The organism is Streptomyces sp. NPDC047042 (assembly GCF_040644035.1).
In the GTDB taxonomy this organism is placed as follows: domain Bacteria; phylum Actinomycetota; class Actinomycetes; order Streptomycetales; family Streptomycetaceae; genus Streptomyces.
In genome coordinates, this window is sequence record NZ_JBEYVP010000004.1 from 114464 (window position 1) to 170846 (window position 56383).

Genomic DNA, 56383 nt, shown 5'->3' on the forward strand with positions numbered 1-56383 from the left:
CGGTGAGGCGGTCCACGCAGGCTCTAACGTGAGCCTCGTGACTGCCTTCACCGATGCCGATGTCCCGGGCCGCTACGGCCCCTCCGCCACCACCGAGGCCGATCCTCGCGACGTCGGGCGGGTGCGTACGGAGTACTCACCCGCCCACGACGGCGATCCCGATCCCGGGGAGATCGTGTGGACCTGGGTGCCGTTCGAAGAGAACGACGGCAGGGGGAAGGACCGGCCCGTCCTGGTCGTCGCGCGCGAGGCCGGGGGGACGTTTCTCGCCGTTCAGTTGTCCAGCAAGCGGCACGACGGCGACCGCGAGTGGGTGGCCATCGGGAGCGGGCCGTGGGATCGGACCGGGCGGGACTCGTGGGTGGATGTGGACCGGGTGCTGCGGCTGTTCGAGGACGGGATGCGGCGGGAGGCCTGCGCGTTGGACCGTATGCGGTTCAACTCCGTTGTGCGGCGGTTGCGGGAGCGGTACGGGTGGGAGTGAGGTCGTCTTCACAGTGACGGTGCGTGGGGGCTTGTCGCGCAGTTCCCCGCGCCCCTAGGGGGCGAACGTACGCTCGAAAGGTGCCCTTGTTGTCTTGCCGCTCGTCCTGTCCAGGATTGCGAAGACGACCCTTTCGAATCTGCCCTCGAAACGGCCGCCCACCAGCAGGTTTCTGAAGGTGCCCGCCACTGCGGCCGGGTCGTTCTGGAAGACTCCGCAGCCCCAGGCGCCCAGCACCAGGCGGCTGTAGCCCTCCGTCGCGGCCGTTTCCAGGACGCGTTCCGCGCGGGACGCCAGGGCCTGCGGGAGGTCCGGCGCCCGTTCGGGGGACGTCCGGCGTACGACCCCCGCGTTCGGGGCCGCCGAGGTGAGGAAGCCGGCCGTGTACGGGGCGTCCAGGAGGCGGCCGCGGTCGTCGCGGAAGACCGGCACCCCGGGTGAGTGAATGACACGGTCCGTGTAGAACGGGTCGCGGTGAGCGCGGTGGTGGTCGTAGAACTCGCGCACCGTGATCAGGCAGGTGTACAGCGCCGAGGCCCGGCACAGGGCCTCTTCCTGGGCCTGCGCGCCGTTCAGGTAGCCGCCGCCCGGGTTGCGGGCCGAGGAGAAGTTCAGGACCGCCACCGGGCCGGGCAGTCGGCGCGCGGCCTCCAGGCTGCTTTCGCCGGTGACCTCGAAGACGGTGTCCAGGCGTGCGGCCGCCGGGGGTACGTCCAGCGGGCCCGGGCCGTACAGGCGGGTGCCCGCTCGGGCGGCCTCGATCGCCGCGGCGAGTGCCACCTCGCGTCCGTCGGACGCGCGATAGGAACCGGCCGCGACGATCTCCTCCGTTCCACGAGCGAGGTCGCGCAGGCGAGCGCTCATGGCGCCACCCCCGTGTGCGCCATGACCGTGCCCGGTACCCGCTCCCCCGCCGTGCTCATGCAGGCATCGTGGGCGATGCTGGACCTGCCGTGCAACAGAGTTTCCCGGGCGGGCGAACGGCCCGAAAACGCCATGGAAACGGAGATCCATTGTCCTGAAAGCGCTCATGTGCGCCCTTGTGCGATTCGGTGCGAGGGGTTTGGGTGGGACGTGCGATGCCTGTCCGGCCCACCAGAAGCCGGCCTGGCGGCATGCTGGAATCTCAGGAGGAAACCGACATGTCCGATTCGGTGAGTGACTGTACGACACCACGCACCGCCCTGTCCGAGGCCGAGGTCGAGGCCCTGGTCCGGGGAATCTGCTTCAAGACGGGACCGCCCCGCACCCTCGGTGTCGAGGTGGAATGGTTCGTCCACGAGCTGCGGCAGCCGCGGCTCCCCGTGTCACCCGAACGACTCGAAGCGGCCTACGCCGCACTGCGGACCCTGCCTCTCAGCTCGGCGCTCACCGTCGAACCGGGCGGTCAGCTGGAGCTCAGCTCCGCTCCCGCCGGCTCCCTGATGGAGTGCGTCAGGTCCGTCTCCGCCGACCTGGACGCCGTCCGCGCGGTACTGCGCGAGGACGGTCTCGGCCTCGTCGGTGTCGGCCAGGATCCCTGGCACCCGCCCCGCCGCTTCCTGCACGAGCCCCGGTACGACGCCCTGGAGCGCTGCCTCGACCTCACGGGCCCGGCCGGCCGCGCCATGATGTGCACCTCGGCCTCCGTGCAGGTGTGTCTCGACGCGGGCCACGAGGAGCCGGGCCCCCTCGGACACGTACGGCGCTGGTGGCTGGCGAACCAGCTCGGCCCGGTCCTCGTCGCCGCCTTCGCCAACTCCCCGCTCACCGATCGCGGCCCCACCGGCTGGCGTTCCCACCGGCAGCTGCTGTGGATGGACATCGGCGCGGGCAGAGCGGGCGCCCCGCCGCTGGACGCCGAGCCGCGCCTCGCGTGGGCCCGGCATGTGCTCGACGCCCCGGTGATGTGCGTACGCCGGGACAGCGGGCCGTGGGACGTGCCGGAGGACGGGCTGACGTTCCGGGAGTGGATCCGGACCGGGGTGCCCCGGCCGCCGACGCGCGAGGATCTCGACTACCACCTGACCACCCTGTTCCCGCCGGTCCGGCCGCGCGGCCATCTCGAACTGCGCATGATCGACGCCCAGCCGGGCGACGACGGCTGGATCGTCCCGCTCGCCGTCACTGCGGCCCTCTTCGACGACCCCGAGGCCGCCGAGCGGGCCTACCGGGCGGTCAAACCGCTCGCCGAGCGGGCCCTGTCGCTGCCCGCCCCGAACAATCCGCTGTGGACCGACGCGGCGCGTCACGCGCTGGCCGACCCGGAGCTGCGGGAGGTGGCCCACGTCTGCTTCTCGGCCGCTCTGGAGGCCCTCCCCCGGCTCGGCGCGAGCCGGGAGGTCGTCGACGCCGTCTCCGATTACCTCGACCGCTATGTCGTCCAAGGGCGTTGCCCCGCCGACGACCTGCTCGACCAGTTGCGCGACACGGACCGGCGCGCGCACGCGACCTCGTACGGGAAGGACCTCAGCACATGACCGAGCCCGCCCTGGATCCGGAGACGCTCCGGGAGCGCGCGCTCGCCGCGCTCACCACCGCGCGGGAGCGGACCGCGCTCCTCACCTCCGTCGAGGATCCCGAACTCACCGCGCAGCACTCGCCGTTGATGTCCCCGCTGGTGTGGGACCTGGCCCATATCGGCAACCAGGAGGAGATGTGGCTGCTGCGCGCGGTCGCCGGGCGGGAGGCGATGCGGCCCGAGATCGACGGCCTGTACGACGCCTTCGAGCACTCGCGCGCCGAACGGCCCTCGCTGCCGCTGCTGCCGCCCGACGAGGCCCGTAAGTACGCGGCGGAGGTACGCGGCCGGGCTCTGGACGTGCTGGAGAGCGCCTCGTTCGACGGTACGGGCACGCCGCTGACCGAGGCGGGGTTCGCCTTCGGGATGATCGCCCAGCACGAACAGCAGCACGACGAGACGATGCTGATCACCCATCAGCTGCGCAGGGGACCGGCGGTCCTGCACGCGCCGGACCCCGAGCCCGCTCCCCCGTTCACCGGTCCGGCCGAAGTCCTGGTCCCCGGTGGCCCGTTCACGATGGGCACCTCCACCGAGCCGTGGTCCCTGGACAACGAACGGCCCGCGCACCGGCGCGAGGTGGCGCCCTTCTTCATCGACACCACACCGGTGACGAACGCCGCCTATCAGGCGTTCATCGCGGACGGCGGCTACGAGGACCAGCGTTGGTGGACACCGGACGGCTGGGCACATGTCCGCCAACACTCCTTGTTCGCCCCGCTGTTCTGGTTCCGGGACGGCGGCCAGTGGCTTCGGCGCCGGTTCGGGGTCACCGAGGTGGTGCCACCGGACGAGCCCGTCGTACACGTCTGCTGGTTCGAGGCGGACGCGTACGCCCGCTGGGCCGGGCGCCGGCTGCCCACCGAGGCGGAGTGGGAGAAGGCCGCCCGGCACGACCCGGCGACCGACCGCTCCAGGCGCTACCCGTGGGGCGACGCCGACCCCGCCCCCCAGCACGCCAACCTCGGTCAGCGGCACCTGCGTCCGGCGCCCGCCGGAAGCTATCCGGCCGGGGAATCGCCGCTGGGCGTACGCCAGTTGATCGGCGATGTGTGGGAGTGGACGTCGAGCGACTTCCTGCCGTACCCGGGGTTCAGCATGTTCCCGTACAAGGAGTACTCGGAGGTGTTCTTCGGGCCCGAGTACAAGGTGCTGCGCGGTGGTTCGTTCGCCGTGGACGCGGTGGCCTGCCGGGGCACCTTCCGCAACTGGGACTATCCGATCCGGCGGCAGATCTTCTCCGGGTTCCGCACCGCCCGTACAGCGGAGGCCGGCTGATGTGCCGTCAACTGGCCTTTCTGGGGCCCCCGGAGGCGATCGGCACTGTGGTGGTGGAGCCGCCGCACGGGCTGTACCGGCAGTCCTGGGCGCCCCGGCACCAGCGGCACGGCACCGTCAACGCCGATGGTTTCGGGGTCGGTTGGTACGCGGAGGGCGATCCCGTACCGGCCCGCTACCGGCGGGCGGGGCCCATCTGGGCGGACCAGTCCTTCGCCGACCTCGCCCGGGTCGTACGGACCACCGCGCTGCTCGCCGCCGTGCGGGACGCGACGCTCGCCGGCGCCGACGCGGAGGCCGCCGCGGCGCCCTTCGCCGCCGGTGCCTGGCTGTTCGGGCACAACGGGGCGGTCATCGGCTGGCCGGGGTCCCTCGCGCCCCTCGTACGGTCCCTGCCCGGTGAGGAGTTGCTGTCGATGGAGGCGCGCTCCGACTCGGCGTTTCTGTGGGCGCTGGTGCTGCACCGGCTGCACGCCGGTGACGACGTGGGTCGGGCGCTGGCCCGCACCGTCCTCGAGGTCGACGCGGCGGCCCCCGGCTCCCGCCTCAACCTGCTGCTCACGGACGGCACGACGATCGCCGCGACCACCTGGGGCGACACCCTCTTCCACCTCACCGGACCCGGCCCCCGAACGGTGGTGGCGTCGGAACCGTACGACGACGATCCCCGCTGGCAGGAGGTGCCCGACCGCACCCTCGTCATCGCGAGCCGCACCGAGGTCCGGCTCAGCCCGCTCCAGGACCTGAGCGGCGACCTGGCATCCCTTGAAATGAGGCAGTCATGACCGGCCCGCGCTCCTACGGATACACCGACACCCTCGACGCCGAGCACTACACCAAGGCACTGCGCGCCGACATCAGCGGCGGGCTGACCAGCATCCCCAAGTCCACGGCACCCACCTGGTTCTACGACGCCCGGGGCAGCGAACTCTTCGAGGAGATCACCCAGCTCCCGGAATACCCCCTGTGGCGGGCGGAACTGGGGTTGCTCCAGCTGCACGCCCAGGACATCGCCGCGCGGACCGGCGCCCGCAGCCTGGTCGAGCTCGGGTCCGGGAGCTCGACGAAGTCCAAGCTGATCATCGAGGCACTGGATCCCAGCGGCCTTCACTACATTACGGTCGACGTCAGTGCCGACGCCCTCCATCAGGCCGGCGCCCAACTCGTCCAGGACTACCCGGGAATCCGCCTGCACGCCCTCCGGGCCGACTTCACGGCTCCCTTCGTCCTCCCGGCACTGCCCGATGACGGTTCACGGCTCATCGCCTTCCTCGGCAGCACGCTGGGCAATTTCCGGCGTCCCGCCCGCGGCCCGTTCCTCCGCGGGCTCCGAGACACCCTGCGGCCCCAGGACTTCCTTCTTCTCGGCGCCGACCTGGTCAAGACCGAGGAGGAAATGACCGCCGCATACGATGACGCTCAAGGCGTCACAGCGGAGTTCAACAAAAATCTGCTGCACGTCGTGAACCGCGAACTGAACGCCGACTTCGACCCCGACACCTTCGACCACGTCTCGGTGTGGAACGGAACGGAAAGTCTCATAGAAATGAGGCTGCGCAGCCGAGTCGAGCAGCTCGTCAAGGTCCGCGACCTCGACCTGGCGGTCAACTTCACGCGCGGAGAGGAATGGATCACCGAGCGGAGCGCCAAATTCACTCTCGCCGGACTCCAGGAAGAAATGACTGCCGCCGGCCTCCGCACGAATGAGATCTGGGCCGACAAAAACGCCGGCTTCGCACTCATCCTCGCCACCGCTCACTGAACACCGCACCAGAAGATGCGCGGAACATGGTCAGGCGGAATGATTTCCCCATCATGGGTGCGCGTGACCGGCTCCCCCAGTGACCATGAAAAGGCAGATCGAATCATGCCGAAGAAACCACGTCCGTCCGAGCCACCGCATGGGAAGGGCCCCAGCCGTCACCAGGGCACCGGGCAGCACGGCTGGTCGCCGGATGCCGATGAGACCCGTCAGCAGGACAATCCGAGTGCTCACCGCTCCTTCCATCCGGCTGAGCACGCCGAAGAAAGAGGCCGGGGCCGGACCAAGTCCCCGGAGGAGAAGAAGTCCGTTCCCGGCGACACGGTCAAGAGTGTCGGTGCGAGGGGCGAGGAGTACGGCGACGCCGACGAGAAGGGCAGACACGACACCGGCCGCAAGGGCCGCTCCCAGCGCCCGAGCGGCACCAGGGACGCTTCTGCCAAGACCGGCGTGGACCCGCAGGACCCGCCGCCCGGGCGCTGACCCGGCCAGGGCTGGTCAGAACCGGGCAGGGGCTGTCCGGCAGAGAGGCAGCGCGGTTCTCCTCCGCCCCGCTCCGCCGGACAGGCCCTGACGCCAGGCCCGTATCAGCAGATCCGCGGCAGCTGCTCCCCGATCGGCAGATCGACCACCCGCGTTCCCCCCAGGCCGGTCCGGGACACGACCATGCCGGGATGCGCCTCGACGACCTCACCGATGACCACGGAGTCCGCCCCCAAGGGGTGGGCTCTCATCGCTTCCAGGACGGCGTCGGCATGCTCGCGGGGGACGAAGGCCACCAGTTTGCCCTCGTTGGCGATGTACATGGGATCCAGGCCGAGAATGGCGCAGGCATTGGCCACGGCCGGCGGGACCGGCACGTCCCGTTCCCGGATGACCACCCCCGTGCCGGAGGCCTGCGCGATCTCGTTGAGCGTGGCCGCCAGGCCGCCCCGGGTAGGATCGCGCAGTACGTGCAGATCAGGGGTGACGGCGAGCATGGCGTCGACCAGGCCGCCGAGCGCCGCACAGTCGCTCTTGATCTCCACTCCGAACTCCAGGCCCTCGCGCACGCTCATGACCGCCACCCCGTGGACCCCGATCGCGCCGCTGACGATCACGACGTCCCCGGGGACCACCCGCTGCGGACGCAGATCGACACCCGCGGGGACGAGCCCGATGCCCGCGGTGTTGATGTAGATCCCGTCACCGTGGCCGGCCTCCACCACCTTGGTGTCACCGGTGGCCACCTCCACACCGGCACTGCGCGCGGCCGCACCCAGCGCCTCGGACACCCGTGCGACCAGGTCCAGCTCGACCCCCTCCTCCAGGATGAATCCGCAGGAGAGATAGGCGGCGCGGGCGCCGCTCATCGCGAGGTCGTTGACGGTCCCGTTGACCGCCAGATCGCCGATGCTGCCGCCGGGAAAGAACAACGGCCGCACCACGTACGAGTCGGTGGAGAACGCGAGCCGGGCTCCGCCGAGGGAGACGACGGCGGCATCACCCATCTGGGCGAGCACCTCGCCCCCGAAGGCGGGCGCGAAGACCTGCTGGACCAGTTCGGCGGAGAGGACGCCACCACCGCCGTGACCCATGACGACGCGAGGCCGGTCACGTACCGGTGTGGGGCACGTCCACCCTTCGAGGTCCAGGGCGGGTACGGGGAGATCGGTGAGGTCGGTGGTCTCAGACAACGGGGGTCGCCTCCCGGGCCGTCGTGGTGGTGGGGATGTCCAGACGCCGGTAGAGGTAGTACGCCGCGCAGGCGCCCTCGCTGGAGACCATGGTGGCGCCCAGCGGAGTGCGGGGGGTGCACAGGGTGCCGAAGGCCTCGCACTCGTGCGGCTTGAGCAGGCCCTGCAGGACCTCTCCGGCGCGGCACTCGGCCGGTTCGGTCGTCCGGATTCCGCCGACCTGGAAGCGGTGCTCGGCGTCGTGGTCGCGGTACTTCGGGGACAGCCTCCAGCCGCTGTCGGGGATCACCCCGATGCCGCGCCAGGCGCGGTCGGTGACCTCGAAGACGTCCTCCAGCATGGCTCGGGCAGCCGCGTTGCCCTCCGGGCGTACGGCCCGGGCGTAGGCGTTGTCCACGGTGTGCTCACCGCGTTCCAGCTGGCGGACGGCCCGGCGCACGCCTTCGAGGATGTCCAGCGGCTCGAAGCCGGTCACGACGATCGGGACACGGAAGCGTTCCGCCAGTTCCGGGTACTCCCCCACGCCCATCACGCTGCAGACGTGCCCGGCCGCGAGGAAGCCCTGCACCCGGCAGCTCGGCGACGACATGATCGCCTCGATGGCCGGGGGCACCCGGACATGGGACACCAGCATGCTGAAGTTCCGGATGCCCAGCTTCCGCGCCTGATGGACCGTCATGGCGTTGGGAGGTGCCGTCGTCTCGAAGCCGATCCCGAAGAACACCACCTCGCGGTCCGGGTTCTGGCGCGCGATCCGCAGCGCGTCGAGCGGCGAGTAGACGACGCGTACGTCACCGCCTTCCGCGCGGACCTGGAACAGGTCCCGTCCGGTGCCCGGCACGCGCAGCATGTCACCGAAGGAGCAGAAGATCACCTCGGGTCGGGAGGCGATCTCCAGGGCCTTGTCGATGACCTCCAGCGGGGTCACACACACAGGGCAGCCCGGCCCGTGGATCAACTCGACCTGCTCCGGCAGGAGTTGGTCGATGCCGTGCCGGATGATGCTGTGCGTCTGCCCTCCGCACACCTCCATCAGGGCCCACGGCCTGGTCACCGTGGCGTGGATGTCGTCGAGGAGCCGACGCGCCAGCTCCGGGTCCTGGAACTCGTCGATGTACTTCACTGGTTGCGCACCTCTTCCACCGGGTCCATGCCCGCCTCCGCCGCCGCCGTCTCCCAGGGGTCGCCGAACTCCTCCTGCAACAGGCCGAGTTCGGCGAAGAGTTCAAGCGTCTGCCGTGCCGACTCCTCGTCCAGCCGTTGCAGGGCGAACCCGACGTGGACGATGGCGTACTCGCCGACCTGCAGGTCGGGCAGGTACTCCAGGCACACCTCCTTGACCACTCCGCCGAAGTCGACGGTGGCCATCCGGGTGCCGTCCCGTTCCTCGATGTCCAGCACTCTGCCGGGTACCGCCAGGCACATGAGCCTCTCCTCGCTGTGGGTCGCGCGTTGCTCAGTCGGCGGGGGTGGCGCGGGCCGCCACCATCAGCTGGCCCAGCGCCAGTCCGCCGTCGTTGGGCGGCACCAGGTGGTGCCGCAGGACCGTGAAGCCGTCCGCGCCCAGGGCGGCGGCGCAGGCCGAGGAGAGCAGCGTGTTGGCGAACACGCCTCCGGTCAGGGCGACCGTGTCCAGCCCGTGCCGCTCGCGCGCCCGCGCGCAGACGCGGCGCACCAGATCGGTCACAGCCCGGTGGAAGCGGGCCGCGACCAGGGCCGGCCCGATGCCCGCGCGCACATCGCCGACGATCGCCGCGAGTACGGGTGCCGGATCGGCCCGTACGACGCCGCCTCCGCTCCCGTTCCCCTCCGACGACGCGTGCAGGGCGAAGGCGTAGGCGGTGGTGTCCCCGGCGGGCGCGTGCAGGGCTGCCCCCTCCAGCTCGACGGCGGCCTGTGCCTCGTATCCGGCTCGGTGGCACACCCCGGCGAGTGAGGACACAGCGTCGAAGAGCCGGCCCATGCTGGACGTGGGGACGCAGTTCAGATCGCGCGCCAACTGCTGTCGCAGCAGGCGGAGTTCGTCGGGCGGGCAGGCGGCCGTACAGGCGAGGTCGGCGGACCAGTCGATCCCGGCCGCCCTCAGATGGGCCAGCGCCATGCGGTACGGCCGGCGCACCGCCGCGTCGCCCCCGGGCAGCGGAACGTAGGCGAGGTGCCCGAAACGGGTGAAGCCGTCGTAGTCGGCGAGCAGGAACTCCCCGCCCCACACGGCGCCGTCGTCGCCGTGGCCGGTGCCGTCGAAGGCGACGCCGATCACCGGCCTGGTGCCGTCCAGTCCGTGCTCGGCCATCGCTGCGGCCACGTGCGCGTGATGGTGCTGGACGCGCACGACGGGCCGGTGCGCCGCGTTCCGGTCGGCCCAGCGGGCGGAGCGGTAGCCGGGATGCCGGTCGGAGACCAGGGTCTCGGGCCGCACCCCGGTGATGGACTCCAACTGCGTCACCGCGCGCTCGAAGGCCCACTGTGTGCCGACGTCGTCCATGTCGCCGATGTGCGCCGACAGCCAGGCGCGGTGACCCGACCCCAGGCAGAAGGCGTTCTTCAGGTCGCCGCCGACCGCGAGGGCCGGCCGTACGGGCAGCGGGAGGGACACCGGCAACGGGGCGTAGCCACGTGAGCGGCGGACGACCAGCGGCTCCCCGTCGCAGACGCGGACCACGGAGTCGTCGCAGGGCACGTGGATGGGCCGGTCGTGCGTGAGCCAGGCGTCGGCCAGGTGCGCGAGCCGCTCCAGCGCCTCGGTGTCGTCGGTGACGATCGGCTCACCGGACACGTTGCCGCTGGTCATGACGAGCAGCCGGGGGCCGTCCGCGTCGCCGGGCAGGCCGAGCAGCAGATGGTGCAGGGGCGTGTACGGCAGCATCACACCGAGGTCGGGGCTGCCGGGCGCGACGGCCGCGGCGGGCCGGGGATCCCCGGCCGCGCAGGACGAGTGCGGACGCCGTCTCATCAGTACGACCGGCCTTGTCGGGCCTTCGAGGAGGCTCTGCTCCTGAGGGCTGAGCCGGACGAGGTGCCGGACGTCGTCCGAGGTCCTGGCCATGACGGCGAACGGCTTGTCGCCGCGCGCCTTCCGGTGTCGTAGGAGGGCGACCGCCGCCTGGTTCGTGGCATCGCAGGCCAGGTGGTAGCCGCCGAGGCCCTTCACGGCGAGGATCGCGCCCCGCGTCAGCAGGGCGCGCGCCTCGGTGACCGGGTCCGCCCCCTCGGCAGTCCCGAGTCCTGGCTCCGGTCCGGTGACCAGCCGCAGCCGCGGACCGCAGGCCGGACAGGCCACCGGCTGCGCGTGGAAACGACGGTCGGCGGGATCGGCGTACTCCCGGGCGCAGTCGCGGCACATCGCGAAACCGGCCATGGTGGTGCCCGCCCGGTCGTACGGCACGCCGGTGACGATCGTGAAGCGCGGGCCGCAGTGGGTGCAGTTGACGAACGGGTGGCGGTAGCGGCGGTCCGCCGGGTCGGCCAGCTCGGTGAGGCAGTCGGCGCAAGTGGCGGAGTCCGGGGAGACCAGGGTGCGGGCCGGTCCGCCGGAGCGGGAGGCGAGGATGGTGAACGCGGTGCCGCCCGCGCAGGGCAGCTCCCGGTGGTGGACGGACTCCACGCGGGCCAGCGGGGGTGCCTCGGCGGCGATCCGGTCGCAGAAGCGGGCCACGGCCGAGGCGGTGCCCTCGACCTCCACGACGACGCCCTCGGGAGTGTTGGTCACATGTCCGGCCAGGGTGAGTTCGGTGGCGAGGCCGTACAGATAGGGCCGGAAGCCCACGCCCTGCACCACTCCCCGGACGGTGACCCGGCGGCGTCGTGGAGTGTCCTCGGCGACGGCGGCCGGCGCCTGCGCACCGCTCACGGGTGAGTGTGGGCCATGGTGCCGGTGGCCTCCGGGTGCGCGTGGGTGTGGAGGGTGTCCGCGTGCGTGTGGACCGTGTCCGCGTGCGGGTGACCGTGGTGACGGGGCTGCTGCCGGGCCATGACCGGCGCGTGCACGGGTGCGCCCTCCACTGCTGCCATCGCCCGGTCGAGCAGCACACCGACCCCCTGCCCCCGGCGTGCCGAGGTCAGGACCACCTCGACTCCCGGGTTGACCTGCTCCACGTTCGCGCGGAACGCGGCCTCGTCGAACTCGACGGCCTGAGCGATGTCGGTCTTGGTGACCACGACCAGGTGCGCGAGGCCGAAGGCGGTGGGGTACTTGAGCGGTTTGTCCTCGCCCTCCGTCACGGAGGCGAGGGTGACCCGCAGTGTCTCCCCCAGGTCGTAGGAGGCCGGGCAGACCAGGTTGCCGACGTTCTCCACGAACAGCAGCCGGGTGTCGTCGGGCAGCCACCCGTCCAGGTGGTCGGCGAGCATGCCCGATTCCAGATGGCACAGTCCGTCGGTGAGCACCTGTTTGACGGGGACGCCCGAACGCGCAAGGCGTGCCGCGTCGTTCTCGGTGGCCAGGTCGGCGGTCAGCGCCGCGACGGGAACCGACCGCTCCCGTGCCGCCGTCAGTTCGCGCTCCAGCAGCGCGGTCTTGCCACTGCCCGGACTGGACAGCAGGTTGACGACGGCGGTGCCTCGCGCCGCGAGGTGTGCGCGCAGTTCATGAGCGCTCGCGTCGTTCTTGGCGAGTACGGCCTGGCGCAGGTCGACGACACGGCACATGGTTCAGCGCTCCTCGGAGATCGGTTCGCGGGTCGGCGCGGGCAGGGGACCGCCGTCCTCCCAGTGCACGTCGAGGATCTGCAGCTCCCGGCCCGCGAGCAGGTCGGTACACGCCCTGCCGCACTCCGGGCAGGTCAGCCGGGGTGGCATGCCCACGGCCCAGTCGAGCGCGCAGGGCGCGCAGCGGGCTTTTCCCGGCACCGCCTCGGTAATCAGTTCGGCGCCTTCCAGCAGGGTTCCGGCGCAGGCCAGTTCGAAGCAGAAGGCGAGCGAATCGGGTACGACACCGGCCAGTTCGCCCACCTGGAGCCGTACCGACCGCACCGCCGTGACGTCACCGGCCCGGGTGGCGGCCTCTGCGACCTGGTCGACGACGGCCAGCGCGACGGACATCTCGTGCATGGGGCTCCGTCCTTCCGCGGCCTGCCTCCGGTCGGCCTTCATTAGAGGTGCGCGCACCCGGGTCACGCGGCCCGGCGCGCCGTCACGGGGCCGGCGGGTACGCCGTTCGACGCAACCGCACGGCCCACCGAGTGGCGACCGTCATTCACATCCGTCGGATCCGCAGATAGCGCCTGACGTCGGGAAACACCCCGGCGACGAGGGCGCCCAGGGCGGCCAGTGCCGTTGTGCCGATGACGATCTTCTTCATCCCGTGTCTCCTCATGTCGAGATGCCACGGGCCGTGGCCCGCGGCGCGGACTCTCCCGGCTCTCCGTGGTGCAACAGCTCTTCGATCAGCCGGACGGCCTCCGGTACGGCGTCGGAGACCGGCGCGCTGAGACCGATGCCCTCGTCCACCGAGGCCGGTTCGCACCCGACGACCAGGACGCGGTGTGGTGGCTCGCCGCCGGTCCCGGCACAGAGGGTGTCCAGCAGCGCCAGGACGGCGTCGGGGGTCATCCGGTGGCCGTCCAGCACGGGCGTGTCGGGCGGAGGGCTCCCGCCGCCGTCGTGTTCGATCACGTACAGCGTGCCGGGGGCTTCGCCGCGTGCTGTGGCGTCCACGAGGACGAGCGTGTCGTAGCCGTCCAGGAGCTGGTAGGCGAGGTGGACGCCCCGGACGCCGATGTCCACCACTTCGACGTGTTCCGGCAGTCGGCGTTCGGCGAGCCGGCGCGCGGTCTCCACGCCGAAGCCGTCGTCGCCGAGGAAGATGTTGCCGATGCCCGCGACGAGTGTCCGTGGACCTGCCGGTGGGGGTTGGTTCATGCGTCGTCCTCGAGCGGTGTGATCTCGTCGGGCTGGAAGTACAGGAACCGCCCCTGTTCGCGGCGGATGTCGGCGCCCGGGTCGCCCTCGACCGTGACCGCCAGGTGCACCCCGCCGTCGACGTCGTGCAGCACCGCCTCGACCTTTGCGGTGCGGCCCCGCAGGAAGATGTCCTGCGCGTCGGTGCGCCGCAGCCCGGGGTGCAGTTCGACGCGGCTGCCCTTGCCCACCGAACGGCCGTCCACGACGACCCGGTCCGCCGCCGGGTCGAAGCCCGCGTCGTTCGCGGGGTCCCACCAGGGTGTGTCGGGCCGCCGCACTCCGTGCTCGTCGGGGAAGCCCTCGTCAGGAGCAGGAGCCGCCGGGTCCGGACCGGTGACCTCGCGCAGGCTCCGTACCGCCCCGTGCAGGCGTTCCAGCACCTCGGCCGGCATCGAGTCCGCCAGCTCGATCACGGCGGCGGCCCGCTCGTCGGTGCCCCGGGCCTCGCGTTTCTCCTCGTCGGTGAGGGCCGCTGTGCGCAGTGCGAGGATCTCGTCGATCTCGGTGGCGTCGTAGAGGGCGCCGGGGCTCTCCGGCGCGATGGCCGGATGGTCCTCCAGGATGATCGGCGAGGACAGCACGAGGTCGGCGGTGCCGGGTTCGCCGGCGAGTACGGGCCAGGTGTGCAGGTTGCGGCAGGCGGCGACCGCGCCCTTCGCCCACTCGGGGGGATCGGTCATCGACAGGAACGATCCGGCGCTGAGGGCCATGAGGAGGTGGGTGGCCACCAGGGAGTACGGCAGCGCCGCGTCCCGGTCGGCGGCGTGGCCCTCGGGCGGTGTCCAGTCGCTGGTGTTCTCGATGACGGCGGTCAGGCGCATGGCCCGGTAGGGACCGTCGAGCTCGCGGGCGGACAGCCGGACCGTACCGCTGATCTCCGCACACCGCCGGACCAGCCGGCCGACGGTCCGGCCGGCCGCGTCCAGGACCGGCGCGGTGTCCTCCCGGGCGGGCAGGCGGAAGGCACGGGTGATGCCGTCGCCGAGGAGCTCCTCCACCGAGACGACCACCTCAACCCGCTCCTCGCCGCCCTCGTCCCAGGGGACCAGTACCCGGTCGTCGAGGTGGAGTTCGGAGACCGTGCCGAAGTCGCCGTCCGGGCGGGCCTGTTGCACCGTGCGCCGTCTGGCGCGCAGGAAGCGCACCTCGACCGAGAGGGTCGCGCCCGCTCTCGGTTCCATCAGGCATTCGGTGTGCTGGAAGTCGTGCTCCTCGCTCTCGGCGCCCCAGCCCGGCGGCACGAGCACCCCGAACTGCCAGCGCAGCCGGTTCTTGGCGGCCGAGGCGCGGTACGGGTAGAGCACGTAGCCCTCGAAGAGGACGGCGTCGGCCACCTGCCGGGCGTGGGCGAACCGCTCCTCCGTCGCGGGGACGAACGAGGTCACGGTCACTGGTCCGTCCTTCCGGTGGTGCCGGTGAGCGTGCGCAGCGGGTCTCTCCGGGGCGGGTCCGCGGCGCCGTCGGCGTCGAGCAGTGCCTTGAGGGTCGCCTCCCAGGAGGGCAGCGCGCGCCGGGAGCGGTAGGCGAGGAGGGCGTCCATGGTGTCGCCCGGCAGCCGGATCCAGCCGCACCCCGGGAAGTGCTGCTCGACCATCTCCCGCCAGGTGGCGACGGGCATCCGGAACGCCGCCTCCTGGTCCCACGGGACCGGCTCGACCTGGAAACCGCCGGCGCCCGTGAACGCCGTACCGGAGAAGAGCATCAGCAGCGGGACCTCGCCGTCGGTCAGGGCGGCGAGGTAGCGGGTGGCGGCGATCTCCATGTCGTAGGTGCAGGGCACCACGAGGTCGGTCTCGATCTCTCCGGTGAAGCTCGGGACCATGACCGCGACCTGGGCGAACTGCACCGGCTGGAGTGTGCTGCCCCAGCGGGAACGCTCGCCGAAGAGGTCCGCCAGCCCGTCCGCCTCGGCGGACCCGTAACCGCGGCGGGCAGGTTCGATACGGATCTGGCAGCGCAGCGCGAGGGCGTGCACGCGTGCGTTGTCTCCGGCGGTGACGCGCAGCCGGAAGACGAGGGTGGGGCCTGCGGCGTACCGGTCGGCCCGGACGCCGGTGCAGGCGAAGGAGAACTCCGTCATGGCCGCACCGCCTCGCCCACGGGCCGCGCGCGTCGCGAGACCTCCGCGAAGAACGCGTCCAGCGCGGCACGGGCCTCGGCCCCGCCGTCGAAGCCCTGCCACAACAGGCGCATCCGGCCGACGAGTTCGTAGCAGATGTCGATCGGTACGAGGTGGCACTCGCCGCGGCCCTCGGTGCGGCGCAGCAGCAGCGCCTCCACGTCGGGTTCCAGCAGTTCGGCGAGGCGGCTGCCGCCGAGGACGTCCGTCCAGGTGGCCGGGTCGAGTTCGCTCTCGGTGGCTCCGGCGGGGCTCGGGTAGAGGGCGACCAGCCGGTCGAGCGCCGCGTTGCGGAAGAGGAAGGCGACGCCGACCGGGATCTGCAACGCGTCCCACGCGCTCTCGTCGAGGCGGTGTCCGGGGTCGGTGAGGTAGCGGGCGGGGACCGTGCGGAAGCGGCCCGCGCCGGCGCCCGGCTGCGCCATCAGCAGAGCGCAGGGGGTGCAGGCGCAGACGAGGGCGCGTTTCTCGGTGTCGACGAGATGCCGGTGGTCCGTCTCCACCGTCACGGCGCACAACTCGCAGCGCTCGGGCTGCGGAGGCCTCTCGGCGAGGAACCTCCGCAGGCCGGGCGTGCCCGTCGCCGACGACGCCGTCATCGGGCCCCCGTCGGTGCGGTGCCGATCTGCAGGAGCGTGGGCCCGGCGGGCGCGGTCCGTACGTCGACGGCCCTGACCTCCGGGGCGAAGCAGGCGAGCGCCGCCTCCGCGGCCTCTCGGGCGCCGTCGCCGGATCCGCAGCCGCAGCCACCGGCCTCTGCGGCCCGCAAGGTGAGGGTGCCGCTCTCCTCGTCGAAGTCCACTACCTCCAGGGCGTGTTCGCGTACGACGTCGAGGGCGCGGGCGATGCGGGTGTCGCGGTCCTCGGGGTGCAGCTCGTGCAGGACGAGCAGGCTCGCGACCAGTTCGTCACCGAGCAGGACCGCCGACGCCTCGCCGGGAGCGGAGGACAGCAGCTGGAGGATGCGGGCCAGGCCGGCACCGTAGAAGTCCATGAGGGAGCGGACGAGTTCCTCCGCTGCCGCGGCGGCGGCCGGGTCGCCGCTCGCGGCCAGTCGCTCCAGCACCTCCTCGACCCGGCGTCCGGTCTGTTCGGCGTTGGCGGGTCGGGCCGCCGTCGGCGCGCTCATCCGCCCAGTCCGCTCAGGCCGGTGGGCACGTGCATCGACTTCACGGTCTTGCCGCCGCCGACGTACATGTGGACGCCGCAGGGCAGACAGGGGTCGAAGCTGCGGACGGCGCGCATGATGTCGATGCCCTTGAAGTTCTCCGGGGTGTTCTCCTCGAAGATGGGCGTGTTCTGTACCGCGTCCTCGTACGGGCCCGGGGTGCCGAAGGTGTCTCTGGTGCTGGCGTTCCAGGGGGTGGGCGGGTACGGGTGGTAGTTGGCGATCTTGCCGTCGCGGATCACCATGTGGTGGGAGAGAACGCCTCGGACCGCCTCGGTGAAGCCGACGCCGATGGCCTCGTCCGGGACCTCGAACTTCTCCCAGGTCTGGGTGCGTCCGGCGCGGACCTCCGCCAGACCCTTCTCCGCGCAGTGCAGGGCGACGGCGGCGGCGTACGCCTGGAAGTACGTGCGGGCACGGTTGCGCTCCAGCGCGTTGGACCATTTCGGGATCTGCCACTCGAAGGTGGTCTCCGGCTTGGTCATGGTGCGGGGCAGGTTGATGACCACGCTGTGGCCGGTGGCCTTGACGTACCCGATGTCGACGAGGCCGGACAGGGCGGTCGACCACAGGCGGGCGATGGGGCCGCCCCCGGTGTCCAGGGCCAGGTGGTCCTTGCCGTCGAACCAGCGCGGGGACATGACCCAGCTGTACTTGTCGTCGAAGTTCCGCTTCTGCGGGGCCGGGATGGTGTGCTGGTTCCACGGGTGGCGCGGGTCCACCGGGTTGCCGAGCGGGTCGTGGGTGACGAACTGCTCCTGGCCCTGCCAGTCCTCGTAGTAGGAACTGCCCAGCAGGATGCGCATGCCGAGGTTGATCTCGGTGAGGTCGTTGGTGACGAGCTTGCCGTCGACGACGACACCGGGGGTGACGAACATCCGCCGGCCCCAGTCCGTCATGTTGGCGTAGGTGAAGTCGCAGTACTCGGGGTCGTTGAGCGCGCCCCAGCAGCCGAGCATGACCCGGCGGCGGCCGACTTCCTCGTACCCGGGCAGGGCCTCGTAGAAGAAGTCGAACAGGTCGTCGTGGAGGGGTACGACGCGCTTCATGAACTCCACGTAGCGCATCAGACGGCTGAGGTAGTCCGTGAAGAGCTGTACGGAGGCGATGGTGCCGACGCCGCCCGGGTAGAGCGTGGAGGGGTGCACATGGCGGCCCTCCATCAGGCAGAACATCTCGCGCGTGTAGCGGCTGACTTGGAGGGCCTCGCGGTAGAACTCCCCTTCCAGGGGGTTCAGCGAACGCATGATGTCGGCGATGGTGCGATAGCCGTGCTCGGCCGCGTGCGGGGCCTCGGTGCGCTCGGCGAGTTCGAGGACACCGGGGTTGGTCTCCTTGACCATCTTCTCGCAGTAGTCGACCCCGACCAGGTTCTCCTGGAAGATGTTGTGGTCGAACATGTACTCCGCCGACTCGCCGAGGTTGATGATCCACTCGGCGAGGTGCGGGGGTTTCACGCCGTACGCCATGTTCTGCGCGTACACCGAGCAGGTGGCGTGGTTGTCGCCGCAGATCCCGCAGATGCGACTGGTGATGAAGTGGGCGTCGCGGGGGTCCTTGCCGCGCATGAAGACGCTGTAGCCGCGGAAGACCGACGACGTGCTGTAGCACTCCGCGACCCGCTTCTGCTTGAAGTCGATCTTCGTGTGGATGCCCAGGCTGCCCACGATCCGGGTGATCGGGTCCCAGGCCATCTCCACCAGGCCGCTGCCGTCGCCGGCCGCCTTCGTCTTCGGTGCCATCTGTGTGCCGTGCCCTTCGTTGCGCGGGAGGTTGGGGTGGGGGTGCACGAAGCGGGGAGCGGACTACTCCTCGTGGCGGATCCTCACCACGGGGGCCGGTAGCCGGTGGTGATCTTCTCTCCGGTGCGGCGCCACTTGGGCTCCTTGTCCACGGTCCTGGCGGTGATCGACCGCAGTTTGCGGACCACGGCGCCGTACGCTCCGCTGGCGTTGCTGGACAGCTTGGCGCCGGGGGGTTCGTCCATGAACGGCATGAACTTGTCGGGGAACCCGGGCATGGTGCAGGCGATGCAGATGCCGCCGACGTTGGGGCAGCCGCCGATCCCGTTCATCCAGCCGCGCTTGGGCACGTTGCACTTGACGACCGGGCCCCAGCACCCGAGCTTGACCAGACACGTCGGCGAGTCGTACGACAGGGCGAACTGGCCCTGTTCGTAGTAGCCCGCGCGGTCGCAGCCCTCGTGCACGGTGGCCCCGAACAGCCAGGTGGGGCGCAGTTTGTCGTCCAGCGGGATCATCGGGGCGGAGCCGGCCGCCTGGTAGAGCAGATAGGTGAGCGTCTCGGAGAAGTTGTCGGGCTGGATCGGGCAGCCCGGGACGCACACGATGGGGATGCCGGCGTGGGACTTCCAGTCCCAGCCGAGGTAGTCCGGTACGCCCATGGCGCCGGTCGGGTTGCCCGCCATGGCGTGGATGCCGCCGTAGGTGGCGCAGGTGCCGATGGCGACGACCGCCAGTGCCTTCGGGGCGAGCCGGTCGATCCACTCGCTGGTGGTGATCGGCTGGCCGGTCTCCGGGTCGTCGCCGAAGCCGCACCAGTAACCCTCGGGCTTGATCGCCTCGTTGGGGATGGAACCCTCGACGACCAGCACGAACGGGTCGATCTCGCCCCGCTCCCCCTTGAAGAACCACTCGATGAACGTGTCCGAGCCGCCGATCGGACCGCACTCGAAGTCGATGAGCGGCCAGTGGACGGCGATCTTCGGAAGGCCCGGCAGCACGCCGAGCACGATCTCCTCGATGCTGGGCTGCATGGCCGCCGTCAGCGAGACCGAGTCGCCGTCGCAGCTCAGGCCCGCGTTGATCCAGAGGATGTGGATCGTGGGTGTCTCGTCGGCGGGCGCCGTGTTCGCGTCCGCAGCGACGACCGTGCCCGGCGTCGCCTCAGTCATGGGACCGCCTCCTGGGGAGGTAAGGGATGAAGGCCATCTTTTCGGCCATCGCTCTTCTTCGTATCAGCCGTTCGGCCGGGATGAGATGTCATCGAGGGCCGTTCAAGTGACATCCGCGACCCAGGGCATCGGACCGGTTTACGCAACCGCGCCCGGACCGAGGTGCGGCGGGGTGCACTCCGGCCGCACCTTGTGGACGAAGGAGCGGCGCATGGCGTGATGGGGGGCGTCCCGGTCGTCGAACGTCCGGCGCATCCGGGCCAGCTCCCGTTCACGGAAGCCGGCCAACGGGGTCGTGCTCTCCAGCAGGTCCAGCTCCGCCTTCTTCGCGGTGATCCGTGACGCCGTCGCCGGAAGTGACGCAAGGCGCGCCGCCAGGCCGCAGACCTCCCGCGCGAACTCATCAGGACCACAGTCGACCACCCGGTCGACGAGCCCGAGGCGCAGTGCGCCCGCCGAGCTCACCGGGAGGGCCTCGGCCATCAGCCGTTCGGCCGTCGCGACACCCACCCTGCGCGGGAGGGTGTGCGTCCAGTACTCCGAGCCGTACAGGCCCATCAGACGGTAGTGGGGGTTCAGCACGGCGCCCGAGCGGCACCACACCTCGTCGGCCGCCAGGGCGAGCATCACTCCGCCCGCGGCGGCGTTGCCCGCGACCGCCGAGACCACCAGCCGGTCCGTCGTCGTCAGGACCGCTTCGACCAGATCGTCGATGGCGTTGATGTTCGCCCAGGACTCGGCGGCGGGGTCGCTCGCGGCCTCGATGACGCCCAGGTGGATCCCGTTGGAGAAGAAGTCCCGTTCGCCGCCCAGCACGAGCACCGCTGTGGGCCGCGCACACGCTTCCCGGTAGGCGTCCAGGAGACGTCGGCACTGCTCCGTGCTCATGGCGCCGCCGGGGAAGGAGAACGAGAGGAAACCCGCATTCCCGTCCTCGCGGTAGCGGATGTCGGCCCAGGTATCGTGCCGCGCCTCGGGCAACCGGGGCAGGGCATCCTCGGGCAGCGGCGGCAGCCGGTCGCCCAGCGCCCGTACGGCGGGCAGTTTGAAGGTGGGCGGCTGCCCGGGCAGGCGCCGGGGCCGCAGTTCGGGGATCCACACGGCGCCATCGCTGGTGGCCCGGCAGATGGCCCCGGCCCGGGTGGCAAGCAGCTCGCCCGGGCGGCCGCGCAACACGTTCTCGGGACGACCGCCGTGCAGATACCACTCAGCGCCGAGCAGTACGTCCAGCACACCGGGCTGCGAGTCCGCCGCTCTCAGCTTGCGCAGGACGTCCTGTGTGGAGTCCTCGGCCCAGTCGATCCGCCGGACGCTCTGGTCGAGGTACGGCCGCGGACGCGGGCCCGCACCGACCGAGCCTGCTGTGCCTGCCGTGTCTGCCGTGTCCTGCTTGCGCGGTACGTGCGTTCCCGAGGCGAAGCGCTCCACCGCGAGCATGACGGCCTCCAGCGCGGCGTCGGCGATCTCGCCCCGGTACAGCTCGCTCTTGGAGACGGGAGGAACCCGGCACGGAACGGAGGCCCACACGTCACCGGCGTCCATCTCCTCGTCGGCCTGCAGGACGGTGACGCCCCACTGGTCGACGCCCTCGTGAATCGCCCAGTCCAGGGAGGACGGTCCCCGGTCGCCCACGGGCCCCGGATGGACGACGAGGCAGGTGTACGCCGTCCACACCTCCTCGGGAATCGCCGTCCTCAGCATCGGCGCCACGACGAGATCCGGTGCGTGCCGCCGCACGGCTTCCGGCAACGGGCTTGTGGGCAGGGCGAGTTCGACCGCGACGGTGTGTCCCCGGTCGCGCAGTTCGGCGTGGGTGCGCTGGGTGAGGCTGTTGAACGCGCTGGCCAGGATCAGGATGTGCACGGCTGCCTCCGGGCGGACGGGCGGCAGGCAGGGATGGCCGCCGACCACGATCCTCGGCCACGGCGGACCGCCGTTCCCGACACCGGACCGGGAGGTCATCCGAAAGCGGGCGCCGATCGGCCGTCCGGCCTCACCGGCCGTTCACCGAGTCAGCCGTGGTGAACCGTCACTGCCGCCGCAGGCCGCTGGTGATGCGCTCCCATGAGGAGCGGGTGGCGCCGAAACGGGTCTCGTGCGTCCAGATGTGGGTGCACGAACGGCACTGCAGATGGAGCAGGCTGCCGAGGTTGGAGAGCAGATAGCGCCAGTGCTCGGAGCAGGTCCGCCCCTGCTCACAGGTGGCGCACCCGCGACGGTCGTCACAGTTCGGGCAGGCCACCCAGGCGCGACGCCCGATGTCGGCCTGGGGGTCAAGAGGCAGCATGGCCGTCCCCCCTCCGCGGAAGCACGCCGGCCGAGACCAGCTCGTCGTACACACGCTGCTGCTCCGCGCTGAGACCGGAATAGAGCAGCTCGTAAGCCGCCTCCTCGCCGCGCAGTACGGCGACGGGGTCCCAGTCGGAGCCGAGCGCGTCCAGCACATGGGCGCGCCGGAGAAGTTCGTGTGAGCTCAGGTCGACGTGCAGGTCCACCAGGGCGTCCGGTTCGCCAGGAGGAATGCGGCCATGGGAGGACATGCGACTGAACGTAGGTAAGCGTTCGTCCCTCCGGCAAGAGCAGGTGGGAGAAGTCACAGCACTCGCGACCCCTCGCGAACCACCGCCGGATGGGGCACGGTGGAGCTTGGACTGCCGTCAGGAGGGTCCAGCGCGTCCAGTTCTCCAGTACGTCCAGTACGTCCCGTACCGCGAAGAGGAGTACCCGCATGTCGAACCACACCTATCGGGTCACCGAGATCGTCGGCACCTCGCACGAAGGCGTCGACCAGGCCGTCCGCAACGGCATCAGCCGCGCCTCGCAGACCCTGCGCAACCTGGACTGGTTCGAGATCACGCAGGTCAGGGGGCAGATCGTGGACGGGCAGGTCGAGCACTACCAGGTCGGTCTGAAGGTCGGTTTCCGGCTGGAGGACAGCGAGTAACCGGACAGCGCCCCCGCTCAGGTCCGGCCCTCGGTCTCCTGCGCCTCCTTCAGGGCGCTCGAGTCGGCCGCCCAGCGGGCCCGTACGACGGTGAAGCCGGCGCGTTCCGCGTCCTGGCAGACGAGTTCGTCGTCGTCGACCAGGACGCGGATCTCGCGGTTCTGGGCCAGGCGGCGCAGGATCTCCAGTTTGGTGCCCCGCGCGGGCCTGCGGTCGTCGTTGCGCCGCATCCAGACGCGGCCCTCGGGCAGTCCGTGGGCGACGAGCCAGGCGAGCGTGTCCCGGCGGCAGCGCTCGGGCCGCCCGGTGAGGTAGACGACCTCGCACTCCCGCGCGCTCTCCAGGGCCAGCGTCACACCCTCGGTCAGTGGCGGGTCGTGCGGGGCGGCGGCGAAGAAGGCCGCCCAGTCGCGGGGCCTGCGCTCCAGGTACCGCTGCCGGTGCGCGGTGTCGGCGAGTGTGTTGTCGAGGTCGAACACGGCGAGCGGCCGGCCGCTGTTCGAGCTGCTGTTCTCCTTCACGGTTCCCGACCATAGTCAGCCGGACCCGGCAACCTCCAGGGCTCCGGCGGCCACTGCTGTGCGACAACAGCCGAGGCAGAGGCGGGAGCCGTACATGCGTGACGCAGCGATCCGGACGGGAACGGCGGTACTGGGTACCGCGTTATTGGCGGCGGGGATGCTCGTGGGGGCCGCCGGGGGCGCGAGCGCCGCGACGACGCTCGTCGTGGCGACCAACGGCGACGACTCGGCGCCGGGCACGCTCGCACGCCCCCTGAAGACCATTCAGAAGGCCGTCGACCTGGCGAAGCCGGGCGACACGATCACCGTGCGCGGGGGCACGTACGCCCTCACCGACAACGTCACCATCACCGGCTCCGGCACCGCGTCCCAGCCCATCACCCTGACCGGCTACTCGGGCGAGCGGGTCGTCGTGGACGGGGAGCAACTGCCCGCCAGTCACACACCGGTCGGCGGCAGCATCCCCCGCGCCGAGCGCGGCGCGATCCACCAGGAGGCCTCGTACTGGCGGATCTCGGGGCTGGAGATCGTGAACGGGCCGTACGGCGTCTACTGCGACGGCTGCAACAACAACGTCTTCGCCCGGCTGGTCACCCACGACAACTACGAGTCCGGTTTCCAGCTCCAGGGCGCCTCCAGCAACAACCAGATCCTGGACCTGGACAGTTACGGCAACCGCGACCCTCGCAAGAACGGTGAGAGCGCGGACGGCCTCGCCATCAAGGAGGGCGGCGGGACCGGCAACGTCGTGCGCGGCGCGCGGCTGTGGAACAACGTCGACGACGGCTTCGACGCCTGGAAGTTCACCTCGCCGATCACGATCGAGAACACCATCGCGTACGGCAACGGCTTCAACCGCTGGAACTTCCCCGACTTCGCGGGCGACGGCAACGGTTTCAAGCTGGGCGGCGGCACCCCGGCGCCCGCCGCGGCGCACGTCCTGCGGAACACGGCCGCGTATCGGAACGCGGCGCACGGCTTCACGGACAACGGCAACCCCGGTGCCCTCGCCATCAACCGCAGTACGGCGTACGGGAACGCGGGCACCGGCTTCGACATGGACGTCTCCGGTGGACGCGCCACCCTCACGGCCAACCTGTCGGTCGCCGACGGACGCGCGGCCGCCCTGGGCTCCGCCACCGTCTCCACCGGCAACTCCTGGGATCTGGGCGGGACTTGGAACGCCGCGTCGGTACTGAGCACCGACCCGGCGCCCCTCACGGGCGCGCGCCGCCCGGACGGTTCACTGCCCTCGGCCCCCAGCTTCCTCGTTCCGCGCGCCGGAACGACCGTCGGAGCCCGCTTCTAGGCGATCTTCAGGGGCCGTTAAGAAAGTATTTCGCGGGGCGTGGGCGATCAACCGGAATTGAACCTGTCGGAAACATTGACTCACTCACGCCCCCTACCTATCTTTCGGTCGAACCTCCGTACGTCGTTCCAAATATCGAACAATAGCGGCCCGTGCAACAGGCCGCCGAAGGAGACTCGCCGTGGACCGCACCCGCAGCAGCTCGACCAGCCGACGCACGCTCCTCAAGGCCTGCACGGCCGTGGTCGTCGCCGTCACCGTGCCCGCCGTCACCGGCACTCCGGCGTTCGCCGCCGTCCCGGCCTCCCCCGCGGTCACCTTCACCAACCCGATCGCCGCGCAGCGCGCCGACCCGCACATCTACAAGCACACCGACGGCTACTACTACTTCACCGCCACGGTCCCGGCGTACGACCGGATCGTGCTGCGCCGGGCCACCACGCTCCAGGGTCTCGCGAGCGCCGCGGAGACGACCATCTGGACCAAGCACGCCAGCGGTGAGATGGGCGCCCACATCTGGGCTCCGGAGATCCACTTCATCGACGGCAAGTGGTACATCTACTTCACGGCCGGCTCCTCGAACGACATCTGGAAGATCCGCCCGTACGTCCTGGAGTCCTCGTCCGCCAACCCCATCACCGGGACCTGGACCGAGAAGGGCCGGATCGCGCTGCCGCTGGACACCTTCTCGCTGGACGCGACCACCTTCGTGGTGAACGGCACCCGCTATCTGAGCTGGGCGCAGAACGACCCGGCCGTCGGCGACGGCACCAACATCTACCTCGCGAAGATGTCCAACCCCTGGACCATCAGCGGCACTCCGGCGATGATCTCCCGGCCCACGCTGTCCTGGGAGACCATCGGGCACACGGTGAACGAGGGGCCGTCCGTCATCGAGCGCAACGGCAAGATCTTCATGGCCTTCTCGGCCAGCGCCACCGACGCCAACTACTGCCTGGGCCTGCTGACCGCGTCCGCCTCCGCCGATCTGCTCAACCCGGCCTCCTGGACGAAGAACCCGCAACCGGTGTTCACGTCCAACGCCGCGACCGGGCAGTACGGACCGGGCCACAACACCTTCACGGTCTCCGAGGACGGCAAGTCCGACATCCTCGTCTACCACGACCGCAACTACAAGGACATCAGCGGCGACCCGCTCAACGACCCCAACCGGCGCACCCGTTACCAGAAGCTGTACTGGAACGCCGACGGCACCCCGAACTTCGGCATCCCGGTCTCCGACGGTCTCACCCCGGTCCGCTTCTCGTCGTTCAACTACCCGGACCGGTACATCCGGCACTGGGAGTTCCGGGCGAAGATCGAGGCGAACGTCACCAACCTCGCCGACTCGCAGTTCCGCATCGTGCCCGGGCTGACCGGCTCCGGCACCGTCTCGCTGGAGTCGGCGAACTTCCCCGGCTACTACCTCCGGCACAAGAACTACGAGCTGTGGGTGGAGAAGAACACCGGTACGGCCACCTTCCTGGCCGACGCCTCCTTCACCCAGCGTGCGGGCCTCGCCGACTCGGCCGGGGTGTCCTTCGAGTCGTACAACTTCCCGGGCCGGTACATCCGGCACTACAACAACCTGCTCCAGCTCCAGCCCCTCAGCACCTCGCTCGACCAGCAGGACGCGACGTACTACGCCGAGTAGCGAGCACGGATCAAGGCCGAGTCGGTCAGACAGACCCAGACATGTCAGTCACCTCAGAGACGAGGCACATGTGACACCCCCTCTGTCCAGGCGGTTCCTGCTCCAGAGCGCCGTCGCCGCGGCCGCGGCGCCCGCGTTCGCCTACGCCACCTCCGGCCGGGCCGCCGCCGCAGCGCTGCCCGCGCCGTCCGCCTGGACGCTGCGCCCCTTCGAGCTGAAGGACGTCTCGCTCGGCCAGGGCGTCTTCGCGAGCAAGCGCCAGCTGATGCTGGACCACGGTCGCGGCTACGACGTGAACCGGCTGCTCCAGGTCTTCCGCGCCAACGCGGGCCTGTCCACCGGCGGGGCGGTCGCCCCGGGTGGCTGGGAGGGCCTGGACGGCGAGGCCAACGGCAACCTGCGCGGCCACTACACCGGGCACTTCCTGAGCATGCTGTCGCAGGCGTACGCGAGCACCCGGGACCAGGCCTACGCAGACAAGATCGCGACCATGGTCGGCGCGCTGACCGACGTACGCGCGGCCCTGCGCACCGACCCGCGCATGCTCGTCGTCACCGGGAAGTGGGGCGGCGCGCACGAGAACGTGCGGGGTTCCTACCAGTACGTGGACCTCCCGGCGGCCGTGCCGGGCGGTGCCGCGGCGATCACCCTGTCGATCTGGGTCAGGCCCACGCACAACGCCAACTGGCAGCGGGTCTTCGACTTCGGCAACGACACCACCAAGTACATGTACCTGGCCTCCCGCAACGGCAGCGGGGTACCGCGGTTCGCGATCACCACCAACGGGCCCGGCGGCGAGCAGGGCCTCAACGGCACCGCCGCGCTGCCGCTGAACCAGTGGAGCCACCTCGCGGTGACCATCTCGGGCACCACGGGCACCCTCTATGTCAACGGCACCGCCGTCGCCACGAACACCGCCATGTCGCTCAATCCGTCCGCCCTGGGCACCCTGACGAACAACTGGCTCGGCCGCTCGAACTTCTCCGGGGACCCGGTCTACGCGGGCGCCTTCGACGAGTTCAACGTCTACTCGCGCGCCCTGACGGCGGCCGAGATCACCTCGTTCCAGACCAGCGAGGCAAAGAACTCCGCCGCGGGACTCGGCAACCTCGCCTCGTACTACTTCTCCGCCACCACCGGCGGTACGTTCGGCGACGCCTCCGGGCGCGGACTGACCGCCACCCTGCGCCGCACCTGGGGCGGCCCGAGCCACCCGGGCTTCCTCGCCGCGTACCCGGAGACGCAGTTCATCGCACTGGAGTCGGCGACGAGCGCCGACTACACCAAGATCTGGGCGCCCTACTACACGGCGCACAAGATCCTCAAGGGGCTGCTGGACGCCTACCTCGCCACGGACGACGCGCGGGCGCTGGACCTCGCGTCCGGGATGTGCGACTGGATGCACTCCCGGCTGTCCAAGCTGCCCGACGCCACCCTGCAGCGGATGTGGGGGATCTTCTCCAGCGGTGAGTTCGGCGGCATCGTCGAGACCATCGTCGACCTGTACACGATCACCGGCAAGGCCGACCACCTCGCCCTGGCCAAGCTGTTCGACCTCGACACCCTCATCGACGCGTGCGCGGCGAACACGGACACCCTGAACGGCCTGCACGCCAACCAGCACATCCCGATCTTCACCGGCTACGTACGGCTGTACGACGCGACGGGCGAGACGCGCTATCTCACCGCCGCGAAGAACTTCTGGGGCATGGTCATCCCGCAGCGCATGTACGGGATCGGCGGCACCAGCACGGCCGAGTTCTGGAAGGCGCGCGGGGTGATCGCGGGGTCGATCACCGACACCAACGCCGAGACCTGCTGTGCGTACAACCTGCTCAAGCTGAGCCGGACCCTGTTCTTCCACGAGCAGGACCCGAAGTACATGGACTACTACGAGCGGGCGCTCTACAACCAGGTGCTCGGCTCGAAGCAGGACAAGGCCGACGCCGAGAAGCCGCTCGTCACGTACTTCATCGGGCTCAACCCCGGGCATGTGCGCGACTACACGCCCAAGCAGGGCACCACGTGCTGCGAGGGCACGGGTATGGAGAGCGCCACGAAGTACCAGGACTCGGTGTACTTCAAGGCGGCCGACGGCACCTCCCTCTACGTCAACCTGTACAGCCCCTCCACGCTGAACTGGGCGGAGAAGGGCGTCACCGTCACCCAGACCACCGCGTATCCGCAGGAGCAGGGCACCACGCTCACCTTCGGGGGCGGCAGCGCGGCCTTCGCGCTGCGGCTGCGGGTGCCCCTCTGGGCGACGGCCGGGTTCCAGGTCACCGTCAACGGGCAGGCGGTGAGCGGGACCCCGGTCGCCGGGAGCTACTTCGCGGTGTCGCGGACCTGGCAGAGCGGGGATGTCGTACGGATCAGTGTGCCGTTCCGGCTGCGGGTCGAGAAGGCGCTCGACGACCCGTCGCTGCAGACCCTGTTCTACGGGCCGGTGAACCTGGTCGCGCGCAGTGCGAGCACCAGTTACCTGTCCGTCGGGCTCTACCGCAACGCGGCCCTCTCCGGCGATCTGCTGCCCTCGCTCACCCCGGTCAGCGGCAAGCCGCTGCACTACACGCTGAACGGCACCGAGTTCGCCCCCTTCTCCGAGGGGACCGAGGATCCGACGCACGCCTATGTGCGGCGCGCCGAACCCACGGTCGTGTTCGGGACCGTCAGTTCGGGGGTCGCCAACCCGGCGAAGTCCGACGGCACCACGCTCCTCGACGAGATCTGGGCGGGGGCACCCTTCGCGAACAAGGCGGCGCTGGTCACCCGGGTCCAGTCGACGACGGCGGCCTATGTGTCGGCGGGGCTCCTCACCCAGGCGGCGGCCGACACGGTGGTGAGCACCGCGCAGGGAGCGTCGTACGTGTCCTGACCGTCGTACACCTCGTGATCGCCGCGGGCGGTACCCCTACGTGAGGGGTACCGCCCGTCGGTCGTGGGGACGACCGGTGAGGGCGGCTGTACTGCGTTCTCAGTAGTCGCGATTGCCGACAGCTGTACGACGACGGGAGGGGGTCGGTCCCGGGAGCCTTGGCGGGTACCCGAGATCCGATGATGTGGAGACCTCCCCCTCGTGGCCACCTTCCTGTACAAGCTGGGCCGACTGGCCTTCCGGCGGCGCTGGTACGTCGCCCTGATGTGGGTCGCGGTGCTCGCCGCCGTCGGTGCCGGCGCCGCGACCGCACCCGCCGCCCCCGACGCGGACAACTCGATGCCGGGAATCGAGTCCCAGAAGGCCTTCGACCTGATGGACCAGCGCTTCCCCGGTTCCAACGCGCACGGCGCGAACGCCCGGGTGGTGTTCGTGGCGCCGAGCGGCGAGAAGGTCACCGCCACCGAGAACCGGGCGGCGATCGAGAAGTTCGTGGGCGAGGTGGCCGACGGTTCACAGGTCGCGTCCGTCGCGGACCCCTTCCAGGCGAAGGCGGTCAGCGGGGACACGTCGACGGCGTACGCCACCGTCACCTACAAGGCGAAGCCCGACGATCTCACCGACGCCACCAAGAACCACCTCCGGGACAGCATCAAGGAGGCACAGGGCTCGGGGCTGACCGTCGAGGTCGGCGGTACGGCGCTGGCGACGACGCCCTCGGCGGGCGGCGCGGCCGAGGCGATCGGTATCGCCATCGCGGCCCTCGTCCTGGTGGTCACCTTCGGTTCGCTCGCCGCCGCCGGGCTGCCGCTGCTGACCGCGGTCATCGGGGTGGGCGTCAGCATGGCGTCGATCCTCGCGCTGAGCAGCGCGCTCGGGCTGTCCCCGACGACCGGGACGCTCGCCAGCATGCTGGGCCTGGCCTGCGGTATCGACTACGCGGTGTTCATCGTCTCCCGCTACCGGGAGGAACGCGGCAAGGGGCACGACCCGCAGGAGGCGGCCGCGCTCGCGGCCGGTACCGCCGGTTCGGCGGTCGTCTTCGCCGGTCTGACCGTGATCATCGCGCTGGCCGGGCTCATGGTGGTCGGGGTGCCGATGCTGACCAAGATGGGGCTCGCGGCGGCCGGCGCGGTCGGTGTCGGGGTGCTTGTGGCGCTGACCCTGGTCCCGGCCCTGGTGGGCTTCTGGCCGAACGCCCTGCTCGCGCGCTCCGCCCGGAAGTCCGGGCGGGTCAAGGAGACAGGTGAGCACAACGGCGGCACCCGCTGGGCCCGGTTCGTGCTGCGCCGTCCCGTGCCGGTGCTGATCGCCTCGGTGGCCGGACTCGGCGCCCTCGCGATACCCGTGATGGACCTCCAGCTGGGCACGTCCGGCGACGAGGCCAAGTCGACGTCGACCACCGAGCGCCGCGCCTACGACGACCTCGCGAAGGCCTTCGGCCCCGGCTTCAACGGCCCGCTGACGATCGTCGTGGACGCCAAGGGGGCGGCCGACGCCAAGGGGGCGGTGGCGACGATCTCCGAGAAGATCGCCGCCACGAAGGGGGTCGTGTCGGTCTCCCCGGCCCGCTTCAACCCCGCCGGTGACACGGCGGTCTTCTCCGCGGTGCCGGCCGACGCGCCGACCAGCACGAAGACGCAGGACCTCGTGAAGAGCATCCGGTCCGAGCGACAGGCCGCGGTGGCCGGCACGGACGCGGAGTTCAGCGTCACCGGCACCACGGCGGCGAACATCGACGTCGCCCAGAAGATGCAGGACGCGCTGGTCCCGTATCTGATCGTGGTCGTCGGGCTGGCCGTCGTGCTGCTCCTGCTGGTCTTCCGGTCGGTCCTGGTACCGGTGAAAGCGGCTCTCGGCTTCCTTCTCTCCGTACTGGCCGCGCTCGGCTCCGTGATCGCGGTGTTCCAGTGGGGCTGGGGCGCCTCGCTGCTGGGCGTCGAGACGACCGGGCCGATCATGAGCATGATGCCGATCTTCCTGGTGGGCATCGTCTTCGGCCTCGCGATGGACTACGAGGTGTTCCTGGTCGCCCGGATGCGGGAGGCGTACGTCCACGGGGACGGGCCCGGGCAGTCGGTCGTGACCGGGTTCCGGTACAGCGCGCGAGTGGTGGTCGCCGCCGCGCTGATCATGATCGCCGTCTTCTCCGGCTTCGTCGGGGCCGGTGAGTCCATGATCAAGATGATCGGCTTCGGGCTGGCGGTGGCCGTCCTGTTCGACGCCTTCGTGGTCCGCATGACGCTGGTGCCCGCCGTACTGGCCCTGCTCGGCAAGGCCGCCTGGTGGATACCGGGCTGGCTGGACAGGGTGCTGCCGCGGGTCGACGTGGAGGGCGAGGCGCTCACCCACCGGACGGCCACACCCGAGGACGGGGCGGACGGAACGGCGGACCGGGAGACGGTCCGGGTCTGACCCCCCTGCCGTACGCCCTGGGGGCCGCCCGTGCCGGACACACGGGCGGCCCCCACCGGACGCCCTGACGTGTTGTCGTGGACCATGGGTCGCCATGGGTCGCCATGGGTCCACCGCCCCCGACCGGAGTGAACGAGTGAACCGATGAACACCGCCATCGAGCGCTATCTCGCGGACCACCCCCGTGTCGTCGACACGGTGACCGTCGTAACGCTGTTCGTTCTCTTCATCGTGGGGGCCCGGATCACCCTGCCCGGTGCCACCCGGCACGAGGCCCTGTGGCCCGCCGCGATCATCGCCGTCAGCGCGTGCGCGGGCGTGCTGCTGAGCCGCAGCCGTCCACGGACGGCCGTGGTGGTGACCACGGTCTGCGCCCTGACCGCGAGCGCGCTGGGCTATCTGGTCACCGCGCTGATCCTGGCGCCCGCCATGGTCGCGATCTACTGGCTGGCCATCCTCACCGACCGGCGGACCACCCGCGTCTACTGCCTCGGCATGATCGCCACGCTGGTGACCACGACCACCTTCCTCGACCCCCTCGACCATCCGCTCCTCCTGAAGACAGTCGCCCCCATCGCGTACGTGCTCGTCCCGGTCGCCAGCGGCAGCGCGCGCCGGATGCGCCGCGCCTATCTGGACGCCGTGCACGCGCGTGCCGAGTTCGCCGAGCGGACCCGTGAGGAGGAGGCCCGGCACCGGGTGACCGAGGAGCGCATGCGCATCGCCCGGGAGCTCCACGATGTCGTCGCCCACCATCTGGCCCTCGCCAACGCGCAGGCGACCACCGCCGCGCACCTCGCGCGCAGCAACCCCGAGCAGACCCGCAGGATGCTGACCGACCTCACCGACACCACGTCCTCGGCGCTGCGTGAACTCAAGGCCACCGTCGGGCTGCTGCGCCACGCCGACGACGTCGACGCCCCGCTGGAACCGGCCCCCGGGCTGTCCCGGCTCCCCGAGCTGATTGACGCGGTCCGGTCCGCCGGGGTCGAGGTCGTCCTCACCACCACGGGCAGGGAGCGTCCGCTGTCGCCGGGGGTGGACCTGACGGCGTACCGGATCGTGCAGGAGGCGCTCACCAACATCACCAAGCACGCGGTGGGGGCGACGGCGTCCGTGCTGCTCGCGTACTCGGCGGACCGTCTGACCATCACGGTCACCAACAACGCCGGCGTCACGGCCCTCGCCGATACGTCCGCGCGCCCGCCCGCGAATGCGCCCACGCACCCGCCCGCGCCCGGGGTCGGGTTCGGTCTCATTGGGATGCGGGAGCGCGCCCAGTCCGTCGGCGGCAACCTGGAGGCAGGTCACCGTCCGGAGGGCGGCTTCGAGGTCTCCACCGCGCTGCCCCTCTACCCCCAGCCCCCGGAAGAAGAAGAGCGCACCCCATGACCATTCGCGTCCTGCTCGCCGACGACCAGGCACTGCTCCGGGCGACGTTCCGGATCCTGATCGACTCCGAGACCGACATGACGGTGATCGGCGAGGCCACCGACGGCCGGGAGGCGGTCGAGCTGACCCGCGCCCATCTCCCCGACGTGGTCCTCATGGACATCCGGATGCCCGGCACCGACGGTCTGGCCGCCACGACCGCGATCTGCGCCGACCCGGAGCTGGCCGCGACGCGGGTGCTGATCCTGACGACGTTCGAGACGGACGAGTACGTGGCCCAGGCGCTGCGTGCGGGCGCCAGCGGCTTCCTCGGCAAGGACGTCACCGCCGAGGCGCTGCTCGCCGGCATCCGCACGGTGGCCTCCGGCGAGGCCCTCCTCTCCCCGGGCGCCACCCGGACCCTCATCACCCGCTTCCTCAACTCCCCTGCTCCGGGAGCCCAGTTGGCGACACCCGAGTCACTCGCGGCGCTCACGGCCCGGGAACGGGAGGTGATGTGCCTGGCGGCCGAGGGCAGATCCAACGACGAGATCGCGGAGCAGCTGTACGTCAGCCCGCTGACGGTACGCACCCACGTACACCGAGCGATGACCAAGCTGGGCGCCCGCGACCGGGCCCAACTGGTCGTCGCCGCCTACCAGTCGGGCCTGGTACGGGCGACGCCTCCGCAGGGGTAGTGAGCCTGCGGGCCGCCGGACCCCGTCGGGTCCGGTTCACTCGGTCCGCCGGGGCGGGGGGGCCGGGCCCTGGGCGGGCCGCGGCGCCGCGGGGCCTGAGTCGCTGCGCGAGCGGGAGCGTTGGGCGAGCCGGAGCGTTGGGCGAGCCCGAAACGCTGCGCGAGCCGCCCGTGCCAGATGCCCTACGCGAGCCCGGAGCGCTGTACGAGCCGGAGCATTGGGCAAGCCCGAGGCGCTACGCAAGGCCGAGGCACCGCCCGAGCCCGAGGCGCTGCGCGAGCCGGACCATTGGGCGAGCCCAAGGCGCCGCCCAAGCCCGAGGCGCTACGCAAGCCCGGAGCAAAGGCAATCCCGAGACGCCCCGCGAGCCCAAGGCACTGCCCGAGCCGGACCGTGGGGCGAGCCCAAGGCGCCGCCCGAACCCGAGGCGCTATGCGAGCCCGGAGCAGGGGCAAGCCCGAGGCGCCGCGCGAGCTAGATCGTTAGGCCAGCCCGAGGCGCCGCGCGAGCCCAAGGCGCCACCCGAACCCGGAGCAGGGGACAAGCCCGAGGCGCTCCGCGAGCCAGACCGTTGAGCCAGCCCGAGGCGCCGCGCGAGCCCAAGGCGCCACCCGAACCCGGAGCAGGGGACAAGCCCGAGGCGCTCCGCGAGCCAGACCGTTGGGCCAGCCCGAGGCGCCGCGCGAGCCAGGGTCGACTGGTGTCATGCGGTGGCGACGTCGTCGGCGGCGAGTTGCCGGCGGTGTCTCTGCCGGGTAACCCGGCGAAGCCGCCGGTGTGGGCGGCTTCGCCGGGACGTGTGTCAGGGGCCGATCATCGTGCGGCGGCACGCCGACCGTGGAGAGGCCCCCTCCCACGTCATTGCCGGTGCCGTCCCGGCGAAGCCGCTCACCACGCGCGGCTTCGTCGAGGGCCTTCTCAGTCGCCTACTGTCGTGGGCTGCACCGTTTCGTCCGTCGGGGCCGGGGTGGTCGTGGGGCGGGTGCGGCGGGCTCGTCGGGCCCTGGCGCGGGCCGCAAGTGGCTCCGTCCAGCGGGCGGTGAGGGGGCCGGCGACGACCAGGATCAGGACGTACGCCGTGGCCAGGGGGCCGAGGTCGGACTCGATGCCGGCGGTGACCGCGAGGCCCGCGATCACGATCGAGAACTCGCCGCGGGCGACCAGCGCGCCGCCCGCTCGCCAGCGGCCCCTGACGGAGATCCCGGCGCGACGGGCCGCCCAGTAGCCGGTGGCGATCTTCGTGCCCGCCGTGACGACGGCCAGGGCGAGGGCCGGCAGCAGTACGGGCGGGATGCTCGCCGGGTCGGTGTGCAGCCCGAAGAAGACGAAGAAGATCGCCGCGAACAGGTCCCTGAGCGGGCTGAGCAGGGTGTGCGCGCCCTCCGCGACCTCCCCCGACAGCGCGATCCCGACAAGGAACGCGCCCACCGCGGCGGAGACCTGCAGTTCCTGCGCGATACCCGCGACAAGGATGGTCAGCCCGAGGACGACCAGCAGCAGCTTCTCGGGGTCGTCGCTGGAGACGAAGCGGGAGATGACCCGGCCGAAGCGGACGGCGATGAACAACACCAGGCCGGCGGCCCCGAGCGCGATCGCCAGGGTGACGCTGCCCGCGGCGAGCGAGACCCCCGCCACCAGCGCGGTGACGATGGGCAGGTAGACCGCCATCGCCAGGTCCTCCAGGACCAGGATGCTGAGGATCACCGGGGTCTCCCGGTTGCCGACCCGGCCCAGGTCACCGAGCACCTTCGCGATGACACCGGAGGACGAGATCCAGGTGACCCCGGCGAGCACGACGGCGGCGACCGGGCCCCAGCCGAGGAGCAGCGCGGCGGCAGCACCGGGCAGCGCGTTCAGGGTGAAGTCGACCAGCCCGGCCGGATAGTGGGACTTGAGGTTGGAGACGAGATCGCTGGCCGTGTACTCGAGGCCGAGCATCAACAGCAGCAGGATGACGCCGATCTCGGCGCCGGTGGCGATGAACTCCTCGCTCGCGCCGAGCGGCAGCAGCCCGCCTTCGCCGAAGGCGAGACCGGCGAGCAGATAGAGGGGTATCGGGGAGAAGCTCAGGCGTGCGGCCATCCGGCCGAGCAGTCCGAGGGCCAGGATGATGGCGCCGAACTCGATCAGCAGTACCTGGGAGTGCATGGCGGTGTCACTCCCGTCCGAGTATCGCCGCGGCGGCGTCGACGCCCTCGCGCGTGCCGATCACGATGATGACGTCCCCGCCGGCCAGCCGGAAGTCGGGCGTCGGGGAGGGGATCGCCTCGGCGCGCCGCAGCACGGCGACCACGGACGCGCCGGTCTCCGTCCGCATGCGCGTCTCCCCGAGCACCCGCCCGTTCCAGCGCGACCCGGCGGCCACCTCCACACGCTCCGCCACCAGCCCCAGCGGTGTCGTCGACAGCAGACTGGAGCTGTGGTGCGAGGGGCTCAGCGCGTCGATCAGCGAGGCGGCCTCCGGCGCGGTCAGCCGCAGCGACTGGGCGCACGAGTCCGGATCGTCCTCCCGGTACAGGCTCACGGTGCGGCCGCCGTCGCGGTGGGCGACGACCGAAAGATGGCGTTGCTCACGCGTGATGAGGTCGTACTGGACCCCGATGCCCGGCAACGGGGTCGCCCGCAGGCGTGGCGCAGACACGTTGGTTCTCCTTGCTGGTGGGGGGGTGGTGGTGTGGTTGCTGTTGTTTTGGACTGCGGCCTGGAGCTCGCGGGACCCCGGCCGGATCTCCGGCCGGAGGCCCGGCGCCGGGGGCCCGGCCGGGACCTCAGGCCCCCGTGGCACCGTCGGCGAGTTCACGCAGGAGGTCGGCGTGGCCGTTGTGGCGGGCGTACTCCTCGATCATGTGGACCATGATCCAGCGCAGGGAGAGTGCCTCGGTGCCGGCCAGGGCCGCCTCCCTGTCCGACAGCCGCCCGGACTCGTCCAACGAGGCCGCGGCGGCGACCAGTTTCCGGCTCTGCTCGACCTCCGCCCGCCAGACGGCCAGCGCCTCGCCGAGACCGCGCTCGGGGACGAGGGTGAAGCCGTCCCCCTTGCCCTCCGGGTGGACGAGTGGCACGTCGAGGCCCGCGAACACCCGCTGGAACCAGTTCCGTTCGACCTCGGCCAGATGCTGGACGAGCCCGAGCAGGGTGAGCTGCGAGGGAGCGGCCGACGCGAGGCGTACCTGACGGTCGTCGAGTCCCTGGCACTTGAGGGCGAGTGTCGCGCGGTGGAAGTCGAGCCAGGCGCTCAGCATGGCGCGTTCGTCGGCATGGGCGGGAGGTATCGGGCGGCCGTCCGGTGTAGTCGACATGTTCTGCACCCTCGCACAGGTGCCCGCTCGGCCGCGAGGAATACGGGCGGCGGGGAGATCGCTGACACGGACACACCCGAGGACGTCCGGAGCCGTGATGCAGAACCCAGCAGATCAGCCGGAGCAACCGGAGCAACCGCGGCGCCCCGGGCCGGGGTCGGTGCTGTCCGCGACCCGGTTCTCCCTGCTCGACCGGTCCCGCACCCGGGAGGGACACCCGGACGCCGAGGCCCTGCGGGACACGGTCGCGCTGGCCCGGGAGGCGGAACGGCTCGGCTTCCACCGGTTCTGGGTCTCCGAGCACCACGGCGTGCCCGGTGTCGCCGGTTCCGCGCCCACCGTACTGGCGGCGGCCGTGGCGGCCGCGACCAGCACGATCCGGGTCGGTACGGGTGGCGTCATGCTGCCGAATCACCAACCCCTGGTCGTGGCCGAGCAGTTCGGCGTCCTGGAGTCCCTGTTCCCGGGCCGGATCGACATGGGCCTCGGCCGCTCGGTCGGCTTCACGGACGGCGTACGCAGGGCGCTGGGCCGCGACAAGGACATGGCCGACGACTTCTCGGCCCAGCTCGCCGAACTGCTCGGCTGGTTCGACGGCACCTCCCCGACCGGGGTGCACGCCCGCCCCTCCGAAGGGCTGGCCGTACCGCCGTTCGTGCTCGCCATGGGCGAGGGCGCCGCGATCGCCGCACGGGCGGGGCTGCCGATGGTGATCGGCGACCTGCGCTCCCGTGAGCGGATGCTGCGCGGCATCGACACCTACCGTGCCGAATTCCGGCCCTCGGCCTGGGCGGACGAGCCGTACGTCGTCATCTCGGGCACGGTCGCGGTGGCCGCCACCCCCGAGGACGCCCGGCGGCTGCTCCTCCCCGAGGCCTGGTCAATGGCGTACTCCCGCACTCACGGCACGTTCCCGCCCCTGCCGCCCGCCGACCAGGTCGAGTCCCGCACGATGACGGCCAAGGAGCGGGGCTTCTACGAGTCGGGGCTCGTGGGCCAGCTCGCCGGCACGCCGGACGAGGTGGCCCACGAACTGGAGACGGTCCTGAAGGAGACAGGCGCGCAGGAGCTACTGGTCACGACCAGCACATACGACCGAACGGCCCTCCTGGACTCCTACCAAAGGCTCGCCGCCCTGTTCCGCCCCTGAAGAAAGAGGCGGCGCAGCCGCCCTCTTCCTTCAGGGGCGCGGGGAACTGCGCGACCAGCCACAACGAACCCGCACCCGCCCACTACGCCTGATGCGCCCCCACCATCGGCGGCTGCGCCGCCCTCGCCAAGGACCGCCGGTCCACATGGCTCCCCGGCGCTATCGCGTCCCGTACCTCCACCTCCGCGACCAGGCCGCGAGCGGACACCACCCGCCACACCGACGTGAGCAGCGAGTCCTCGCCGACGAAGGCGGCCGCCGTGCTGGCCGCTCCCCCGGTGAGCCGGTAGTGCAGCCGCACCGGCTGGACGGGGACCCCCGCGTCCAGCGCGGCCTGGAACACCGCCCGGCGGAAGTGGCCCTGGGCCTTGCCGCACCATGTGCTGCCTTCCGGGAAGGCGACGACCGCCCTGCCCTCGCGCAGTGCGTCGGCGATCTTCGCGACGGTCTGCGGCAGCGCCCGCAGGCGGTCGCGCTCGATGAACAGCGCGCCGCTGCTCGCGGTCAGCGTGCCCGCCACCGGCCACTGCCGGATCTCGGCCTTGGCGAGCATCCTGGCCGGTCGTACGGCGGCCAGCAGGGGGATGTCCAGCCACGAGATGTGGTTGGCGACCAGCAGCAGGCCCCCGGTGGGGGCGCCGGGTCCGGTCACCCGGAGGCGGACGCCCGCCGCCCGCACGATGGTGCGGGCCCAGCGCCGTACCCATCCGGCGGGGATCCACCTGCCGAACGGGGTCAGCGTGATCCCCGCGAGCAGGACGGCCAGCACGGTCACCAGTCGCAGCACGGCCAGGGGCAGGGCCGTCGTGGACCCCGTCGTCTCCACGCACGCCCTGGGGGTGCAGGGCGCGCTCGGCAGCCAGACGCTCATCAGGCCGGGACGAGGGAGAGGAAGTGCCGCAGATAGCGCTGGTTGATCCGGCGCATCGACATCAGCACGTACAGGTCGGCGACCCCGAAGTCCGGGTCGTGGGCGGGCTCCCCGCAGACCCAGGCGCCGAGCCGGATGTAGCCGCGCAGCAGCGGGGGCAGTTCGGTGCGGCCTGCGGGACGGGTCACGCCCTCGGCGGACCAGGGCAGCAGCGGGCGTACCCGGAACTCCTCCGGGGCGAGGTGCCCCGCCCGGACCCGGTCCCAGGTGCCGGCGGCGAGGGTGCCGCCGTCGGAGAGCGGGATGGAGCAGCAGCCGGCCAGCCAGTCGTGGCCGCGGTCGACCATGTAGCGGGCTATCCCGGCCCAGATGAGGCCGATGACGGCGCCGTCGCGGTGGTCGGGGTGGACGCAGGAGCGGCCGACCTCGACGAGGCCGGGGCGGATCGCGTCGAGCGGGGTGATGTCGAACTCGCCCTCGGAGTACAGGCGTCCGGCGATCGCGGCCCGCTCCGGGGGCAGCAGCCGGTAGGTGCCGACGACCTGGCCGGTGAACGTGTCACGGACGAGCAGGTGGTCGCAGTACGCGTCGAAGGGGTCGATGTCGAGGCCGGGCTGCGGGGAGGACAGCAGGGCGCCGAGCTCACCGGCGAAGACGTCGTGCCGCAGGCGCTGCGCGGCTCGTACGTCGTCCTCGTCGCGGGCGAGGGTGACGGTGTAGCGGCTGGGTGTGGCGGGGAGCGGGGGACGTTCGATGGTGGAAACGCCGGTCATGGCTCTCTCCTGGTCACGGGCCGGGTCGGCGGAGCGGCGGCGGACCGATGCGTACGGTCCGTGCGCTCCTGTTCTTCCGATGCCGGTTGGCCTGTGCGTGTCCGGGGGCAGGAGAGGGGATGTGGGGATGTTGAATGCCCGGGATCGGGCGCCTGGAGCGGGTCGAAGGGCGTGCTATCCGGCGCGCCTCAGCAGGGCCACCGTCAGACCGCCGGGCCGTTCCGTGCCGGACACCGTGTAGTGCGCGCGCAGGGCCGAGGCCTGGTCCGGCGGCAGCCCGTTCAGCGGGTCCGGTTCGTTTCCGATGACCACCAGCCAGATCCGCTTCTCGGTCCCGAGGCACCGTTCCGGGCGCGGGCAGTCGGTCGACAGCAGGTCGTTGCGGTCGGCGGCGGACCGTTCGAGGAAGACGTCCCGCATCCTCGCCTCGCGTGGCAGGTAGTAGCGCACGCCCAGGGCGAACATGCCCGCTTCTTCGTTCCGGTCGTAGACGATCGCGTCGCCGGGAGCGTAGTACTTCTGGATGACCGCCGCGGCTGCCGCGTAGTCGGGGCCGCCGGCCCAGTAGTGGGCCAGTGGTTCCCGCAGTGCTTTCTGCTCGGGCACCGTGAGCAGCGCGAGGACCGCGAGAACCGGTGCGAGCAGCCACCGGGAGCGGGCCCCGGCGGTGAGTGAGGCCCCGGCTAGCACCGCGAACGCCGGCAGGGTGAAGAGCATGTAGCGGAAGTAGAAGTACGAGATCTCCCCGTGGGACAGCGCCCAGACCACCAGGGGCGGCGCCACGGCGGACACCGCGCAGAAGACGACGGCGGTACGCCGCTCCCCGCAGGCCAGGGTGCCGAGCAGCATCAGGGCGCCGGCGCAGAGGCCGGAGTAGAACAACTGCGGCCAGATGTCGACGAGCCCCATGGCACTCGGCTCGGCGATCCAGGAACTCTGCCGGCCGGTCTGCTCCCTTCCCAGCACCACCAGGGGACTCAGCGCGACAGCGGCTGCCGCCACCGCGAGGCCGAATCCCCACAGCACCCGGCGTTCCCGGCGGGCCCGCACGGCGACCAGCGCCAGATGTCCGGCCAGGCAGGTGAGCGCGATCAGGTGCAGCAGGCCCACGGTCACCACGCCCAGGGCGTACGCCGCCCAACGCCACCGGTCGGCGGGCCGGTCGAGGGCGCGGAGCAGGAGCAGCGCGGTCATGGCCACGGCAAGCATCACCAGGGCGTAGGGGCGGGCTTCGTGGGCGAACCGGCTCACCCCCGGGATCAGCGCAAACAGCAGTCCGCCGGCCAGTCCGGCGCGGCGGCCGAACAGCCGGTTGCCGATCAGCGCCACGCAGGCGGCCGAACCGGCCATGGCCAGCGCGGAGGGCAGCCGTACGGCCACCGGTGTGTCGCCGAAGACCCCCGTCCACTCGTGGAGGAGCAGGTAGTAGGTGCCCACCACGGCGTCCACGCTCCGCAGTGTGGCCAGCAGCTGCCCTGTGCCGCGGCCTGCCATGTCCCAGCTGGTCAACTCGTCGCGTCCGAGCAGCGGTTCGCCGATCCGGTACAGCGCCAGGAGCAGGGTGCCCGCCGTGGGCCACAGCCACAGGCCGACCGGCACGGCGAGCCGGTCGTGCCGTGCCGGGGAGGGGTGGGGAACGGTGTCCGGGGCGGGAGCGGTGACGAGTGCCATGCCGACAGCCATAGCCGCGCGGCATCGGGAGCGTCCGCCATGACCCGCTCGGGGCCCGCGGTTTTCCCCTGTTCGGCGCAGGGCAGGCGGCGAAGGCCCCCGGTCGCGCTACCGCTGGACCTTGCGGGTCGCCCGCAGCCACTCCTTGTTCATCCCGGTGATGGAGACGAGGGGGATCCCCTTCGGGCAGGCGGTGGCGCACTCCCCGGCGAGGGTGCAGCCGCCGAAGCCCTCCTCGTCCATCTGGGCGACCATGTCGAGGACCCGGGTCTCCCGTTCGGGCGCCCCCTGCGGCAGCACATTGAGGTGGTTGACCTTCGCGGACGTGAAGAGCATCGCCGCGCCGTTGGGGCAGGCGGCCACGCAGGCGCCGCAGCCGATGCACTCGGCGTGCTCGAAGGCGAAGTCGGCGTCCGGCTTCGGTACTGGGGTGGCGTGGGCCTCGGGGGCGGCGCCGGTGGGGGCGGTGACGTAGCCGCCGGCCTGGATGATCCGGTCGAAGGCGGACCGGTCGACGACGAGGTCCTTCACCACCGGGAAGGCGGCGGCGCGCCACGGTTCGACGTCGATGGTGTCGCCGTCGCTGAAGGACCGCATGTGGAGCTGGCAGGTGGTGGTGCGCTCGGGCCCGTGGGCGTCGCCGTTGATGACGAGCGAGCACGCGCCGCAGATGCCCTCACGGCAGTCGTGGTCGAACGCGACCGGGTCGTCGCCCTTGAGGATGAGTTCCTCGTTGAGGGTGTCGAGCATTTCCAGGAAGGACATGTCGGCCGAGATGCCGTCCACCTCGTACGTGGACATGGCGCCGTCGGCTTCGGCGTTGCGCTGCCGCCAGACGCGCAGGGTCAGCTTCATGCGTAGCTCCGCTGGGTGGGGTGGACGTACTCGAAGACGAGGTCTTCCTTGTGGAGGACGGGAGGTGTGCCCGTGCCGGTGAACTCCCAGGCGGCGGCGTACGAGAACTCGTCGTCCCGGCGTTCCGCCTCGCCGTCGGCGGTCTGGGACTCCTCGCGGAAGTGGCCGCCGCAGGACTCGGCGCGGTTCAGGGCGTCGAGGCACATCAGCTCGGCGAGTTCGAGGTAGTCGACGACGCGGTTGGCCTTCTCCAGCGACTGGTTGAACTCCTCGCCGGTGCCGGGGACCTTGATCCGGCGCCAGAACTCCTCGCGGATCTGGGGAATGCGTTCCAGCGCCTTGCGCAGTCCGCTGTCGCTGCGGGCCATTCCGCACAACTCCCACATCAGTTCGCCGAGTTCACGGTGGAAGGAGTCGGGGGTGCGGTCGCCGTCGACGGAGAGGAGGAGGTTAAGCCGGTCCTCGGTCTCCGCCAACACCTCCTGTACGGCGGGGTGTCGGTCGTCGACCGGCTGCTGGGCGGGGTTGCGGGCCAGGTAGTCGTTGATGGTGGCCGGGAGGACGAAGTAGCCGTCCGCGAGGCCCTGCATCAGCGCGGAGGCGCCGAGCCGGTTCGCGCCGTGGTCGGAGAAGTTGGCCTCGCCGATCGCGAACAGGCCGGGGACGGTGGTCTGGAGGTCGTAGTCGACCCAGAGGCCGCCCATCGTGTAGTGCACGGCGGGATAGATCCGCATGGGGACGGTGTACGGGTCCTCGGCGGTGATCCGGGCGTACATGTCGAAGAGGTTGCCGTACTTCTCCTCGACGGCCTTGCGGCCCATCCGCCGGACGGCGTCGGCGAAGTCGAGGTAGACGCCCTGTCCGCCGGGTCCGACGCCCCGCCCCTCGTCGCAGACGTTCTTGGCGGCGCGGGAGGCGATGTCACGGGGTACGAGGTTGCCGAAGGAGGGGTAGATGCGCTCCAGGTAGTAGTCGCGCTCGTCCTCGGGGATCTCGTTCGCGGGCCGCGTGTCTCCCTTGGCCTTCGGGACCCAGATCCGGCCGTCGTTGCGCAGCGACTCGCTCATCAGGGTGAGCTTGGACTGGTGGTCGCCGGTGCGCGGGATACAGGTCGGATGGATCTGGGTGAAGCAGGGGTTGGCGAAGTGGGCGCCGCGCCGGTGCGCCCGCCAGATCGCGGTGGCGTTGGAGTTCATGGCGTTCGTGGAGAGGTAGAAGACGTTGCCGTAGCCGCCGGAGGCGAGGACGACGGCGTCCGCGAAGTGGCTGGAGATCTCCCCGGTGATCAGGTCACGGGCGACGATCCCCCGGGCCCGCCCGTCGATGACGATCAGGTCGAGCATCTCGGTGCGGGCGTGCATCTCGATGTTCCCGGCGGCGATCTGGCGGCTGAGCGCCTGGTAGGCGCCGAGCAGCAGTTGCTGGCCGGTCTGGCCTCGGGCGTAGAAGGTGCGCGAGACCTGGACGCCGCCGAAGGAGCGGGTGTCGAGCAGTCCGCCGTACTCACGGGCGAAGGGCACGCCCTGGGCCACGCACTGGTCGATGATCTCGACGGAGATCTGCGCCAGCCGGTGGACGTTCGACTCGCGGGCGCGGAAGTCGCCGCCCTTCACGGTGTCGTAGAACAGCCGGTGGACGGAGTCGCCGTCGTTGCGGTAGTTCTTCGCGGCGTTGATGCCACCCTGGGCGGCGATCGAGTGGGCGCGACGCGGGGAGTCCTGGTAGCAGAACTGGACGACGTGGTAGCCCTGTTCGGCGAGCGTGGCGCCCGCCGAGCCGCCGGCCAGCCCGGTGCCGACGACGATGACGGTGTGCTTGCGCCGGTTGGCGGGGTTGACCAGCTTCGCCTCGAAACGGCGCGTGTCCCAGCGCTCGTTGACGGGCCCGGCAGGTGCCTTGTGGTCGACGAGGGGCTCGCCGGTCGTGAACTCGGTGTATTCGGAGGTCATTTCAGCTCACCACTCCGGTCATGACGCCCACGGGTACGGCGAGGAAGCCGGCCGTGAGCAGCAGCGCGAGGACGTTGGCGACGGTCTTGAGGGCGCGGTCGCGGGTGCGGTTGCCGACGCCGAGGGTCTGGGCGGCGCTCCAGAAGCCGTGCCGGATGTGCAGGCCGAGGGCCAGCATCGCGACAATGTAGATGACGTTGCCGTACCAGGTAGAGAAGGTGTCGACGACGTTCTGGTAGGGATGGCCCGCCTGGAAACCGCCCGAGTGGACGGTGCCGGTGGTCAGGTCGAGGATGTGCCACACGATGAAGAGGCCGAGGATGATCCCGCCCCAGCGCATGGTGCGGGTCGCGTAGCTCGCCCGGGCCTTCTTGTGGACGTACTTGCTGGGCCGGGCCCGCAGGTCGCGGCGGCTGAGCTGGTAGGCGGAGGTGGCGTGGGCGACGACCGCGGCCACGAGCGCGACGCGGATGAGCCAGAGCGTCCACTCGTAGTGCATGAACGGTTCGCCGACCGTGCGCAGCCAGTGGGCGTAGTGGTTGAACTCGCCGGGCCCGAAGAAGATCTTCAGGTTGCCGATCATGTGGACGACGAGATACAGCAGCATGATGAGGCCGCTCACGGCCATCACGGTCTTCTTGCCGACGGAGCTGTCCCACACGGTGCGTGCCATGGACGGCCGTCGGTCCGTCCGCGTTGCCAGAGCCATGGGTCAGACGCTAGGCCGAGAGTCCCTCATCGGTCCAAGACATGGTCCGGCTCGTTTCCATAGACAGAGCCTATGACGGTCCTATGCTGAGGGTATGCAGTTCCAGCAGCTCCAGTACTTCGTGGCGGTCGCCGAGACCCGTCACTTCACCCGCGCCGCCGACCTCGTGCATGTCGCGCAGCCGTCGCTGTCCCAGCAGATCAAGTCGCTGGAGAGGGAGTTGGGGGCCGAGCTGTTCCTGCGGGCGCGCGGCAACATCACGCTCACGGACGCCGGTGAGGCACTTCTGCCGCTCGCCCGGCGCATCCTGGCGGACGCGGACACGGCCCGGCACGAGGTGCAGGAGCTGGTCCACCTCCGGTCCGGCCGCATTCGTCTGGGCGCGACACCGAGCGTGTGCACGGGGCTGCTGCCGGACGTGCTGCGCGCCTTCCACGACCGCTATCCCGGCATCCGGCTGATGATCGAGGAGGGCGGCTCGCACGACCTCGTACGGGAGCTGGCGCGCGGTGCCCTGGACCTCGCGCTGGTCGTCCTTCCGCTGCCGACACCGTCGCCGGCGCTGACCACGCTGGAGGTCCTGCGCGAGGACCTGGTGGTGGTGTCGTCCCCGGACGCGCCCGCCCCCGGCGGGGGCCGGCGGACGGTCCGCGTCGCCGACCTGGAGGGCGAGCGTCTGGTGATGTTCCGGCACGGCTACGACCTGCGTGAGCTGACCGTCGCCGCGTGTCGCTCCGCCGGGTTCGAGCCGGACTTCGCGGTGGAGGGTGGGGAGATGGACGCGGTGTTGGGGTTTGTGCGGGCGGGGCTGGGGGTGGCTGTCGTACCGCGGATGGTGGCCAGTCGGTCGGGGCGGGGGCTCAGGGTGACGCCATTGGCTGGGCCGGGGTTGTTCCGGGCCATTGCCCTGGCCCATCGGAGTGATGTGGCTCCGCCTCGGGCGGCTCGGGAGTTGCAGCGGATGTTGTTGGAGCGTTGAGGGGGGATGGGGGCGGGGCTTGTGGACACAGCTCGGGTTGTACGTGGCTGGTCGCGCCCACGCGGCGGAGCCGCAAATGTCACAGCCCCGCGCCCCTTCAGGGCGCTTCCCCTCGGGTGGGATCCAAGTCTCAGCCCGTCGCGTCCACCAAGGCCAGGTCGTGCAGGCGTTCCGGGGGGCCCGGGCGGGCGTAGTACCAGCCCTGGGCTGTGTCGCAGCCCAGTATGCGGAGTTGTTCTGCCTGGGCGCCCGTTTCCACGCCCTCGACCGTGACCGTGAGGTCCAGGCTGTGGGCGAGGGAGACGATCCCCTCGACGATCTTGAGGTCGACGGGGTCCGCCGGGAACTGCTGCATCCCCTGGGTGAAGGAGCGGTCGAGCTTGAGGATGCTCACCGGGAGGCGGCGCAGGTTGGCGAGGTTCGAGTAGCCGGTGCCGAAGTCGTCCAGGGCGATGTCGACGCCCATCTCGGCGAGGCGGCGCAGGGGCTTGAGGAGGTCGTCGTCGGCGCCGATCAGCGCCGACTCCGTCACCTCCAGGCACAGCGCCTCGGGTTCCAGTCCCGCGCGTTCCAGGATGTCGACGGTGTCCTGCACCAGGCCGGGGTGGGTGAGCTGGCACGGGGACAGGTTGACGTTGATGCGCAGCGGGCCGCCCGCCGGATGTCCGCCGTGCTGTTGCTGCCAGTCGCGGGCCTGGCGCACCGACTGCTCCAGGACCCAGCGGCCGAGCGGGACGATCAGGCCGGTGTGTTCGGCGAGCGGGATGAAGCGGTCGGGGCCGAGGACGCCGTGCTGGGGGTGCCGCCAGCGCACCAGGGCCTCGGCGCCGCGGACGCTGCCGTCACCGAGGTGGACCAGCGGCTGGTACTCGATGAAGAACTCGCCGCGGTCCAGGGCCGCCGGCAGCTGTGTGGTCAGGCCGTGGCGGGTGATCGCCTTCAAGTCGGCCTCGGGATCGGCCAGTTCGAAGCGGTTGCCGCCCGCCGACTTCGCCCGGTACATGGTGATGTCGGCGCTGCGCAGTACTTCCGCCGGGCCGCGCTCCCCCGCCGGGCCCTCGACGATGCCGATGCTGCCGCGCACGGTCAGCTCGCGGCCGTCGACGCTGACCGGGGCGATCAGCGCGTGCATGATGCGGGCGGCGAGATCGTCGACCTCGGCCTCGGTGTCGGGGCCGGTGGTCAGCGCCACGAACTCGTCGCCGCCGAGCCTCGCCACCATCTCGCCCGGCGCGGTCGCGCAGGACTGCAGCCGGTCGGCGACCTCGACGAGCAGTCGGTCGCCGGCGGCGTGGCCGAGGCTGTCGTTGATGGTCTTGAAGCCGTCCAGGTCGAGGTAGCACAGGCCGAAGCGCTGGCCGTCGCCCGCGGTCACCGCCTTCTCGAGGCGTTCGAAGAACAGCGTGCGGTTGGGCAGTCCGGTGAGCGCGTCGTGCGTGGCCTCGTACCGCAGCCGCAGGTTGAGGAGCCGGCGCTCGGTGGTGTCCTCCATCAGGGCGAGCTGGTACTGCGGCCGGCCGTCCGCGTCGCGCAGGAGGGAGACGGTGAGGTTGGTCCACAGGACCGTTCCGTCGGGGCGGTAGAACGCCTTCTCGACGTGGTAGTGCTCGCGTTCGCCGCGGACGAGTTCCTCGTACAGCTTCCAGACCTGCGGGGCGTCGTCCGCGTGCGTCCAGTCCGTGACCCGGCGGCCGCGCACGGTCTGCTCCGAGCCGCCGAACATGCGTTGCAGCGCGCCGTTTATCTGCAGGATGTTCCCGTCGAGGTCGGCGATGCCGATCCCTATGGCCGCGCCCTCGAAGACCGCGCGGAAGCGGGCCTCGCTGTCGTGCAGGGCCTCGGCGACCGCGCTGCGGGCGCTCTGCGCGGCCCATGCGATCGCCTCCTGCTCGGCCAGTGTCCGGTCCCGCAGCGCGCCGGCGTATCCGGCGGCCATGGCGTGCTGGAGGCGCGACGAGCGGGCGCGCAGATCCTCCTGCGGGCCGTCCTGGCCGCAGTACAGCACCAGGTAGGCGTCGACGCAGTCGAGCGAGCGGCTGAGCGACTCGGGGTCGGTGCAGTGCGCGGCGACCAGCGCCGCGCCGACCGCCCGGCCCTCCTCGGCGTCGAACGTCCTGGCCCGCAGCGCCTCGCTCAACCGACCGGCGAGCGGCAGGAGTTGCTCCTCGAACTCCACCCGGGTGAGCGAGGTGGACGTCACCTGGTAGACCGCCCGGCTCCAGATGGTGGCGAACCTGCGGAGTCTGTCCTGGGGGCCGTCCGGCTCGGCGGTCACGCCTTGCGTCCCACGCCGGCGAATCCGGAGAAGGAGTACGCGTCCTCGTCCTCCGGTGCCGTCTCCGGCCGCCAGTGCGGCATCGCCACGAGTCCCGGTTCCACCATGTCGTACCCCTCGAAGAACCGCGCGATCGCCTCGCGCGATCGCATGACCAGCGGATTGCGAATGCCCTTGTATACGTCGACCGCGCCCTCGGCCCGCTCCGGCGGCACCGGGATTCCCTCGTACGAGGCATGCGTCAGGACGAGCAGGCTGCCGGGCGCGAGCGCGTCGCGCAGCTCGGCGACCGCCGCGTACGGGTCGTCCATGTCTTCCACGAAGTGCAGTATGGCAACGAGAAGCAGGGCCACTGGCCGGTTCCGGTCGATCAGGGCCTGGACCTGGGGGCTGTCGAGGATCTCCCGGGGCTTGCGCAGATCGGCGGCGAGGACGTCCGTGTGCTCGTCGCCGGCCAGGACCGCCTGGCTGTGCGCGACGGCGACCGGGTCGTGGTCGACGTACATCACCCGCGCCTCGGGGCTGACCGCCCGCGCCACTTCGTGGACGCTGCCGAAGGTGGGAATGCCGGAGCCGATGTCGAGGAACTGCGTGATGCCTTCAGCGGCGGCGAAGCGTACCGCCCGGCGCATGAAAGCGCGGTTCGCCTGCATGATCTTCGGAAGTCCCGGCATGAACTCCATGGCCCTGCGGGCGGCTTCCCGGTCGACCTCGAAGTTGTGCGAACCGCCCAGATAGAAGTCGTAGATCCGGGAAACGCTCGGCACCGAGATGTCGATGCCCCGGGGGGCCCAGGCGGGACGCTCCATCTGTCTCTCTCCAGGCGTTGGCAGGCGTTGGCGCTCCAGTGTTCGAGCTGAGGTTACTGATCGCCTGCCAAAGGAGCGAGCGGAAACGGAAATTGACCATCCGTTCCCGGTCACTGCCTGCGGCACGTGCCGAATTGACGTACCGCGAACTCTCTACGAAAAGTATCCGGAGCGTTCCAAAGAGTTCCCAAAGTTACGAAGTGGAGTTGCCGACTCCCGGTGAAATACGGCGAGTCGGGGACGATTCACCGGCAAATCGCCCTGCGTGTCGTCGCGTTGCGGACATGCCGAAGCGGCCTGCTCCCGCCGTGCCGCACAAAGCGTGCGGGACACGGAGGGAACAGGCCCGGAGAAGTCGAAGTCGCTTTCCCCTGCTGTCGGTTGCTGCTTGGCCCTACTGGTTCGGCGCGCCGACCAGGCTGCCGTCGGGGGCCACGGCGTACCAAGTGCCGCCGACGCCCTGGCCGTTGGTGTCACCGGGCTTCTTGTCATTGATGAAGGTGTAGATGGGCGAGCAGTTGAGCGTCTGCTGCTCGGCGCCGTTGTCGGGCCGGGTGAAGTCCATGTAGCCCTTCTCCTTGATGCCCTTGGTGTCCTTGAAGGCGACCGGCGAGACGACCGGCCACTTGTCCAGGCAGGCGCCGACACAGGCGGACACCGGCTTCGGCCACGCCTTGTCCTTCAGGAAGCGGTAGACCGTCATGCCGTTCTTGTCGACGACGATCGTGCCGAGCTTGGGGTCGTTGCGGGTGGACAGGCCGGGCTGCGCGGCGAGCGTCGCCTTCTTGCCGTCGGGGGCGAGGCCGTACCACTTGCCGCCCACACCCTGGCCCTTGATGTCGCCGGGCGCGGTGTCCTTGGCGTAGTAGTAGGCGGCCCAGCCGCCGACCGTGAGCTGCTTGGTGCCGTCGGCACGAGTCACCTCGCCCAGCAGTCCGGCGTCGACACCGACACCGGCCGAGACGTCGTCCGCCGGGACCGGGGGCCAGGCGGCGGCGCAGTCGCCGTCACAGTTGGACTTCGGCGGTTCGGCCGTGTCCTGGTCGAAGCGGTACATCGTGCGCCCGCTGCCGCTGGCCAGCACCTTGCCGATCTGGGCGTTGGTGACCACGTTCAACTGGCCCGCAGCGGCGGAGTTGCCCGCGGCGGCCTGCTCACCATTGGCTTCCGAACCGGTGTCGGTACCCGTGCCCGTACCGGTGCCCGCACCCGCGCCGGCACCCGCCGTGCCCGTGCCGGCCACGGATCCGTAACCACCGGCGGCCGGGGCCGCCGCGCCGACGTTCTGGCTGCTCGTGTCGGTGGCCTTGTCCTGACCGCACGCCGTCGTCAGCGCCAGCACGGCCGCAGCTGAGGCTACGAGTGAGGCGCTCCGCCAGGAGGTCTTCATAGGGAAACTCCCCGTAATCGTTAGGGTGTTGCGACGCCCCGCTTGGCCGCCGCACGGTCCTAGGTACGGGCGGGGGTGGTCACTGCGTTCAACCAACGCACAAATTTCTTTCCGAACCCTGTGGTCCCACCCGTCACACCTCGCACACGAGGACGATCAGGGCCCACACGTAGAACGCGCGATCCAAACCGCCGCACGACATATGTCACTCGTTCGGGGCAATCTCCTCGCGCTCCCGCGCGCGCGAGAGCGCCCAGCGCACATGATCTTCGTCGTGTATGGACCCACACGGACCCGATTCGCCCTCGCCATACGGGTATTGGCGCTGCTGGCCCTGACCTGGCTGCTCATCGGCCTGCCGGTCGGCACGGCCGACGCGAGGACCTGCGTCTCCGTCACCACCGGCGCGGGCAACGGCACGTCGGTGTCGGTCGGCGGGAACGGGGCCTCGGTCACGGTCGACACGAGTGTCCCGGTCGCCGGCCAGGACGGCTGGTCGGTGGGCGTGGGCAACGGTGGAGCCGTCGTCACCGGAAACGGCACCGAGGTCGTCGTCGGCACCGGCACCTGGTGTCCGAGCCCGACCCCGACACCCCCGCCGCCCTGCCCCACACCGACGCCGACACCCACGCCCACGCCCACTCCGACCCCGACTCCCCCACCGACGCCCACCCCCACACCGGAACCTCCGCCACCGCCCAAGCCGAGCCCCGAACCCACTCCCACCCCGAAGCCCACTCCCCCACGGAAGCCGACGCCCGCGCCGAAGCCACCGGCCGCGCCGCCCGCCCCCCGGCCGACCCCTAGTCCGCCGCCGCCTCCCCCTCCCCCTGCTCCCGCGCCCAGCCCCACGCCCACACCGCTGCGCACCGAGAAGCCGACCCCGAGTCCGACCGCGTCACCGATTCCCGCTCGGGTCAGTTATCCGCCGTACCGCGTGTCCGCCCACAAGCGGACCGTCCGTGGCGGCACCTCGCTGGTCTCGTTCACCCTGCTCGTCACCCTGCCCGCCGTGATCGCCGTCATCGCACTGCGTCCGCGCTGACCCCTTGGAGGCATCCTCTTGTCGGAATGGCTTGTTCTCGCCGTCGCGATCGCGGCCGCGTGCGCGGTCGTCATCCTCATCACCTTCGTACGGGACCGCAGGGCCCCGGACGACGAGGACCCGTCCGACACCCCGGACGTGATCGAGTACATGACGATGTGGATCGGCGTCGTGTACGCCATCGTGCTGGGTCTGGCCATCGCCGGCGTCTGGGAGGCGCGCGGTGTCGCCCAGGACCATGTCTCGACCGAGGCCCACGCGCTGCACGAGATCTCCGAGCGCGTCCGGGTCTATCCGCCCGACGTGCGTGACCGCATTCGGGACGACGTCAACGCCTATGTCGGACACGTCGTCAAGACCGAGTGGGAGGAGATGAGCGACAACGGCCAGGTCACCAAGCTCGGCGACCAGCTGATGCAGCGCATTCGCGTCGACGTCACCGACTACGAGCCGAAGACGGACTTCCAGGCGCAGGCCTACCAGCCGCTCCTGGACCAGGTGACCATGGCGGACCAGGCCCGCACGGCCCGCGCCGACTCGACCGGGCCGACCATGCCCGGCGTCGTCTGGTTCGGGCTGATCGCGGGGGCCCTGATCACAGTGGGGATGATCTTCGCCCTCCAGATCCGGCGCACAACCCGCGAACTGGTCCTCGCCGGGCTGTTCTCCACCCTGATCGCCTTCCTGCTCTTCCTGATCTGGGACTTCGACGCGCCCTACAGCCGTGGCATCACGGCCACGGCCGAGCCGTTCCTGACGCTCTTCCCGGGCGCGGGCCGCTGACCGCCCGCGCACGGGCGGGGACCGGCTGACGGCTCCTCACCCCACGCGTCCCCCGGGGACACCTGCCGCGCGCGGGTGTCCCCCGACTCGCTCTCAGGGGTCCCCTGACCGGCCCACATCCATGACCCGTTCGCCCGACACCGATCGCGCATCCGCACAGGCGTTCCTAGCGTTTCGGTCATCGAGGTGCATTTCTGGCGCGAACGGTACGGCGCGAGCGGAAAAGGTCCGCAGTTGCTCCTCGGGGACCCGGAGGACTCACATGCGCGCGATACGCGTCGCCTCGGCCGCACTGCTGGGCGTCACCGCCCTCACCCTCACCGCACCCGCCGCCCACGCCGTCGTCGCGAACAACAGCGTCACGTCGTTCGGGTTCAGTGTCGTGCCCTCGACCGTCGCGGCGGGCGGAGAGGTCACGCTGCGCGTGGACAACTGCAACGACGACACCCGGGTGTCCTCCGGCGTCTTCGACACGGTCACCATCCCGAAGGGCCACTCGTCGAGGACGACCAAGGTCGACTGGGACGCCAAACCGGGAGCGTCCTACCGGGTGACGTTCACCTGTGGCGGCGAGAGCGGCCACACCGACCTCACCATCGCGGGCGGGCACCCCAGCGACCCCACGCAGTACCCGCTGCCGATCCAGCGGGGTGTGCACGCGGGTGAGGGCGGCACCGTCGCCGGTTTCGACCTCGGGGAGATCGGCCTCGGCGCGGCGCTCATCGTGGGGTCGCTGACGGTGGCGTACCACTTCTCCAGGCGTCGCCCGAGCGACGACGCCTCCTGACCCGTCGCCACGCCGACAGCCTTTCGCCCCGGACCCTGACGGGTTCCGGGGCGAAAGGCTGTCGGCGTGCGGTCGGCACTCCGAAGAAGACGCCGTCAGATCCGGTTCTCGGAACGGCGGCGCATCCAGAACACGCCACCGCCGACGAGGGCGGCGGCCACGAGCCCGCCTCCGATCGCCATGTCGGCCGGGGTGGCCCCGGAGGAGCTGCTGCCGCCGAGGCCGCCTCGGACACCGCCGATGACCGTGAAGACACCCGAGAAGGTCCGGGGCCTGCCCTCGCAGTTGGTGGTGACGCTGTACGAGCCCGCGGTCGCGTTCGCGTTGACGGTCACGGTGGCCGTCGCCGAGTTCGTCCCCTTGGGTACGAGCGTCGCGCTCGGGAAGGCGTTCGACGAGATGGTGCTGTTCTGGCGGGTGCACGCCGAGCCGTCGACCGTGAGCACCAGTTGGCCGCCCGGGGCGATCACGCTCGGGGCGGCGGTGACGCCGGACGGCTGGTCCCAGGCCGAGGCCGTCGGGGCGGCGAGCCCCACCGCGGCAGCCGTGGCGGCAGCCACCACCAGGGCACGAGTAGTACGCATGTGAACCTCCGCGGAAGGCGCCCCGGGACCCGTCCCCGGTCGATCGGCGAGAAAACGCCTCCCAGACGAACCCTCAGATGCCGTGCGCGCAGCCGCATTTCGGGAATGGTCCGTACTGGTGAGAGGACACGCCGAAGGAATACCGCGCAATCGGATATTGCCGCAGGTCACGGACCGTCAGAAAAAATACTTTCCCGTCGACCCGGATGGCGCCCGGACGAATGACGCACCACACGTCCGCCACCCGTTCGCTGCTGCCCCGTCGCCGGTTTTCCGCCGGGCACTTAGCGTGGTCGTATGCGCGATTGACACGGCGACGGCCGGGTCGAGAGGGGATGGCGAATGTCTGCGTCCGAGCTGGCGGAAGAGGAGGAGCGGCGGAAGAAGCGCGCTCCGTGGGGCGTGATAGCGCTTGTTCTGCTGACCGGCCTCGCTCTCATTCGAAATGGTTCGGGAGAGTTCGACGTCGGTCCGCCACAGCCCGCGTCGGCCGCGGCGGCGGACAGCCGCGTTCCCGGCGGCACCTTCTCCGGCGTGCCGGCCGCGCTGCCGTTCTCGGTGGTCGACCGGGTGCGGATCCCGGCGATCTCGGTCGACGCGCCGGTGCTGCCGGTGGGCCTGGACGCGGCCGGCTGGGTGGACGCCCCGCCGCCCGAGGACCCGAATCTGGCGGGCTGGTTCACCGGTGCCGTGTCGCCCGGCGAGAAGGGCACCGCGGTGGTCGTCGGACACGTGGACAACAAACTGGGCCCCGCCGTTTTCTACGGACTCGGGGCCCTCAAGAAGGGACATCGCGTCGAGGTCCAGCGCCAGGACGGAAAGGTGGCCGTTTTCGAGATCTACGGCATCGAGGTCTTCGACAAGAACAACTTCCCCGGTGACCGTGTCTACGGCAGCAGGAACACCCCTGAACTCCGGGTCATCACCTGCGGGGGCGGTTTCTCCAAGCAGAACGGCTACAACGGGAATGTGGTGGTGTTCGCCCGCCTGGTCGAGGTTCGCTGAGCGTTCCCCGGCCGGGCGGGCGAATGCCCGTGACCTGTGATCAGGTCACGGGCGACTATGTGTATTGCCGCGTCGGTACGGTGATGTGGTAGCCGGAATCCAGCAGGTGCGGCAGATAGTCGCGCAGCGCCCGGACGCTCTGGGAGCGGTCGCCGCCCGCGTCGTGCGAGAGGACCACGACACCCGGGGCGGCGCCGCGCTCGACCCGGTCGACGATCCTGCGGGTTCCCGGGGCCATCCAGTCGAGGGTGTCGACGGTCCAGGCGAGCGGCTCCATGCCGAGGTCGGCGCCGATCTGGAAGGCGGCCCGGTTCCAGGCGCCGTAGGGGGCGCGGAACCAGGCGGGGGCCTCGCCGCAGCCGTCCTCGATGACCTCGCAGGTACGTTCCATCTGGGAGCGGATCTCGGAGCGCGTGAGGCGGGTCAGCAGCGGGTGGGACCAGGTGTGGTTGCCGACGACATGCCCGTCCTCGGCCATCTCGGCGAGCAGGTCCTGGTTGTTGACGGCCATCTCCCCGCACACGAAGAACATCGCGCGGACGTCGTGCTCGCGCAGGGTCCGCAGGATGTCCGGGGTGTAGCGGGGGTCCGGGCCGTCGTCGAAGGTCAGCACCATGGTGCGGCCACGTCCGGACACCCGCAGCAGCGGCTCGTGGCGGACCAGGGTGCGCCCGTGGGCGGCGGCGGGCTGCGGCGGGCCGTAGCCGGTGAGGGGTTCGAGGCGGTACGCGGAGGGCTTGAGCGCACGGAGGGCCGGGGGACCCGCGACGGGCCGCCCGGCCGGGGTGTTCCCGGGGTCGGCGGTGAGCAGCGCGGCCGTACCGGCCGCTCCCACGGCGGCGGCTCCGCCGATCGTCAACAACCGGCGCCGTGTGAGCAACTGATCCTTCGTCATGACTCATCAGTCGCCCGGTACGGTCCTGCCGCCCCGCATCGGCACCGGTGCGGCGGTACGAATGCACCCGTTGGGCCCAGCCGGGACGGGCGCGCCTGTGCCGGGTTCCCGGAGCCTCCCCGCGTGCCCGGTGGGCCCCCGGCTGCCGATAGCCTCGAAGTGTGACGGAACAGCAGCACTCATCGCGGGGCGAGCACCAGTTCGAGCGGGGTACTGACGGGCCGAAGGTCATCGTGGCCGGCGTCGACGGCTCCGAGTCCTCGCTCCGCGCCGCGTCCTACGCCGCGGGTCTGGCCCGGCGCCAGAACGCGCTGCTCGCCCTGGTGTACGTACAGCCGATGATGGCGGCGGGCGCGGCGTTCGGGGCGCCCGTGGCGGAGGCGACGAACAGCGTGGCCGAGGATCTCATCGCGCAGATCCGGGAGGCGACCGAGCAGGTCAAGGGGATATTCGATGTCCGGTGGGAGTTCCACACCTTCCGCGGGGACCCGTACACGGGCATGGTGAAGGCCGCCGACGACCTGAAGGCGGACGCGGTGGTCGTGGGCGCGTCCGAACAGGCGGGCCATCGGTTCATCGGCTCGGTCGCGATCCGCCTGGTAAAAGCAGGCCGCTGGCCGGTCACGGTCGTGCCTTAGCCACGACACCGACGCCGACGCCGGTGCCGGTGCCGGTGCCGGTGCCGGTGCCGGTGCCTGTCGGGCCGCCGGCCGGTCACGGCCCGCGCCCAGCCACAGGGCCCACGTTCCGGACGGGGACGCGCGCCCGGTTGCCCACGCCTTGCAACCGTCGAGCCCGGTAATGGCCCAGCCACCACACCGGCGCCCCGCAGCTGTCGGCCCCCGTCCCGTCAGCCCGTGCGGACGCGCACCCCGACTCAGGGGCCACGCCATGGACGGGGACGCGCGCCCGGCGCCCGCGCCGACGCCCCGCAACCATCGGGCCAACATCGCGCCCCAGGCACC

The 56383-nt window shown here is 71.0% G+C and carries 52 protein-coding genes; 20 read left to right on the forward strand and 32 right to left on the reverse strand.

All coding sequences use genetic code 11. The annotated features are described in order from the left end of the window. The first annotated feature begins 37 nt into the window (after nucleotides 1-37). Entirely contained in the window at nucleotides 38-484 is a 447-nt protein-coding gene (locus ABZ855_RS05635) for a type II toxin-antitoxin system PemK/MazF family toxin (protein WP_319202003.1), read from the forward strand. A 54-nt stretch (nucleotides 485-538) separates the two neighbouring features. On the opposite strand, the gene ABZ855_RS05640 is transcribed toward ABZ855_RS05635, so the two are convergent. Continuing rightward, entirely contained in the window at nucleotides 539-1348 is an 810-nt protein-coding gene (locus ABZ855_RS05640) for a TIGR02452 family protein (RefSeq protein WP_360801412.1), read from the reverse strand. A gap of 278 nt (nucleotides 1349-1626) precedes the next feature. Here ABZ855_RS05640 and egtA point away from each other — a divergent pair, with 278 nt between their 5' ends. The 5 genes from egtA (at nucleotide 1627) to ABZ855_RS05665 (ending at nucleotide 6507) form a co-directional block, all read left to right on the forward strand. After that, entirely contained in the window at nucleotides 1627-2943 is a 1317-nt protein-coding gene (gene egtA / locus ABZ855_RS05645; RefSeq protein ID WP_360801415.1) for an ergothioneine biosynthesis glutamate--cysteine ligase EgtA, read from the forward strand. Further along, nucleotides 2940-4262, forward strand: a complete 1323-nt coding sequence (gene egtB / locus ABZ855_RS05650; RefSeq protein WP_360801418.1) for an ergothioneine biosynthesis protein EgtB — start codon at nucleotides 2940-2942, stop codon at nucleotides 4260-4262. The genes egtA and egtB overlap by 4 nt, the downstream gene beginning before the upstream one ends. Beyond that, entirely contained in the window at nucleotides 4262-5047 is a 786-nt protein-coding gene (gene egtC / locus ABZ855_RS05655) for an ergothioneine biosynthesis protein EgtC (protein WP_360801421.1), read from the forward strand. The genes egtB and egtC overlap by 1 nt, the downstream gene beginning before the upstream one ends. After that, on the forward strand, nucleotides 5044-6024 hold the full coding sequence (gene egtD / locus ABZ855_RS05660) for an L-histidine N(alpha)-methyltransferase (RefSeq protein WP_360801424.1): 981 nt from the start codon (nucleotides 5044-5046) through the stop codon (nucleotides 6022-6024). The genes egtC and egtD overlap by 4 nt, the downstream gene beginning before the upstream one ends. Nucleotides 6025-6129: 105 nt before the next feature. Further along, complete coding sequence (locus ABZ855_RS05665) at nucleotides 6130-6507, forward strand: hypothetical protein (protein ID WP_360801427.1); 378 nt, start codon at nucleotides 6130-6132, stop codon at nucleotides 6505-6507. A 104-nt stretch (nucleotides 6508-6611) separates the two neighbouring features. Here the strand turns inward: ABZ855_RS05665 and hypE are convergent, their stop codons facing one another. The 16 genes from hypE to ABZ855_RS05745 all read right to left on the reverse strand — a co-directional run bounded on the left by hypE (nucleotide 6612) and on the right by ABZ855_RS05745 (nucleotide 22342). Further along, nucleotides 6612-7700 (reverse strand): hydrogenase expression/formation protein HypE, encoded by a 1089-nt coding sequence (hypE, locus tag ABZ855_RS05670; RefSeq protein ID WP_360801430.1) that lies wholly within the window; start codon nucleotides 7698-7700, stop codon nucleotides 6612-6614. Next, a complete protein-coding gene (gene hypD / locus ABZ855_RS05675) occupies nucleotides 7693-8823 on the reverse strand; it encodes a hydrogenase formation protein HypD (protein WP_360801433.1) in 1131 nt (376 codons plus the stop codon). The genes hypE and hypD overlap by 8 nt, the downstream gene beginning before the upstream one ends. After that, nucleotides 8820-9125 (reverse strand): HypC/HybG/HupF family hydrogenase formation chaperone, encoded by a 306-nt coding sequence (locus ABZ855_RS05680; protein ID WP_318323176.1) that lies wholly within the window; start codon nucleotides 9123-9125, stop codon nucleotides 8820-8822. Before ABZ855_RS05680 ends, hypD begins: the two co-directional genes overlap by 4 nt. Before the next feature lie 31 nt (nucleotides 9126-9156). Continuing rightward, nucleotides 9157-11550, reverse strand: coding sequence for a carbamoyltransferase HypF (hypF, locus tag ABZ855_RS05685; protein ID WP_360801437.1), 2394 nt, complete (start codon nucleotides 11548-11550; stop codon nucleotides 9157-9159). Beyond that, complete coding sequence (gene hypB, locus ABZ855_RS05690; RefSeq protein WP_360801440.1) at nucleotides 11547-12347, reverse strand: hydrogenase nickel incorporation protein HypB; 801 nt, start codon at nucleotides 12345-12347, stop codon at nucleotides 11547-11549. The genes hypF and hypB overlap by 4 nt, the downstream gene beginning before the upstream one ends. Before the next feature lie 3 nt (nucleotides 12348-12350). Next, nucleotides 12351-12749, reverse strand: coding sequence for a hydrogenase maturation nickel metallochaperone HypA (locus tag ABZ855_RS05695; protein WP_360801443.1), 399 nt, complete (start codon nucleotides 12747-12749; stop codon nucleotides 12351-12353). A gap of 261 nt (nucleotides 12750-13010) precedes the next feature. After that, complete coding sequence (locus ABZ855_RS05700; protein ID WP_360801446.1) at nucleotides 13011-13559, reverse strand: hydrogenase maturation protease; 549 nt, start codon at nucleotides 13557-13559, stop codon at nucleotides 13011-13013. Further along, nucleotides 13556-14992: a hypothetical protein gene (locus ABZ855_RS05705; RefSeq protein WP_360801449.1), complete on the reverse strand. Its 1437-nt coding sequence runs from the start codon at nucleotides 14990-14992 to the stop codon at nucleotides 13556-13558. Before ABZ855_RS05705 ends, ABZ855_RS05700 begins: the two co-directional genes overlap by 4 nt. Continuing rightward, entirely contained in the window at nucleotides 14989-15681 is a 693-nt protein-coding gene (locus tag ABZ855_RS05710; RefSeq protein WP_360801451.1) for a DUF6084 family protein, read from the reverse strand. The genes ABZ855_RS05705 and ABZ855_RS05710 overlap by 4 nt, the downstream gene beginning before the upstream one ends. Beyond that, nucleotides 15678-16319, reverse strand: coding sequence for a DUF5947 family protein (locus ABZ855_RS05715; RefSeq protein ID WP_360801454.1), 642 nt, complete (start codon nucleotides 16317-16319; stop codon nucleotides 15678-15680). The genes ABZ855_RS05710 and ABZ855_RS05715 overlap by 4 nt, the downstream gene beginning before the upstream one ends. Continuing rightward, nucleotides 16316-16849 carry a hypothetical protein gene (locus tag ABZ855_RS05720; protein ID WP_360801457.1) on the reverse strand — a complete coding sequence of 178 codons (534 nt, stop codon included), beginning with the start codon at nucleotides 16847-16849 and terminating at the stop codon, nucleotides 16316-16318. Before ABZ855_RS05720 ends, ABZ855_RS05715 begins: the two co-directional genes overlap by 4 nt. Then, the gene (locus ABZ855_RS05725; RefSeq protein WP_360801460.1) at nucleotides 16846-18630 is read right to left on the reverse strand and encodes a nickel-dependent hydrogenase large subunit; all 1785 of its coding nucleotides are present in this window, start codon (nucleotides 18628-18630) and stop codon (nucleotides 16846-16848) included. Before ABZ855_RS05725 ends, ABZ855_RS05720 begins: the two co-directional genes overlap by 4 nt. 83 nt (nucleotides 18631-18713) lie before the next feature. After that, on the reverse strand, nucleotides 18714-19802 hold the full coding sequence (locus ABZ855_RS05730; RefSeq protein WP_360801463.1) for a hydrogenase expression protein HypE: 1089 nt from the start codon (nucleotides 19800-19802) through the stop codon (nucleotides 18714-18716). Between the two features lie 138 nt (nucleotides 19803-19940). Continuing rightward, nucleotides 19941-21665: an enoyl-CoA hydratase-related protein gene (locus tag ABZ855_RS05735; RefSeq protein WP_360801466.1), complete on the reverse strand. Its 1725-nt coding sequence runs from the start codon at nucleotides 21663-21665 to the stop codon at nucleotides 19941-19943. 166 nt (nucleotides 21666-21831) lie between these two features. After that, on the reverse strand, nucleotides 21832-22089 hold the full coding sequence (locus tag ABZ855_RS05740; RefSeq protein WP_360801469.1) for a hypothetical protein: 258 nt from the start codon (nucleotides 22087-22089) through the stop codon (nucleotides 21832-21834). Beyond that, the gene (locus ABZ855_RS05745) at nucleotides 22076-22342 is read right to left on the reverse strand and encodes a DUF6400 family protein (protein WP_360801472.1); all 267 of its coding nucleotides are present in this window, start codon (nucleotides 22340-22342) and stop codon (nucleotides 22076-22078) included. The genes ABZ855_RS05740 and ABZ855_RS05745 overlap by 14 nt, the downstream gene beginning before the upstream one ends. Nucleotides 22343-22530: 188 nt before the next feature. Here ABZ855_RS05745 and ABZ855_RS05750 point away from each other — a divergent pair, with 188 nt between their 5' ends. After that, nucleotides 22531-22746 (forward strand): dodecin, encoded by a 216-nt coding sequence (locus tag ABZ855_RS05750; protein ID WP_055525779.1) that lies wholly within the window; start codon nucleotides 22531-22533, stop codon nucleotides 22744-22746. 17 nt (nucleotides 22747-22763) lie between these two features. On the opposite strand, the gene ABZ855_RS05755 is transcribed toward ABZ855_RS05750, so the two are convergent. Further along, nucleotides 22764-23267: a hypothetical protein gene (locus tag ABZ855_RS05755; protein WP_360801476.1), complete on the reverse strand. Its 504-nt coding sequence runs from the start codon at nucleotides 23265-23267 to the stop codon at nucleotides 22764-22766. A 94-nt stretch (nucleotides 23268-23361) separates the two neighbouring features. On the opposite strand from ABZ855_RS05755, the gene ABZ855_RS05760 reads away from it, so the two are divergent. The 6 genes from ABZ855_RS05760 (at nucleotide 23362) to ABZ855_RS05785 (ending at nucleotide 33589) form a co-directional block, all read left to right on the forward strand. Continuing rightward, on the forward strand, nucleotides 23362-24576 hold the full coding sequence (locus tag ABZ855_RS05760; protein WP_360801479.1) for a right-handed parallel beta-helix repeat-containing protein: 1215 nt from the start codon (nucleotides 23362-23364) through the stop codon (nucleotides 24574-24576). A 241-nt stretch (nucleotides 24577-24817) separates the two neighbouring features. Continuing rightward, on the forward strand, nucleotides 24818-26230 hold the full coding sequence (locus ABZ855_RS05765; protein ID WP_360801869.1) for a family 43 glycosylhydrolase: 1413 nt from the start codon (nucleotides 24818-24820) through the stop codon (nucleotides 26228-26230). A 70-nt stretch (nucleotides 26231-26300) separates the two neighbouring features. Further along, nucleotides 26301-29105 carry a beta-L-arabinofuranosidase domain-containing protein gene (locus ABZ855_RS05770; protein WP_360801482.1) on the forward strand — a complete coding sequence of 935 codons (2805 nt, stop codon included), beginning with the start codon at nucleotides 26301-26303 and terminating at the stop codon, nucleotides 29103-29105. Between the two features lie 201 nt (nucleotides 29106-29306). Further along, nucleotides 29307-31520 (forward strand): MMPL family transporter, encoded by a 2214-nt coding sequence (locus ABZ855_RS05775; RefSeq protein ID WP_360801485.1) that lies wholly within the window; start codon nucleotides 29307-29309, stop codon nucleotides 31518-31520. Between the two features lie 144 nt (nucleotides 31521-31664). After that, a complete protein-coding gene (locus tag ABZ855_RS05780) occupies nucleotides 31665-32912 on the forward strand; it encodes a sensor histidine kinase (protein WP_360801488.1) in 1248 nt (415 codons plus the stop codon). After that, nucleotides 32909-33589, forward strand: coding sequence for a response regulator transcription factor (locus tag ABZ855_RS05785; protein WP_360801491.1), 681 nt, complete (start codon nucleotides 32909-32911; stop codon nucleotides 33587-33589). The genes ABZ855_RS05780 and ABZ855_RS05785 overlap by 4 nt, the downstream gene beginning before the upstream one ends. A gap of 918 nt (nucleotides 33590-34507) precedes the next feature. On the opposite strand, the gene ABZ855_RS05790 is transcribed toward ABZ855_RS05785, so the two are convergent. The 3 genes from ABZ855_RS05790 to ABZ855_RS05800 all read right to left on the reverse strand — a co-directional run bounded on the left by ABZ855_RS05790 (nucleotide 34508) and on the right by ABZ855_RS05800 (nucleotide 36888). After that, entirely contained in the window at nucleotides 34508-35737 is a 1230-nt protein-coding gene (locus ABZ855_RS05790; protein ID WP_360801494.1) for a cation:proton antiporter, read from the reverse strand. Between the two features lie 7 nt (nucleotides 35738-35744). Beyond that, nucleotides 35745-36230: a TrkA C-terminal domain-containing protein gene (locus ABZ855_RS05795; RefSeq protein ID WP_360801497.1), complete on the reverse strand. Its 486-nt coding sequence runs from the start codon at nucleotides 36228-36230 to the stop codon at nucleotides 35745-35747. Between the two features lie 127 nt (nucleotides 36231-36357). Next, nucleotides 36358-36888, reverse strand: a complete 531-nt coding sequence (locus ABZ855_RS05800; RefSeq protein WP_360801500.1) for a DinB family protein — start codon at nucleotides 36886-36888, stop codon at nucleotides 36358-36360. 97 nt (nucleotides 36889-36985) lie between these two features. Between ABZ855_RS05800 and ABZ855_RS05805 the strand changes: the two genes are divergently transcribed. Next, a complete protein-coding gene (locus tag ABZ855_RS05805) occupies nucleotides 36986-38038 on the forward strand; it encodes an LLM class flavin-dependent oxidoreductase (RefSeq protein WP_360801505.1) in 1053 nt (350 codons plus the stop codon). An 82-nt stretch (nucleotides 38039-38120) separates the two neighbouring features. Here ABZ855_RS05805 and ABZ855_RS05810 read toward each other — a convergent pair whose 3' ends face one another. The 6 genes from ABZ855_RS05810 to ABZ855_RS05835 form a co-directional block, all read right to left on the reverse strand. Next, a complete protein-coding gene (locus tag ABZ855_RS05810; RefSeq protein WP_360801508.1) occupies nucleotides 38121-38909 on the reverse strand; it encodes a 1-acyl-sn-glycerol-3-phosphate acyltransferase in 789 nt (262 codons plus the stop codon). Then, nucleotides 38909-39682 carry a GNAT family N-acyltransferase gene (locus ABZ855_RS05815; RefSeq protein WP_360801510.1) on the reverse strand — a complete coding sequence of 258 codons (774 nt, stop codon included), beginning with the start codon at nucleotides 39680-39682 and terminating at the stop codon, nucleotides 38909-38911. The genes ABZ855_RS05810 and ABZ855_RS05815 overlap by 1 nt, the downstream gene beginning before the upstream one ends. 174 nt (nucleotides 39683-39856) lie before the next feature. Continuing rightward, nucleotides 39857-41353: a glycosyltransferase family 39 protein gene (locus ABZ855_RS05820; RefSeq protein ID WP_360801513.1), complete on the reverse strand. Its 1497-nt coding sequence runs from the start codon at nucleotides 41351-41353 to the stop codon at nucleotides 39857-39859. Between the two features lie 108 nt (nucleotides 41354-41461). Continuing rightward, complete coding sequence (locus ABZ855_RS05825; RefSeq protein ID WP_360801516.1) at nucleotides 41462-42208, reverse strand: succinate dehydrogenase/fumarate reductase iron-sulfur subunit; 747 nt, start codon at nucleotides 42206-42208, stop codon at nucleotides 41462-41464. Continuing rightward, nucleotides 42205-44157 (reverse strand): fumarate reductase/succinate dehydrogenase flavoprotein subunit, encoded by a 1953-nt coding sequence (locus tag ABZ855_RS05830; protein ID WP_360801519.1) that lies wholly within the window; start codon nucleotides 44155-44157, stop codon nucleotides 42205-42207. The genes ABZ855_RS05825 and ABZ855_RS05830 overlap by 4 nt, the downstream gene beginning before the upstream one ends. 1 nt (nucleotide 44158) lies before the next feature. Continuing rightward, the gene (locus tag ABZ855_RS05835) at nucleotides 44159-44830 is read right to left on the reverse strand and encodes a succinate dehydrogenase (RefSeq protein ID WP_360801872.1); all 672 of its coding nucleotides are present in this window, start codon (nucleotides 44828-44830) and stop codon (nucleotides 44159-44161) included. 130 nt (nucleotides 44831-44960) lie between these two features. Between ABZ855_RS05835 and ABZ855_RS05840 the strand changes: the two genes are divergently transcribed. Beyond that, a complete protein-coding gene (locus ABZ855_RS05840) occupies nucleotides 44961-45845 on the forward strand; it encodes a LysR substrate-binding domain-containing protein (protein ID WP_360801522.1) in 885 nt (294 codons plus the stop codon). Nucleotides 45846-45975: 130 nt separating this feature from the next. On the opposite strand, the gene ABZ855_RS05845 is transcribed toward ABZ855_RS05840, so the two are convergent. The 3 genes from ABZ855_RS05845 to ABZ855_RS05855 all read right to left on the reverse strand — a co-directional run bounded on the left by ABZ855_RS05845 (nucleotide 45976) and on the right by ABZ855_RS05855 (nucleotide 50319). Next, nucleotides 45976-48120 carry an EAL domain-containing protein gene (locus ABZ855_RS05845; RefSeq protein WP_360801525.1) on the reverse strand — a complete coding sequence of 715 codons (2145 nt, stop codon included), beginning with the start codon at nucleotides 48118-48120 and terminating at the stop codon, nucleotides 45976-45978. Next, nucleotides 48117-48929, reverse strand: coding sequence for an SAM-dependent methyltransferase (locus ABZ855_RS05850; RefSeq protein ID WP_360801528.1), 813 nt, complete (start codon nucleotides 48927-48929; stop codon nucleotides 48117-48119). Before ABZ855_RS05850 ends, ABZ855_RS05845 begins: the two co-directional genes overlap by 4 nt. Nucleotides 48930-49323: 394 nt before the next feature. Then, the gene (locus ABZ855_RS05855; RefSeq protein WP_360801531.1) at nucleotides 49324-50319 is read right to left on the reverse strand and encodes an SCO0930 family lipoprotein; all 996 of its coding nucleotides are present in this window, start codon (nucleotides 50317-50319) and stop codon (nucleotides 49324-49326) included. Between the two features lie 274 nt (nucleotides 50320-50593). Here ABZ855_RS05855 and ABZ855_RS05860 point away from each other — a divergent pair, with 274 nt between their 5' ends. The 3 genes from ABZ855_RS05860 to ABZ855_RS05870 all read left to right on the forward strand — a co-directional run bounded on the left by ABZ855_RS05860 (nucleotide 50594) and on the right by ABZ855_RS05870 (nucleotide 52934). Then, nucleotides 50594-51364 carry a hypothetical protein gene (locus tag ABZ855_RS05860; RefSeq protein ID WP_360801534.1) on the forward strand — a complete coding sequence of 257 codons (771 nt, stop codon included), beginning with the start codon at nucleotides 50594-50596 and terminating at the stop codon, nucleotides 51362-51364. A gap of 18 nt (nucleotides 51365-51382) precedes the next feature. After that, nucleotides 51383-52147, forward strand: coding sequence for a hypothetical protein (locus ABZ855_RS05865; RefSeq protein ID WP_360801537.1), 765 nt, complete (start codon nucleotides 51383-51385; stop codon nucleotides 52145-52147). Nucleotides 52148-52409: 262 nt separating this feature from the next. Further along, nucleotides 52410-52934, forward strand: coding sequence for a hypothetical protein (locus ABZ855_RS05870; RefSeq protein ID WP_360801540.1), 525 nt, complete (start codon nucleotides 52410-52412; stop codon nucleotides 52932-52934). Nucleotides 52935-53029: 95 nt separating this feature from the next. Here the strand turns inward: ABZ855_RS05870 and ABZ855_RS05875 are convergent, their stop codons facing one another. Then, a complete protein-coding gene (locus ABZ855_RS05875) occupies nucleotides 53030-53518 on the reverse strand; it encodes a hypothetical protein (RefSeq protein WP_360801543.1) in 489 nt (162 codons plus the stop codon). 342 nt (nucleotides 53519-53860) lie between these two features. Here ABZ855_RS05875 and ABZ855_RS05880 point away from each other — a divergent pair, with 342 nt between their 5' ends. Continuing rightward, nucleotides 53861-54523, forward strand: a complete 663-nt coding sequence (locus ABZ855_RS05880; protein ID WP_360801546.1) for a class F sortase — start codon at nucleotides 53861-53863, stop codon at nucleotides 54521-54523. 55 nt (nucleotides 54524-54578) lie between these two features. Here ABZ855_RS05880 and ABZ855_RS05885 read toward each other — a convergent pair whose 3' ends face one another. Beyond that, nucleotides 54579-55418 (reverse strand): polysaccharide deacetylase family protein, encoded by an 840-nt coding sequence (locus ABZ855_RS05885; RefSeq protein ID WP_360801549.1) that lies wholly within the window; start codon nucleotides 55416-55418, stop codon nucleotides 54579-54581. Nucleotides 55419-55579: 161 nt separating this feature from the next. Between ABZ855_RS05885 and ABZ855_RS05890 the strand changes: the two genes are divergently transcribed. Next, nucleotides 55580-56056: a universal stress protein gene (locus ABZ855_RS05890; protein ID WP_360801552.1), complete on the forward strand. Its 477-nt coding sequence runs from the start codon at nucleotides 55580-55582 to the stop codon at nucleotides 56054-56056. Nucleotides 56057-56383: the final 327 nt, after the last annotated feature.

Excerpts from the sequence above, each read along its gene's own strand:
- ABZ855_RS05640 (WP_360801412.1), bottom strand. The coding sequence starts at position 1,348 with ATGAGCGCTCGCCTGCGCGACCTCGCTCGTGGAACGGAGGAGATCGTC.
- egtA (WP_360801415.1), top strand. The coding sequence starts at position 1,627 with ATGTCCGATTCGGTGAGTGACTGTACGACACCACGCACCGCCCTGTCC.
- egtB (WP_360801418.1), top strand. The coding sequence starts at position 2,940 with ATGACCGAGCCCGCCCTGGATCCGGAGACGCTCCGGGAGCGCGCGCTC.
- egtC (WP_360801421.1), top strand. The coding sequence starts at position 4,262 with ATGTGCCGTCAACTGGCCTTTCTGGGGCCCCCGGAGGCGATCGGCACT.
- egtD (WP_360801424.1), top strand. The coding sequence starts at position 5,044 with ATGACCGGCCCGCGCTCCTACGGATACACCGACACCCTCGACGCCGAG.
- ABZ855_RS05665 (WP_360801427.1), top strand. The coding sequence starts at position 6,130 with ATGCCGAAGAAACCACGTCCGTCCGAGCCACCGCATGGGAAGGGCCCC.
- ABZ855_RS05680 (WP_318323176.1), bottom strand. The coding sequence starts at position 9,125 with ATGTGCCTGGCGGTACCCGGCAGAGTGCTGGACATCGAGGAACGGGAC.
- hypB (WP_360801440.1), bottom strand. The coding sequence starts at position 12,347 with ATGTGCCGTGTCGTCGACCTGCGCCAGGCCGTACTCGCCAAGAACGAC.
- ABZ855_RS05695 (WP_360801443.1), bottom strand. The coding sequence starts at position 12,749 with ATGCACGAGATGTCCGTCGCGCTGGCCGTCGTCGACCAGGTCGCAGAG.
- ABZ855_RS05700 (WP_360801446.1), bottom strand. The coding sequence starts at position 13,559 with ATGAACCAACCCCCACCGGCAGGTCCACGGACACTCGTCGCGGGCATC.
- ABZ855_RS05710 (WP_360801451.1), bottom strand. The coding sequence starts at position 15,681 with ATGACGGAGTTCTCCTTCGCCTGCACCGGCGTCCGGGCCGACCGGTAC.
- ABZ855_RS05715 (WP_360801454.1), bottom strand. The coding sequence starts at position 16,319 with ATGACGGCGTCGTCGGCGACGGGCACGCCCGGCCTGCGGAGGTTCCTC.
- ABZ855_RS05720 (WP_360801457.1), bottom strand. The coding sequence starts at position 16,849 with ATGAGCGCGCCGACGGCGGCCCGACCCGCCAACGCCGAACAGACCGGA.
- ABZ855_RS05725 (WP_360801460.1), bottom strand. The coding sequence starts at position 18,630 with ATGGCACCGAAGACGAAGGCGGCCGGCGACGGCAGCGGCCTGGTGGAG.
- ABZ855_RS05730 (WP_360801463.1), bottom strand. The coding sequence starts at position 19,802 with ATGACTGAGGCGACGCCGGGCACGGTCGTCGCTGCGGACGCGAACACG.
- ABZ855_RS05740 (WP_360801469.1), bottom strand. The coding sequence starts at position 22,089 with ATGCTGCCTCTTGACCCCCAGGCCGACATCGGGCGTCGCGCCTGGGTG.
- ABZ855_RS05745 (WP_360801472.1), bottom strand. The coding sequence starts at position 22,342 with ATGTCCTCCCATGGCCGCATTCCTCCTGGCGAACCGGACGCCCTGGTG.
- ABZ855_RS05750 (WP_055525779.1), top strand. The coding sequence starts at position 22,531 with ATGTCGAACCACACCTATCGGGTCACCGAGATCGTCGGCACCTCGCAC.
- ABZ855_RS05760 (WP_360801479.1), top strand. The coding sequence starts at position 23,362 with ATGCGTGACGCAGCGATCCGGACGGGAACGGCGGTACTGGGTACCGCG.
- ABZ855_RS05780 (WP_360801488.1), top strand. The coding sequence starts at position 31,665 with ATGAACACCGCCATCGAGCGCTATCTCGCGGACCACCCCCGTGTCGTC.
- ABZ855_RS05785 (WP_360801491.1), top strand. The coding sequence starts at position 32,909 with ATGACCATTCGCGTCCTGCTCGCCGACGACCAGGCACTGCTCCGGGCG.
- ABZ855_RS05790 (WP_360801494.1), bottom strand. The coding sequence starts at position 35,737 with ATGCACTCCCAGGTACTGCTGATCGAGTTCGGCGCCATCATCCTGGCC.
- ABZ855_RS05800 (WP_360801500.1), bottom strand. The coding sequence starts at position 36,888 with ATGTCGACTACACCGGACGGCCGCCCGATACCTCCCGCCCATGCCGAC.
- ABZ855_RS05805 (WP_360801505.1), top strand. The coding sequence starts at position 36,986 with ATGCAGAACCCAGCAGATCAGCCGGAGCAACCGGAGCAACCGCGGCGC.
- ABZ855_RS05810 (WP_360801508.1), bottom strand. The coding sequence starts at position 38,909 with ATGAGCGTCTGGCTGCCGAGCGCGCCCTGCACCCCCAGGGCGTGCGTG.
- ABZ855_RS05815 (WP_360801510.1), bottom strand. The coding sequence starts at position 39,682 with ATGACCGGCGTTTCCACCATCGAACGTCCCCCGCTCCCCGCCACACCC.
- ABZ855_RS05820 (WP_360801513.1), bottom strand. The coding sequence starts at position 41,353 with ATGGCACTCGTCACCGCTCCCGCCCCGGACACCGTTCCCCACCCCTCC.
- ABZ855_RS05825 (WP_360801516.1), bottom strand. The coding sequence starts at position 42,208 with ATGAAGCTGACCCTGCGCGTCTGGCGGCAGCGCAACGCCGAAGCCGAC.
- ABZ855_RS05830 (WP_360801519.1), bottom strand. The coding sequence starts at position 44,157 with ATGACCTCCGAATACACCGAGTTCACGACCGGCGAGCCCCTCGTCGAC.
- ABZ855_RS05835 (WP_360801872.1), bottom strand. The coding sequence starts at position 44,830 with ATGGCACGCACCGTGTGGGACAGCTCCGTCGGCAAGAAGACCGTGATG.
- ABZ855_RS05840 (WP_360801522.1), top strand. The coding sequence starts at position 44,961 with ATGCAGTTCCAGCAGCTCCAGTACTTCGTGGCGGTCGCCGAGACCCGT.
- ABZ855_RS05850 (WP_360801528.1), bottom strand. The coding sequence starts at position 48,929 with ATGGAGCGTCCCGCCTGGGCCCCCCGGGGCATCGACATCTCGGTGCCG.
- ABZ855_RS05855 (WP_360801531.1), bottom strand. The coding sequence starts at position 50,319 with ATGAAGACCTCCTGGCGGAGCGCCTCACTCGTAGCCTCAGCTGCGGCC.
- ABZ855_RS05870 (WP_360801540.1), top strand. The coding sequence starts at position 52,410 with ATGCGCGCGATACGCGTCGCCTCGGCCGCACTGCTGGGCGTCACCGCC.
- ABZ855_RS05875 (WP_360801543.1), bottom strand. The coding sequence starts at position 53,518 with ATGCGTACTACTCGTGCCCTGGTGGTGGCTGCCGCCACGGCTGCCGCG.
- ABZ855_RS05880 (WP_360801546.1), top strand. The coding sequence starts at position 53,861 with ATGTCTGCGTCCGAGCTGGCGGAAGAGGAGGAGCGGCGGAAGAAGCGC.
- ABZ855_RS05885 (WP_360801549.1), bottom strand. The coding sequence starts at position 55,418 with ATGACGAAGGATCAGTTGCTCACACGGCGCCGGTTGTTGACGATCGGC.